At 42.8% G+C, this 57,671-nt stretch carries 53 protein-coding genes, 2 pseudogenes and 1 riboswitch (1 of these 56 running past the window's edge); of the genes and pseudogenes, 16 read left to right on the top strand and 39 right to left on the bottom strand.

Annotated features, from left to right (window positions below):
* The 3 genes in view from NSA57_RS09185 to NSA57_RS09175 are tightly spaced (at most 33 nt apart) and all read right to left on the bottom strand, a layout consistent with a single transcriptional unit that may run on beyond the window.
* Positions 1-1,436, bottom strand: partial view of a sodium:solute symporter family protein gene (locus NSA57_RS09185; protein WP_257464658.1) — the 5' portion only. 76 nt of this gene lie to the left of the window's left edge; only the first 1,436 of its 1,512 coding nucleotides appear in the window; its start codon is at positions 1,434-1,436; its stop codon lies off the left edge, out of view.
* Positions 1,437-1,461: 25 nt separating this feature from the next.
* The gene (locus NSA57_RS09180) at positions 1,462-2,391 is read right to left on the bottom strand and encodes a dihydrodipicolinate synthase family protein (protein ID WP_257464657.1); all 930 of its coding nucleotides are present in this window, start codon (positions 2,389-2,391) and stop codon (positions 1,462-1,464) included.
* Between the two features lie 33 nt (positions 2,392-2,424).
* A complete protein-coding gene (locus NSA57_RS09175; RefSeq protein WP_257464656.1) occupies positions 2,425-3,123 on the bottom strand; it encodes an N-acetylmannosamine-6-phosphate 2-epimerase in 699 nt (232 codons plus the stop codon).
* A gap of 267 nt (positions 3,124-3,390) precedes the next feature.
* Between NSA57_RS09175 and nagA the strand changes: the two genes are divergently transcribed.
* Positions 3,391-4,494 (top strand): N-acetylglucosamine-6-phosphate deacetylase, encoded by a 1,104-nt coding sequence (nagA, locus tag NSA57_RS09170; protein WP_257464654.1) that lies wholly within the window; start codon positions 3,391-3,393, stop codon positions 4,492-4,494.
* 101 nt (positions 4,495-4,595) lie between these two features.
* Here the strand turns inward: nagA and NSA57_RS09165 are convergent, their stop codons facing one another.
* On the bottom strand, positions 4,596-7,304 hold the full coding sequence (locus NSA57_RS09165) for a sensor histidine kinase (RefSeq protein WP_257464653.1): 2,709 nt from the start codon (positions 7,302-7,304) through the stop codon (positions 4,596-4,598).
* Between the two features lie 62 nt (positions 7,305-7,366).
* Positions 7,367-8,059 (bottom strand): response regulator transcription factor, encoded by a 693-nt coding sequence (locus NSA57_RS09160; RefSeq protein ID WP_022068072.1) that lies wholly within the window; start codon positions 8,057-8,059, stop codon positions 7,367-7,369.
* Between the two features lie 245 nt (positions 8,060-8,304).
* Positions 8,305-8,496, top strand: a riboswitch (cobalamin riboswitch).
* Between the two features lie 155 nt (positions 8,497-8,651).
* Between NSA57_RS09160 and NSA57_RS09155 the strand changes: the two genes are divergently transcribed.
* From NSA57_RS09155 to rbr, 10 genes and pseudogenes are all read left to right on the top strand, one after another.
* Positions 8,652-9,398: an energy-coupling factor ABC transporter permease gene (locus NSA57_RS09155; RefSeq protein WP_022068071.1), complete on the top strand. Its 747-nt coding sequence runs from the start codon at positions 8,652-8,654 to the stop codon at positions 9,396-9,398.
* A gap of 1 nt (position 9,399) precedes the next feature.
* Complete coding sequence (locus tag NSA57_RS09150; RefSeq protein WP_178709609.1) at positions 9,400-9,699, top strand: energy-coupling factor ABC transporter substrate-binding protein; 300 nt, start codon at positions 9,400-9,402, stop codon at positions 9,697-9,699.
* A gap of 36 nt (positions 9,700-9,735) precedes the next feature.
* Positions 9,736-10,512, top strand: a complete 777-nt coding sequence (gene cbiQ, locus NSA57_RS09145; protein WP_257464652.1) for a cobalt ECF transporter T component CbiQ — start codon at positions 9,736-9,738, stop codon at positions 10,510-10,512.
* Positions 10,509-11,111 (top strand): annotated as a pseudogene (locus NSA57_RS19785) (energy-coupling factor ABC transporter ATP-binding protein); the annotation flags it as partial. The gene cbiQ and the pseudogene NSA57_RS19785, both read left to right, overlap by 4 nt.
* Positions 11,112-11,381: 270 nt before the next feature.
* On the top strand, positions 11,382-12,173 hold the full coding sequence (locus NSA57_RS19780; RefSeq protein ID WP_257464689.1) for a sirohydrochlorin cobaltochelatase: 792 nt from the start codon (positions 11,382-11,384) through the stop codon (positions 12,171-12,173).
* Between the two features lie 220 nt (positions 12,174-12,393).
* Positions 12,394-12,684 (top strand): hypothetical protein, encoded by a 291-nt coding sequence (locus tag NSA57_RS19505; RefSeq protein WP_306814072.1) that lies wholly within the window; start codon positions 12,394-12,396, stop codon positions 12,682-12,684.
* A gap of 184 nt (positions 12,685-12,868) precedes the next feature.
* A complete protein-coding gene (locus NSA57_RS09125; protein WP_257464651.1) occupies positions 12,869-14,323 on the top strand; it encodes a glycosyltransferase-like membrane protein in 1,455 nt (484 codons plus the stop codon).
* 311 nt (positions 14,324-14,634) lie between these two features.
* Positions 14,635-15,030, top strand: coding sequence for a Fur family transcriptional regulator (locus NSA57_RS09120; RefSeq protein WP_022068067.1), 396 nt, complete (start codon positions 14,635-14,637; stop codon positions 15,028-15,030).
* Positions 15,031-15,137: 107 nt separating this feature from the next.
* Positions 15,138-15,680 carry an NADH peroxidase gene (locus NSA57_RS09115; protein WP_022068066.1) on the top strand — a complete coding sequence of 181 codons (543 nt, stop codon included), beginning with the start codon at positions 15,138-15,140 and terminating at the stop codon, positions 15,678-15,680.
* Between the two features lie 167 nt (positions 15,681-15,847).
* On the top strand, positions 15,848-16,384 hold the full coding sequence (gene rbr, locus NSA57_RS09110; RefSeq protein WP_257464650.1) for a rubrerythrin: 537 nt from the start codon (positions 15,848-15,850) through the stop codon (positions 16,382-16,384).
* A 126-nt stretch (positions 16,385-16,510) separates the two neighbouring features.
* Here the strand turns inward: rbr and NSA57_RS09105 are convergent, their stop codons facing one another.
* The 10 genes from NSA57_RS09105 to rpmG form a co-directional block, all read right to left on the bottom strand.
* Entirely contained in the window at positions 16,511-17,938 is a 1,428-nt protein-coding gene (locus NSA57_RS09105; RefSeq protein ID WP_022068064.1) for a glycoside hydrolase family 1 protein, read from the bottom strand.
* Between the two features lie 66 nt (positions 17,939-18,004).
* Positions 18,005-19,891: a beta-glucoside-specific PTS transporter subunit IIABC gene (locus tag NSA57_RS09100; RefSeq protein ID WP_022068063.1), complete on the bottom strand. Its 1,887-nt coding sequence runs from the start codon at positions 19,889-19,891 to the stop codon at positions 18,005-18,007.
* Between the two features lie 131 nt (positions 19,892-20,022).
* Positions 20,023-20,874: a PRD domain-containing protein gene (locus NSA57_RS09095; RefSeq protein ID WP_022068062.1), complete on the bottom strand. Its 852-nt coding sequence runs from the start codon at positions 20,872-20,874 to the stop codon at positions 20,023-20,025.
* 339 nt (positions 20,875-21,213) lie between these two features.
* On the bottom strand, positions 21,214-22,173 hold the full coding sequence (locus tag NSA57_RS09090; protein WP_022068061.1) for a D-alanyl-D-alanine carboxypeptidase family protein: 960 nt from the start codon (positions 22,171-22,173) through the stop codon (positions 21,214-21,216).
* A 69-nt stretch (positions 22,174-22,242) separates the two neighbouring features.
* Complete coding sequence (locus tag NSA57_RS09085) at positions 22,243-23,046, bottom strand: EcsC family protein (RefSeq protein WP_257464649.1); 804 nt, start codon at positions 23,044-23,046, stop codon at positions 22,243-22,245.
* Between the two features lie 59 nt (positions 23,047-23,105).
* Positions 23,106-23,798, bottom strand: coding sequence for a 50S ribosomal protein L1 (rplA, locus tag NSA57_RS09080; RefSeq protein WP_022068059.1), 693 nt, complete (start codon positions 23,796-23,798; stop codon positions 23,106-23,108).
* An 83-nt stretch (positions 23,799-23,881) separates the two neighbouring features.
* Entirely contained in the window at positions 23,882-24,307 is a 426-nt protein-coding gene (gene rplK / locus NSA57_RS09075) for a 50S ribosomal protein L11 (RefSeq protein WP_022068058.1), read from the bottom strand.
* A 56-nt stretch (positions 24,308-24,363) separates the two neighbouring features.
* Entirely contained in the window at positions 24,364-24,879 is a 516-nt protein-coding gene (nusG, locus tag NSA57_RS09070) for a transcription termination/antitermination protein NusG (RefSeq protein ID WP_022068057.1), read from the bottom strand.
* Positions 24,880-24,895: 16 nt separating this feature from the next.
* Positions 24,896-25,114 (bottom strand): preprotein translocase subunit SecE, encoded by a 219-nt coding sequence (gene secE, locus NSA57_RS09065; protein ID WP_138270458.1) that lies wholly within the window; start codon positions 25,112-25,114, stop codon positions 24,896-24,898.
* A gap of 25 nt (positions 25,115-25,139) precedes the next feature.
* Entirely contained in the window at positions 25,140-25,289 is a 150-nt protein-coding gene (gene rpmG / locus NSA57_RS09060; protein ID WP_138270457.1) for a 50S ribosomal protein L33, read from the bottom strand.
* Positions 25,290-25,650: 361 nt separating this feature from the next.
* Here rpmG and NSA57_RS09055 point away from each other — a divergent pair, with 361 nt between their 5' ends.
* Both NSA57_RS09055 and NSA57_RS09050 read left to right on the top strand, forming a co-directional pair.
* Positions 25,651-26,436 carry an ABC transporter permease gene (locus NSA57_RS09055; RefSeq protein ID WP_147599461.1) on the top strand — a complete coding sequence of 262 codons (786 nt, stop codon included), beginning with the start codon at positions 25,651-25,653 and terminating at the stop codon, positions 26,434-26,436.
* Between the two features lies 1 nt (position 26,437).
* Positions 26,438-27,175 (top strand): ABC transporter ATP-binding protein, encoded by a 738-nt coding sequence (locus NSA57_RS09050; protein ID WP_257464648.1) that lies wholly within the window; start codon positions 26,438-26,440, stop codon positions 27,173-27,175.
* A 45-nt stretch (positions 27,176-27,220) separates the two neighbouring features.
* Here NSA57_RS09050 and NSA57_RS09045 read toward each other — a convergent pair whose 3' ends face one another.
* The 3 genes from NSA57_RS09045 to NSA57_RS09035 are packed head-to-tail and all read right to left on the bottom strand — an operon-like array spanning position 27,221 to position 30,521.
* The gene (locus NSA57_RS09045; protein ID WP_022068052.1) at positions 27,221-28,390 is read right to left on the bottom strand and encodes a CDP-glycerol glycerophosphotransferase family protein; all 1,170 of its coding nucleotides are present in this window, start codon (positions 28,388-28,390) and stop codon (positions 27,221-27,223) included.
* A 15-nt stretch (positions 28,391-28,405) separates the two neighbouring features.
* Positions 28,406-29,149, bottom strand: a complete 744-nt coding sequence (locus NSA57_RS09040) for a glycosyltransferase family 2 protein (RefSeq protein WP_257464646.1) — start codon at positions 29,147-29,149, stop codon at positions 28,406-28,408.
* A gap of 10 nt (positions 29,150-29,159) precedes the next feature.
* Complete coding sequence (locus tag NSA57_RS09035) at positions 29,160-30,521, bottom strand: exopolysaccharide biosynthesis polyprenyl glycosylphosphotransferase (protein WP_257464645.1); 1,362 nt, start codon at positions 30,519-30,521, stop codon at positions 29,160-29,162.
* Positions 30,522-30,888: 367 nt separating this feature from the next.
* Between NSA57_RS09035 and NSA57_RS09030 the strand changes: the two genes are divergently transcribed.
* Positions 30,889-32,028 (top strand): glucose-1-phosphate adenylyltransferase, encoded by a 1,140-nt coding sequence (locus NSA57_RS09030; protein ID WP_257464644.1) that lies wholly within the window; start codon positions 30,889-30,891, stop codon positions 32,026-32,028.
* Position 32,029: 1 nt separating this feature from the next.
* Positions 32,030-33,145 (top strand): glucose-1-phosphate adenylyltransferase subunit GlgD, encoded by a 1,116-nt coding sequence (gene glgD, locus NSA57_RS09025; RefSeq protein ID WP_257464643.1) that lies wholly within the window; start codon positions 32,030-32,032, stop codon positions 33,143-33,145.
* Between the two features lie 68 nt (positions 33,146-33,213).
* On the opposite strand, the gene NSA57_RS09020 is transcribed toward glgD, so the two are convergent.
* The 18 genes and pseudogenes from NSA57_RS09020 to feoB form a co-directional block, all read right to left on the bottom strand.
* Positions 33,214-34,494, bottom strand: a complete 1,281-nt coding sequence (locus NSA57_RS09020; protein ID WP_257464642.1) for a sensor histidine kinase — start codon at positions 34,492-34,494, stop codon at positions 33,214-33,216.
* A complete protein-coding gene (locus NSA57_RS09015) occupies positions 34,491-35,165 on the bottom strand; it encodes a response regulator transcription factor (protein ID WP_257464641.1) in 675 nt (224 codons plus the stop codon). Before NSA57_RS09015 ends, NSA57_RS09020 begins: the two co-directional genes overlap by 4 nt.
* Positions 35,166-35,234: 69 nt before the next feature.
* The gene (locus NSA57_RS09010) at positions 35,235-36,626 is read right to left on the bottom strand and encodes an ICP22 family protein (protein ID WP_257464640.1); all 1,392 of its coding nucleotides are present in this window, start codon (positions 36,624-36,626) and stop codon (positions 35,235-35,237) included.
* A gap of 110 nt (positions 36,627-36,736) precedes the next feature.
* The gene (locus tag NSA57_RS09005) at positions 36,737-38,077 is read right to left on the bottom strand and encodes a sensor histidine kinase (protein WP_257464639.1); all 1,341 of its coding nucleotides are present in this window, start codon (positions 38,075-38,077) and stop codon (positions 36,737-36,739) included.
* Positions 38,070-38,767 (bottom strand): annotated as a pseudogene (locus NSA57_RS09000) (response regulator transcription factor). The gene NSA57_RS09005 and the pseudogene NSA57_RS09000 overlap by 8 nt, the downstream one beginning before the upstream one ends.
* Before the next feature lie 21 nt (positions 38,768-38,788).
* A complete protein-coding gene (locus NSA57_RS08995) occupies positions 38,789-39,592 on the bottom strand; it encodes a C39 family peptidase (protein WP_257464638.1) in 804 nt (267 codons plus the stop codon).
* A complete protein-coding gene (locus NSA57_RS08990; protein WP_257464637.1) occupies positions 39,555-40,406 on the bottom strand; it encodes a CPBP family intramembrane glutamic endopeptidase in 852 nt (283 codons plus the stop codon). Before NSA57_RS08990 ends, NSA57_RS08995 begins: the two co-directional genes overlap by 38 nt.
* 308 nt (positions 40,407-40,714) lie before the next feature.
* Positions 40,715-42,538 carry an acetyl-CoA carboxylase carboxyltransferase subunit alpha gene (locus NSA57_RS08985; RefSeq protein ID WP_257464636.1) on the bottom strand — a complete coding sequence of 608 codons (1,824 nt, stop codon included), beginning with the start codon at positions 42,536-42,538 and terminating at the stop codon, positions 40,715-40,717.
* Positions 42,535-43,890: an acetyl-CoA carboxylase biotin carboxylase subunit gene (locus NSA57_RS08980; RefSeq protein ID WP_257464634.1), complete on the bottom strand. Its 1,356-nt coding sequence runs from the start codon at positions 43,888-43,890 to the stop codon at positions 42,535-42,537. Before NSA57_RS08980 ends, NSA57_RS08985 begins: the two co-directional genes overlap by 4 nt.
* A gap of 9 nt (positions 43,891-43,899) precedes the next feature.
* Positions 43,900-44,328: a 3-hydroxyacyl-ACP dehydratase FabZ gene (gene fabZ / locus NSA57_RS08975; RefSeq protein ID WP_257464633.1), complete on the bottom strand. Its 429-nt coding sequence runs from the start codon at positions 44,326-44,328 to the stop codon at positions 43,900-43,902.
* Positions 44,329-44,341: 13 nt separating this feature from the next.
* Positions 44,342-44,824, bottom strand: coding sequence for an acetyl-CoA carboxylase biotin carboxyl carrier protein (gene accB, locus NSA57_RS08970; protein ID WP_147599533.1), 483 nt, complete (start codon positions 44,822-44,824; stop codon positions 44,342-44,344).
* 119 nt (positions 44,825-44,943) lie between these two features.
* A complete protein-coding gene (gene fabF / locus NSA57_RS08965) occupies positions 44,944-46,182 on the bottom strand; it encodes a beta-ketoacyl-ACP synthase II (protein WP_147599438.1) in 1,239 nt (412 codons plus the stop codon).
* Complete coding sequence (gene fabG / locus NSA57_RS08960) at positions 46,179-46,928, bottom strand: 3-oxoacyl-[acyl-carrier-protein] reductase (RefSeq protein ID WP_173752791.1); 750 nt, start codon at positions 46,926-46,928, stop codon at positions 46,179-46,181. Before fabG ends, fabF begins: the two co-directional genes overlap by 4 nt.
* 316 nt (positions 46,929-47,244) lie before the next feature.
* Positions 47,245-48,171 (bottom strand): ACP S-malonyltransferase, encoded by a 927-nt coding sequence (fabD, locus tag NSA57_RS08955; RefSeq protein WP_257464632.1) that lies wholly within the window; start codon positions 48,169-48,171, stop codon positions 47,245-47,247.
* Positions 48,172-48,296: 125 nt separating this feature from the next.
* Positions 48,297-49,235: an enoyl-[acyl-carrier-protein] reductase FabK gene (gene fabK, locus NSA57_RS08950; RefSeq protein WP_257464631.1), complete on the bottom strand. Its 939-nt coding sequence runs from the start codon at positions 49,233-49,235 to the stop codon at positions 48,297-48,299.
* Positions 49,236-49,346: 111 nt separating this feature from the next.
* Complete coding sequence (acpP, locus tag NSA57_RS08945) at positions 49,347-49,571, bottom strand: acyl carrier protein (RefSeq protein ID WP_138270439.1); 225 nt, start codon at positions 49,569-49,571, stop codon at positions 49,347-49,349.
* Positions 49,572-49,615: 44 nt separating this feature from the next.
* Positions 49,616-50,608 carry a beta-ketoacyl-ACP synthase III gene (locus tag NSA57_RS08940; RefSeq protein WP_257464630.1) on the bottom strand — a complete coding sequence of 331 codons (993 nt, stop codon included), beginning with the start codon at positions 50,606-50,608 and terminating at the stop codon, positions 49,616-49,618.
* 218 nt (positions 50,609-50,826) lie between these two features.
* Entirely contained in the window at positions 50,827-53,178 is a 2,352-nt protein-coding gene (gene feoB, locus NSA57_RS08935) for a ferrous iron transport protein B (protein WP_178709265.1), read from the bottom strand.
* A gap of 420 nt (positions 53,179-53,598) precedes the next feature.
* On the opposite strand from feoB, the gene NSA57_RS08930 reads away from it, so the two are divergent.
* Entirely contained in the window at positions 53,599-55,266 is a 1,668-nt protein-coding gene (locus tag NSA57_RS08930) for an alpha-glucosidase (RefSeq protein WP_257464629.1), read from the top strand.
* A gap of 87 nt (positions 55,267-55,353) precedes the next feature.
* On the opposite strand, the gene NSA57_RS08925 is transcribed toward NSA57_RS08930, so the two are convergent.
* The 3 genes from NSA57_RS08925 to NSA57_RS08915 all read right to left on the bottom strand — a co-directional run bounded on the left by NSA57_RS08925 (position 55,354) and on the right by NSA57_RS08915 (position 57,467).
* Positions 55,354-55,479, bottom strand: coding sequence for a hypothetical protein (locus NSA57_RS08925; RefSeq protein WP_257464628.1), 126 nt, complete (start codon positions 55,477-55,479; stop codon positions 55,354-55,356).
* Between the two features lie 21 nt (positions 55,480-55,500).
* Positions 55,501-56,445, bottom strand: coding sequence for a tRNA dihydrouridine synthase (locus NSA57_RS08920; protein WP_257464627.1), 945 nt, complete (start codon positions 56,443-56,445; stop codon positions 55,501-55,503).
* A gap of 635 nt (positions 56,446-57,080) precedes the next feature.
* Entirely contained in the window at positions 57,081-57,467 is a 387-nt protein-coding gene (locus NSA57_RS08915) for a DUF6483 family protein (RefSeq protein ID WP_257464626.1), read from the bottom strand.
* Positions 57,468-57,671 lie beyond the last annotated feature (204 nt).

The following is a 57,671-nucleotide window of genomic DNA, read 5'->3' as shown; positions in this document are numbered from 1 at the left end:
GGAATACCTACCACCAGAGATACTGCAATAGAAATAATTGAGTAGGACCAGATAGATACTCTGTCTGCAGGAATAAAATATTTAATGTAGATCATAACTGCAGAAGCCGCAATAAACGCTACAGTTGCGCCAAAAGTATTTGCTACCTTTGTAAATGCGCCAAGAATAAAGGTTCCGATCAGAATTCCGAGAACCAGTCCCATAAATCCGTTAAACCACTCGTAAGCAGATTTTACTCCGCCGTTTGCCAGTACCATGGCAACAATAATGGAGAAAATACCTACAACAAGAGATACATACTGACCGATCTTTGTCTGTGTCTCAAAGCTGAGCTTCTTCTTGGAAAGTCTCTCCTGGATATCCAGTGTCCAGCTGGATGCCACAGAGTTCAGACCTGTGGACAGAGTAGACTGTGCCGCTGCATAGATTGCTGCAAGAAGAAGACCCGTAATACCTACCGGAAGCTCAAACGCGATCCAGGATGCAAAGATCTGATCCTGCTGCGCTGCCGGAGGAAGCTGATTTCCCTGTACATTGTAGAACACATATAAGCCTGTTCCGATAAGATAGAATACTGTTGCAATAAAAATGGAAAGCGCTCCGTTTGCAAGCATCATCTTGTTCAGTTTTTTTCTGTCTGTTGTAGTTGTAAAACGCTGTACAATATCCTGGCTGGATACATAAGAACCCATTGTATTGAATCCGGCGCCTATGATAAGAAGAAATACACTGTCTTTCAGAATATTTGCATCAAATATAGGCTGATCTGCTGCCAGGAATTTGTGGCCTGCAGTAAACTCATGGAAAATCGCTCCGAGTCCGCCGTCAATATGAAACAGCAGGAAAAACAGGCCAAAGGTAACGCCGATCAGAAGTACGGATCCCTGGATAAAATCTGTCCAGAGTACGGATTTCAGTCCGCCTGTATAGGAATAGATAATCGCGATCACACCCATGATAATGATCAGGATATTTACATTGATTCCCATAAGATTTGACAGCACCATACACGGCAGATACATAATAATGGACATACGTCCGATCTGATATACAATAAACATTACTGCGCCCAGAACACGGAGTCCTTTGCTTTTAAAACGCAGTTCCAGATAATGATAGGCAGTATCAATATCCAGCTTGCTGTAAATTGGCAGGAAGAAACGGATGGTTACCGGAATTGCCAGAAGCATGCCAAGCTGTGCAAACCACATGATCCATGTTCCCGCATACGAGTTTCCTGCCAGAGACAGGAAAGAGATCGGGCTTAAAAGTGTTGCAAAAATGGAAACAGAAGTTACCCACCACGGCACTGTTCCGTCACCCTTAAAGTATTCTTTTCCCTTCATTTCTTTTTTTGCAAAATGAAGGCCTGCAAACAAAACCGCAGCCAGATATACGATCAGAATAACAAGATCAATCACTGTAAATCCCTGCATAAATTACCTCCCTCTCATCTGGCATTTAAGCCAGATATTTATCCTTTGCTGCTTTTATCATTGCTGCTGCCTCTGCTGCAACCGCCTTATCGGCTTCCTGAAGATTTTCAAGAGGCTTACGCACACCGCCCAGGTCTACATTTTCATTTATGCGGAGAATCTCTTTTGCCACTGCATACATGTTTGCATGGCTGGAGCACATTTTGTAAATAATCTCATTAATGTCATACTGAAGAGCTGCTGCAGTATCTCTTTCGCCGGCTACGATCAGTTCATTTAATTTCAGGAACAGTTCCGGCATCACTCCATAGGTTCCGCCGATTCCTCCGTCAGCGCCAATTGCACGTCCTGCCACAAACTGCTCATCCGGGCCGTTAAATACTACAAACTCGCCCTTTGCAGCCTTCCCTGCTGATTTAAACATCTGGATATCCTGTGTAGGCATGGAAGAATTTTTTACGCCCACTACTCTTGGATTTTTCATCATTTCTGCAAACAGGCTCATTGTAAGCGCTGTTCCTGCAAGCTGAGGAATGTTATAAATAATAAAGTCTGTGTTCGGCGCTGCCTCGCTGATCTCATTCCAGTACGCTGCAATAGAGTACTCCGGAAGTCTGAAATAAATAGGCGGAATGGACGCAATCGCATCAACTCCTACGCTTTCAGAATGCTTTGCAAGCTCCACACTGTCCTTCGTATTGTTGCAGGCAACATGGTTGATCACGGTTAATTTTCCTTTTGCCACAGCCATTACGTTTTCGATGATAAGCTTACGTTCTTCTACACTCTGATAAATACATTCGCCTGAAGAACCATTTACATAAACGCCCTTTACTCCCTTGTCAATATAATAACGGGTGAGAGCGCGAACACCTTCCGGACTTACATTGCCTTCTGCGTCATAGCATGCATAAAAAGCCGGAATAATTCCTTTATACTTATCCAATTTACTCATAATAACATTCCTCCTGGGGTATTCCCTTATGATTTATTTCTCTGCTTTTTTCATTTCTTCTGTAAAAGATTTTGTAATCAGCTGAGGTCTTGTGATAATAGAACCTACAACCACACTGTAACAGCCCAGTTCCACCACTCTTCTGGCTTTTTCCGGTGTGTTGATATTTCCTTCTGCGATCACATGATGTTTTACCTTACTTAAAATTGTACGGATGATCTCAAAGTCATTAGCCTCGATCCTGTCTCCCTTACTCTGCTCTGTATAGCCAACCATAGTCGTTCCAATAAAATCAAATCCAAGCTCGTCTGCATGAAGCGCCTCTTCTACTGTAGAACAGTCTGCCATAAGCATCTGCTCCGGATATTTTTCACGGATCTGATGGTAAAATTCATCCAGAGTCACATTTCCCGGTCTTAAAGAAATGGTAGCGTCAACAGCTATAATTTCCGGCTTTACTTCCATAAGCTCATCAATTTCCTTCATGGTAGGAGTAATATACACCTTGCTGTCCGGATAATCTCTTTTTACAATTCCAATAACAGGAAGATCTACGTTCTTTTTGATTTCCTCAATATCCTCCCTGGTATTGGCCCGGATTCCCATTGCTCCTCCTTCCGCTGCCGCTCTTGCCATTCTGCCCATAATAAAGGAAGAATGAAGAGGCTCATGAGGAAGCGCCTGACAGGATACTATCAGATGTCCCTTGATCTGCTCTAATTTTTTTTCCATCGTGCTCTCCTTTCCGCTTTCGCAATTTCTGCACATAGTATAACGCTTTCGAAAGTTTTTTCAATAGATTTTTATTTTAAGAAAGTTCTTTCATCCTATTCAGCATCTCGCACAATTTTACTATCTATTTTTTGTATAATTTTTTCAAATATGTATGCACTTTGAAAGTTCTTTCTCTTTATAATCTTCAGATTGAATTAATTTTGTCAAAGACTTATAATAGAATCATCAGCATAACTGCATCTTAAAAATCAAGGAGATAATATTATGATTATTAAAAACGGACTTGTATTTCAGGAAGACGGAAGCTTTGTAAAAAAAGATCTGTACATTGAAAATGGCAGACTGGCTGCTTCCGAGACAGAAGTATCTGACAAAACCGAATACGACGCTGAAGGGTTAACGGTTCTTCCCGGACTGGTGGACGTTCACAGCCACGGCGCTTTCGGACATGATTTCTGCGATGCCGACCCGGAAGGCCTGAAAGTAATTCTGAAATATGAAAAAGAACACGGAATCACCTCCTACTGTCCTACTTCCATGACACTTGCAAAGGACAGACTTATGGACATCTTTGCCACCGCAACAAAGGTGGAACCGGACGATAAGCTTGCCCGCATTATTGGCGTTAATATGGAAGGCCCGCTGATCGACATTGCCAAAAAAGGCGCTCAGGCCGCTGAGTATATCAGTGTTCCTGACGTATCCTTTTTCCGTCAGTGCAACGAGGCTTCCGGAAACCAGATCAGACTGGTAACACTTGCTCCTAATGTAGACCGCGCCTTTGAATTTATTCAGGCTGCAAAGGACGAAGTAGTAATTTCCATCGGACATACTACAGCAGATTACGACTGTGCCAGAAAAGCCATGGAGCTTGGTGTAAATCACGTAACACATCTCTATAACGCAATGCCTCCTTTTGCTCACAGAGATCCTGGCGTGATCGGAGCCGCATGTGACAGTGAGGACTGCATGGTAGAGCTGATCTGTGACGGTTTCCACATTCATCCATGTGTTGTGCGCACTACCTTTAAAATGTTTGGTGACGAGCGTGTTGTTCTGGTCAGCGACTCTATGATGGCAACCGGAATGGAAAATGGCACCTATGAACTGGGCGGCCAGGAAGTTACCATGAAAGACCGTCTGGCAACTCTGTCCAACGGTACCATTGCCGGATCTGCAACAAATCTTTTTGACTGCATGAAAAAAGCCATGGAATTCGGTATCCCTGAATCCACAGCTATTTTTGCAGCTACCAGAAATCCTGCCAAAAGTATTCATGTCTATGACAAAGTAGGTTCCCTTACTCCGGGCAAATATGCAGATGTTCTGCTTGTAGACGATTCCTATAATCTCATAAAAGTATTCTGATACCATAAAGCGCCCCCGGCATCACAGCGATACCGGGGGCTTATTTTATCTCTTATTTTTCAGAGGGTTCTTTCCACTGTCTCAGACAGTATCGAAAATTATCATTTTTCTTTTACCTTAAACGTAATTGTCACTTTAAAGAGATCTCCGTCCAGATAAAGCTTAAACTCCCCGCCCTGAAGCTCAGTCAGGCTTTTTGCAATGGAAAGTCCCAGTCCGCTGCCTTCTGTATTTCTGGACACATCTCCTCTGATAAATCTCTCTGTCAGCTCGTCTGCAGAAATATTCAGAGGCTGAGAAGAAATATTTTTCAGGAAAAATGTAACATTTGGCTTATTTACTCTGATTTCTGCATAAACCCTTGTGTTGTCCATAGCGTACTTTGCAACATTTCCAAAAACATTTTCCAGAACACGCCACATTCTTCTTCCGTCTGCGCAGATGATCGCTTCATCCTGATCAAAATGTACCATCATGGAAAGATTTTTTTCCTGGAACCGTTCCTCAAATTCTCCGATCACCTGATGAACAAGCTCTACAAAATTAAGATCTGCCATTTCCAGTGAAATATTTCCTGTGCTTGCCTTGGATGCCTCCACAACATCTTCAGTAAGGGTTTTCAGTCTCAGTGACTTTTCCTCCAGGATCTCCAGATATCCCTGGATCTTCGGATCCTGAGGATTTTCCCGTTTCAAAAGATCTACATAATTGATAATGGAAGTAAGAGGCGTCTTGATATCATGGGATACGTTTGTGATCAGTTCTGTCTTCATCCTTTCATTTTTCAGGCTTTCCTCCACTGCCGCGTCAAGTCCCTCTCCGATCCGGTTAATATATTCAGCGATCTGTCTCTGCTCTCCGGTAAGCTTATCAAGAGGAATCTTATACTGAAGCTCACCGTCTGTAATACGTTTCAGCCCATCCAGGATCAGCTCCCGTCCTCTGGCTTTTCTGAGAAAATAGATCAGTCCCAGAATATCCACTGCCACAACAACCGGAAGAAGAATCACTCCGCCGCAAAGTATCACTGTCCATATTATAAACTGGAAGAAACAGAATCCTCCGAACAGCAGAGCCATTTTAATCCTGCTGGCTGTGTTTTCCGCGAAAAAATCAACAAACCTTCTGCAGCCTTTCACAATCTTAAGGCAAAACTTCTTGAGCAGACTTAAAAGCTTTCTCAGCAAGCCAAAAACTTTTCTCAGAACACTGTTTTTCCAGAAAGTTTTTGCTTTTATACGACGTACCAGACTCATCCAGCCGCCCAAAAACATCACTGCGGTCCAGGCTCCCAGACCAGCCACTGCTGCCACAATATATTTCAGTTTATCCACATAGTCTACATTGATCCCAAGCCCCAGAAACAGAAATACAGGAACTGCCCACACAGCACATACAGCTGCTGCGCCGATCTCTGTATACCAGCGGTCAAAGAAATTCAGCTGTACCTCTTCTTTTTCATTGTTTCTTCCTGCGCCGGCAGTAAGAATAATAAGGCAGATCAGAAAGATCAGGCTCCCTGCGCCGCATACCGCCATGGAAGGCGTAAGATAAGCTGCATATTTTTCAAAATTCTCTGCGTCCTCTGCCAGCAGATCGTCCGCCGCAAAATCCTTATCGACCCAGGCGGCAAATACATAGTCGATATCCCGGTCATCCGCAGCTGCATTGTCCACTGTATGCTGCCACAGATTAAAGTAATGGTCTTTCTTCAGAATATCGATGTTTGTATCATGCTCTTCCGGAGAAGAAGTGACTACAACATACGGATCCTGACCGGATTTTAATTTCTGGATTCTTTTTTCATAATCTCCTGCATCTGTGTTGGACTGTATCTTTTCTTCCCGGCTTCCCGGATTCAGGGCCAGAATATAGCTTAAATTGGTTTTTCCCTCACCGTAATGCTCTTTCAGCATAGCTTCTGCCGACTTCTCCATCTGTACCTGAGCAAGAGCATGGTTCAGGGCATAAAAGGCATCCTCAAATCTTCCCTTCCATCCGGGCTCTTCGTTCAGGATATCCAGGATGCTGTCTGCACCCACCGGCGGGAAAGCCTCTGCAATCTGATAATCGGAATATTCATTGATCACGTTTGTATAAATGATCTTGCCGTCCTCATCAGCAATTCCGGTAACGCCGGAATTCAGGACTCCGATATTTTCAGCATAATAATCATTAATATCTCCATAATATCCGTAGCTGGAATAATCATGGTTTTTCAGACATGCCAGAATCCCCTGTGCTGAAAGCGCATCCACAAACTTGCTGCCGCTTTCTTCCGGCTGAGTATAGCCTTCTGCATATTCCCCATCATCATATTCTCCATAGGTATCTGCCACCAGAAATCCCAGTTCTCCGTCTCTGATCTTTTTTTCAAAATCTTCATAATACATATATTCCAGATTTCCATCCGGCTTCACACACACCAGAACATCCTCTGTATGAGCATCCCAGTTCTCGGTCTCCACCCATTTCTCAAGGTCGCCGAGCCTGTAAACAAGACCTGAGGAGCCTTCTGTATCCGTTTCCTCATCTGCAAGGATCTCCCACAGATCCACCTCTTCGTTTTCCTGTTTTGATTCCATGTAGCTTTTTTCTGATTCTGCGATCAGCACATCAAAGCTGGCATGACGCATACTCTGCTCAAAGCTTCTGGATTCCAGATATTCCTTTTTGTCAAAAGGCAGAACGCCTTCACTCATAATTCCTGCAGATGCCGCTCCGCCTGCTGCCGCAGCAGTCAGAGAAGCAACGCCCACTACCAGAGCGGCGGCTTTCACCGCGCTGCTTCTATACCATTTTTTCTTCATAATAATGCCCCTTTCCATCTTCCTGATATATGGATTTCTCTTCTTAATAACCTGCCGGGCGTTTAAAGCTTTTCTACTTTATAGCCCAGTCCCCAGACCACCTTCAGGTATCTGGGTTCCTTTGGATTGATCTCAATCTTTTCACGGATATGCCGGATGTGGACTGCCACAGTATTGTCTGCCGCTATTGCCTCTTCGTTCCAGATATTTTCATAAATCTGATTGGTAGAAAATACTCTTCCCTGATTTTTTACCAGAAGAAGAAGGATTCTGTACTCAATGGGAGTCAGCTTTACCGGTTCTCCGTCCACACAGACCTCTTTGCGGTCATCATCCACAGTCAGTCCGCCTGTTACGTAAACATTTTCCTTTTTCTGAGATACAGCGCCAAGCTGAGTATATCTGCGAAGCTGGGATCTGACTCTGGCCACCAGCTCCAATGGGTTAAAGGGCTTTGTCACATAGTCATCCGCCCCTACGTTCAGGCCCAGGATTTTATCTGCGTCCTCTGACTTTGCGGATAAAATAATAATGGGAAGCGGGTTTTCCTCTCTGATCTTAAGAGTCGCCCGGATTCCGTCCAGCTTTGGCATCATAACGTCAATGATCAGCAGATCTACCGGATTTTCCCGCAGTGTCCGAAGAGCCTCCTCTCCGTCATAAGCTTTAAGAATATGATGACCTTCCTGTGAAAGATAGATCTCTATTGCCTCCACGATCGCCTTGTCATCATCACAAACCAGTATTTCTGCCACGTCTCTGTACCTCCTGAAACAAAATTAAATTCACACCGGATCACAGTCTCTTTTCTGTGATTCGTTATACTAAGAATATCAAATGGTGTTTAAGATAAAAGGGGTAAATTATTAAGAATTTCTTATGTTTTTTTCATTCCTGAACCAGTATATCACAGTGTCATCCAGAAAAAAAGACCGCTGCGGTTTCCTGCATCCCTGCTGCGTTTTTCCTTGACAACACTGGGGTTTATGCTACAATAAATTCAGAATTGAATGTAAAACGGTGTCTGCTTATGCAGGAGAATAGGAAAGTTGAGTGAAAGTCTCACACGGTCACGCCGCTGTAACGGAAGAGCCGCATTTCATTATGTCACTGAATATCTGAAGATACCCGGGAAGACGAAATGCAGTGATGATGCCCAAGTCAGAAGGCCTGCCTTTTACATGAAATTTACACAGGTTACGAACGATGGCCTTGTGTAAGAACAGGTTGGCTCATAGCAGATCAATTCTATTTTCCTGCTATTACCTCTTGTTCTTCTGATGGCCTGTCGGTATAACCGCACAGGTTTTTTTATTTTAGTTCTGTTTGATCAGAAGGGAGAAGAAAATGAGTAAAAAACAAAAGAAAATTCTTGTACTTGCCGGAGCCTTTGCTCTTGCTTTCGGCATTGTTCCAAACGTCAGTGCCATGCATATCATGGAGGGTTATCTTCCGGGAAGCTTTTGCATCGCATGGGGTGTTTTATGCGTACCCTTTCTTATTGCAGGATTTATGTCCATAAAAAAGACTCTGAATGAACACAGAAACCTGATCACCATGCTGGCCATGTCCGGCGCCTTTATCTTTGTGATTTCTTCACTGAAGATACCGTCCGTCACAGGAAGCTGCTCACATATGACCGGAACCGGTCTCGGAGCCATTCTCTTCGGTCCGGCCGCTGTTTCCATTCTGGGACTGATCGTTCTTCTGTTCCAGGCGATTCTTCTGGCACACGGAGGACTTACCACACTTGGAGCAAACACCTTTTCCATGGCTATTGCCGGTCCGTTTGTTTCTTATGGAATCTATGTTCTGTGCAAAAAAATGAATGTAAATAAACGGGTTGCTGTTTTCCTTGCGGCTGCTTTGGGCGATCTGTTTACCTACTGCGTCACAGCCGGCCAGCTTGCCCTTGCTCATAACGCAGACACTACCTTCGGAGCTGCCCTGGGCAAATTCATGGCTATTTTCGCACCAACACAGGTACCTCTTGCCATTATCGAAGGTATCATCACTGTAGTAATTTTCATGGGTCTTGAAACCTATGCAAAACCGGAGCTTCGCGCAATGGGAATTCTGAAGGAGGCAAAATAATATGAAAAAGACTGTAATCGCTGCAATCGTTGTCATTTTTCTGATTGCTTTTGTCCCGCTGTTTGTACTGAAGGATGCCGAGTTCGGCGGTTCTGACGATGCCGGAAGTGTTGTTGTGGAAGAAGTCGATTCCTCTTATGAGCCATGGGCTACGCCTGTTTTTGAACAGCTTCTTGGCGGAGAGCTTCCGGGCGAGGTGGAAAGTCTCCTTTTCTGTATCCAGACAGGTATCGGAGTCGGAATTATCGCCTTTATAATGGGACGTTTTGTAGAACGCAAAAAATGGATGAAGGATCAATGATCAAAATCCGGCCTTCTCTGATGAAAGGAGATTTTTATGATTGTCATTGACAAGCTTTGTTATCAGTCAAAGCTTAGATATGAAAATGCCGGTGAAAAATTTGCCTTTGCTGTGATTACGCTGTGTATCTGCGTAATGAGTCGTTCCGCGGCAGTGGCAGGGATTGTTTTAGCAGCAACAGGGATTCTTACCGTTTTTTATGGTGGGGTCCCTGTTTTTCGCTATCTGAAGTTCCTTACTGCCCCACTGGCCTTTTTACTTTTAAGCACTGTGGCTATTATACTGAATATCCGGAAAACTCCTCTGGATCTGTTCGCCATTTCTGTGGGAACATGGTATCTTACCTCCAGTCTGGATTCCTGCCTGTATGCCCTGCAGCTGATCCTTACTGCACTTGCAGCGGTTTCCTGCCTGTACTTTCTTTCCTTTACCACTCCGGTACCGGATATCCTGGATGTGTTAAAGAAACTGCACTGTCCCAAAATACTGATCGAGCTTATGCTTCTGATCTATCGTTTTATTTTTGTTCTGCTGGAAACTGCCAGCGCGATTTCCATGTCTCAGGACTGCAGGCTTGGAAATAAAAACTACCGGACAGCTCTGAAGTCCTTCGGTATGATGGGGTCTGTTCTGATGATACGCGCCATCAGCCGCTCCAACCGCCTTTATGACGCAATGGAAGCCCGGTGTTATGACGGAACTATCCATGTTCTGTCAGAATCCCGCCCGCCTAAAAAAAAGGTGATTCTGGCTATTATCCTGTTTGACGGCGCATTATTTTTATTTGCTCTGTGGAGGAGATTTTATTTATGAATCCAGATATTATTTTAAAAGCCGATGAGCTTTACTTTTCCTATGATGACAACAACTCCCACTCCCTTAACGGACTTTCCCTGGAAATCAGACGGGGACAGAAAGTAGCCTTTATGGGGGCAAACGGCAGTGGAAAATCTACTTTTTTTCTTTGCTGTACCGGAATCCTGAAGCCTCAGTCAGGAAAGCTGTACTTTAACGGAGAGGAAGTGGGTTATAAAAAGAAAGATCTTCTGAAGCTCCGCAGCAAGGTAGGGATTGTATTCCAGGATCCTGACAATCAGCTCTTTTCTGCCAGCGTTTTTCAGGAAATCTCTTTTGGGATTCTTAATCTTGGGGTTCCGGAAGAACAGGCAAAAAAAGAGGTGGAGGATGTGATCGAATATCTGGAGATCACTCCTTTCCGCCATAAGCCCACCCACGCCTTAAGCGGAGGTCAGAAAAAACAGGTTTCCATTGCAGATATTCTGGTCATGCATCCGGATATTATCATTCTGGACGAGCCTGCCGCTGCTCTGGATCCCCGCCATACCACAATGGTAAATCATATCGTAGAGCAGCTGACAGAACAGGGCATCACTGTGCTGATGGCAACTCATGACGTCAACTATGCCTACGAATGGGCGGACGAGGTTATGCTTTTTCATGAAGGAAAGGTACTGATGCAGGGAACTCCCGCTCAGGTTTTTGGAAACCGGGGCGCTCTGAAAAAAACAAACCTGGAAACGCCTGCTGTTCTGGAGCTTTTTGAAAGTCTTTGTAAAAAAGGGATTTTAAAGGCTTCCCTGCCTCTTCCCCGCAATTTAAAAACGCTTGAAACCTACATTTCTGATATTAATTTAAACCCACATTACGGAGGAAACAACATCGTGACTGAAAACAGAAAAAAAGCAATTCTGGCTGTAAGCTTCGGAACCAGCCACCATGATACCTGCAAGGTAACCATTGACGCTATTGAAAAAGAAATGCAGGCAGCCTTTCCGGATTATCCCCTTTACCGGGCATGGACCAGCAAAATGATCATTCGAAAGCTGAAGGACAGGGATCAGATCCATGTAAATACGGTAAAAGAGGCCATGGAGCAAATGCGCAGAGATGGAATCACTGATGTTCTTATTCAGCCAACTCATGTGATCAATGGTATTGAAAACGATCTTATGAAAGAGGACGCCCTTTCCTACAGGGAGGATTTTCACTCCATTTCCTTTGGCGATCCTTTGCTTACCAGCGAACAGGACAGCCTGGATGTGATCCAGGCCATTGCAGACGAATTTTCCAGCCTGAAAAAAGACCAGGTTCTTGTTTTGATGGGACATGGCACTACGCATTTTTCCAATTCCATTTACGCTGCTTTGGACTATACATTTAAAGACAAAGGATATTCGAATATCTTCCTTGGAACGGTTGAAGCCTACCCTTCCATGGAAACTCTGCTGAAAATGATCCGTTCCTACCAGCCTTCCAAAGTGATTCTGGCTCCTTTTATGATCGTAGCCGGAGACCATGCAAAAAATGATATGGCCGGGGATGATCCGGAATCCTGGTACAGCCAGTTTAAATCAGCCGGCTATGAGGTAGAACCTGTTTTAAAAGGACTGGGAGAATATTCCGGTATACGAAAAATCCTGGTAGAACATCTGTCACGTCTGGACGTCCAGTAAGATTAATACAGCCAAATTTCCATTGAAGAACAAATTTTAAACATTTATAATAATAAATACAAAAAGGAAATACAATGGGTAAAAAAGTGGAACCTAAATTTAGTAATCGTTGTTTCAAGTTACAACGAAGAACAGATATTGCCAATTACATCCAAAATGTTTCTGGGCACAAATATAAGATTTGATCCATAAGAAAAAAATCCATAGGGACAGTCGTATTTTGTTTGTAAATGATGGAAGCAGTAATACTATCTGGAAAATCATAAAAGAGCTGGTAAAATTCAAAAAGGTATGTCTGTTCCTGGGAGAAATGATACAATTGGTCGGATTCAAAAGCACCTGTACTTATTATACCAGAAACAGTCGGATGGCCGGCAAAGGCCATTATCTTCTAAACAAAATGCTGACACTTGCCTTTAAGGGAAGCACCAGTTTAAGTGTCAAGCCATTAACTATTATTACAAGTTTTGGTATATTTATTTCTAGCGTCAGCTTTATTGGCGCAATATAGGCAGTGTATCAACAGCTCATGGGAAAGACAGTAGTCGGCTGAGCAAGCATGACCTGTATTATATGTCTGCTTGGTGGAATACAGTTGATCTGCCTTGGAGTTATAGGAACCTATATGGGAAAAATATATCTGGAAGCCAAGCCAAAACCTAGATATATAATTAGCGAAAGAACAAAAGAGGAAAATGAAAAAGAATAATTTTATCGAAAAAACAGCAGTATTTTTTCTGTTATTGTTTTCTGTATTTGTAATAATGTCCAGTTTTATGGATGCGATTGTAAGACCGGATCATGTTACAATGACAGCGTATTTTTGTGGCATTCTGGTTGTTGGTGGATTCTTCACAATTATCTGGGTATTATGCATCCGTTTACCAGAAGCTTTTTTAAATAAAATATTCAGGGTACTGGCTGTTTTTATTTTTGTCTTGTATATTATAGAAATATTCTCCTTACAATTACAGCCAAATGTAGATTTATCTCATATTATTGAACAGTCTCTGGACATGTTAGAAAAAGGAACTCATGAATTTACCAATGAAGACTACTTTTCCTTTTATACCAATAATATCCCTATTGCAATCATCATATATTGGGTATTTTATATTGGTAAAATAATTATGGGAGAAGCCTTTCAATACAGCATTGTCGGCGGATTATTTAATGTTATTATGATTTGGATTGGTTTTTTGTGCTTTTTCCGTCTAGCGGACAAGCTTACCCATAACTATAAAACCGCCTTTTTCTATAAAATTATTATGCTCTGTAACCCGCTGTTTTTTGTATATGCTTCTTACTATTACACTGATACTGTTTCAATTCCATTAAGCATTGCAGCTGTATTATGCCTAGTAACGGCTTATCAGTCAGAAAAAGCAAAAAAATATCTGCTGTTATTCCTTGCAGGAATATTATTTGCCATTGCAGGCAAAGTTCGCGTTGTTGCGCTGATTATCCTGATAGCCATTGCTGTGGCGTTGATTTACAAAAGGCTCTGGAAACAGATTTTCCGGCTGGCGGTTCTGTTTAGTACTGCTTTTTTGGTTGTAGAGCTTATGTATGGAGCAGCCTATAATTATCATGTTAAATTTGACACATCCGAACGGGCCGTCCCTGTAACACACTTTTTGATGATGGGAAGCCATGACAGCGGAACATATGACGGGAACGATGTAAAGTATACAAAATCCTTTCAAAATTATAAAGAAAGACAGCAGAAAACTTGGGAAGCCTACTGTAAAAATCTGAAAGAAAACGGTCTGTCCGGCAATATTCTCCTGCTTTTAAAAAAAGAAGCCATATGGGGTATTGGAACAAGAGGATATTACCAGTATGTAAAAAATGTAAAAGAGGACACTTTTTTATATCAGGTTATTGCAGGTCCATATATGAGTGTAACCAAGGGCATTCTGCAGGCATATAATTTGACGATTATTGTATTAATATTTCTGGGGCTTCTTTACAGCAGACAAAAGATGACACTTATGCAGTTGATTCTGGTTATATACTGGGGCGGAACAATTTTATTCACCGCACTTTGGGAAGCCCATCCAAGACATATCATGACATATATTCCCTTTTTAACTTTACTTGGGCTACCTTTTACAGAATCTCTTTTCCATAAAAACCCAGATAGTTAATCATATAATTCAACTTTAATCAGGCTTTTGGGAAGTTTCCCAAAGGCCTGTTATACTTTAACAAAAATCCGCTCAGAAAGTTTTCTTATCCCAGAGATTCTAAATCAGTTATTTTATCTTTTCGACATATCTGAATCATAAAACATCTGGCCTTTGATATTGGATAAGAAAATTTCCTGTTTAACACATTTTTAAGGAACCAAACAAAAGACTTATTAAAGATAATCCGATAATTTTCTTGACAAATACAGTACTGTTTTATTATAATATCAATAACCATTATTGTTATTACAGGAGAAAGGAGTGTGCCTATGGCTGCATTAAAATACAGCAGACAGCGCGAATCCATCAAGGAATTTCTGATGACACGCACAGACCACCCCACAGCTGATACGGTATATGAAAACATGAAATCTATCTATCCAAATATCAGCCTTGGAACTGTGTACAGAAATCTTTCTCTGCTTTCTGATCTTGGTGAGATCAAAAAACTTGCCAGCTTTGGCGGCGCAGATCGTTTTGACGGCCGGGTAGAGCCCCACTGTCACTTTATGTGTACAGAATGCGGCTGTGTCATTGATCTGGAAACAGAAGACATGCAGGATATTATGAAAAGGGCCGGAGAGCATTTTAACGGCATAATTACTGACTGCAGCGCCAGATTCTTCGGAATGTGTGAAGATTGCATGAAGAAAGAAAAAAATTAAGAATTTCCCTTGACATTCAGCAAACAGTATGGTAGATTATAGACATAGCAAAACAGTAACAATTACTATTATTAAAAATAATTATTTAAGAAAAGGAGATTATCATTATGGCTAAATGGGTATGCAATGTATGTGGTTATGTTTACGAAGGCGAGAACGCACCGGAGGTATGTCCGATCTGTAAAGCATCTGCTGACAAATTTACAAAACAGGCAGAAGGCATGAGCTGGGCAGCTGAGCATGTTGTAGGTGTAGCTAAGGGCGTTAGCGAAGACATCCTTGCTGACCTTCGTGCAAACTTTGAGGGTGAGTGCTCTGAAGTTGGTATGTACCTTGCAATGGCAAGAGTAGCACACAGAGAGGGTTATCCGGAAATCGGTCTTTACTGGGAAAAAGCTGCTTATGAAGAAGCAGAGCATGCTGCAAAATTCGCTGAGCTTCTTGGTGAAGTTGTAACAGACAGCACAAAGAAAAACCTTGAGATGCGCGTTGCTGCAGAGAACGGCGCTACAGCAGGTAAATTTGACCTTGCTAAACGTGCAAAAGCTGCTAACCTTGACGCAATCCATGATACAGTTCATGAGATGGCTCGTGACGAGGCTAGACACGGAAAAGCATTCCAGGGTCTTCTTGAAAGATACTTCGGCTAAGAATAAGCCTCTGAAGCGGAGAGCAGAACATGCTCTCCACTTTCTTTTATGTAAAAAACAGCCTAAATCAAACATATGTTGACACACTTATGTTTTGAATGATATGGTATAAGAAGCTATACAGCAATTTTAAACAATCAATTATCAGTGATAAAGGAGGAAACCACATGTCAAAGTATGCAGGAACCAAAACAGAAAAAAATCTTATGGAAGCCTTTGCAGGAGAATCACAGGCAAGAAATAAATACACCTTCTTTGCTTCCGCTGCAAAAAAAGCAGGATATGAGCAGCTTGCAGCTCTTTATCTGGAAACTGCGGATCAGGAAAAAGAACACGCTAAAATGTGGTTTAAGGAGTTTCATGGAATTCATGATATTGAAACCAATCTTGAAGATGCCGCTCAGGGTGAAAACTTTGAATGGACAGATATGTATGCAAGAATGGCACGGGAAGCCAGAGAAGAAGGTTTTGAAGAGCTGGCTGAAAAATTTGAAGGTGTTGCCAGAGTAGAGGCTGCTCACGAAGCCCGATACAAAAAACTTCTGGAATCCTACAAAGCTGATAAAACATTTAAAGGAGATGCGCCTCTTGGCTGGAAATGCCGCAACTGCGGATATATTCATATGGCTGACGAAGCTCCTGAAGTATGTCCGGTATGTGCCCATCCAAGAGCTTATTTTGAGCGCAAAGTCGAGAATTATTGATCTTCTTTCGTCTGAAATCATGTGTGAAAATAATGTTATTTAACTCTACCATCACAGAATAGTAATATCCTGGCAGGTACAGAGCTTTTAGGCTCCGTAACCTGGCCAGGATATTTTATTGTTCTTTTATAGTTTTTCACCACAGGAGTCTATTACTCTTTTGTACCAGTAAAAAGAGTCTTTACGAATTCTGGCAAAGTTTCCTGTTCCGTCATCATTTTTATCAACGTAAATCAGACCATATCTTTTTTTCAATTCTCCGGTTGAAGCACTAACAAGATCGGTACATCCCCAGCATGTATAGCCAACCAGTTCTACACCATCATGGATAGCTTCCTTCATCTGTTCTATATGCTTACGCATATATTCAATGCGGTATTCATCATGGATTTTTCCATCTTCTGTCAGCTCATCCACGGCTCCCAGACCATTTTCTACAATCATGATCGGAATCTGATAGCGGTCATAAATCTGATTCAAAACATATCTGAGTCCCACTGCATCAATTTGCCATCCCCATGCAGAAGTTTCAAGATATGGATTCTTAATATTTTCCCCTCCATTGGCAGCGGTTAGCTCACCTTCTTTCACAACGCTGACACAATTACTGGAATAATAACTGATAGAAACAAAGTCTACCGTACCATTCTTCAATATACCCGCATCTTCCGGCTCAATCTCCAGCTCTATTTCATTTTCTTCAAAAAATCTTGCAGCAAATCCAGGATAATATCCTCTCACATGAACATCCCCGGCAATTGAATTATGAATCTGCCCAAATCTTTGGGCATAAAAAACATCTTCTGGATGGCAGGTATAAGCATAACCATTATGATATGCCAGCATACACCCCAGCTTATTTTCATTGTCAATCTTATGCGCCATAGATACTGCCAAAGCACTTGCAACCAACTGGTGATGCATTGCCTGATACCGACTCTGCAGGCATACATCTTCCGAATCCAGCATCCCTGCACAGAAAACTGCGCCAAACGGCTGTGTCAGCATATTAATCTCATTAAATGTAAGCCAGTACTTTACTTTTCCTTTATATCTTTCAAATAATACTCTGGCAAATCTAAGGTAAAAATCAATCAGTTTACGATTTTTCCAACCACCGTACTCTAGCGAAAGATGAAGTGGATTTTCATAATGAGAAATGGTTACCAGTGGTTCAATTCCATATTTTCTTAATTCGTCTATAACATCATCATAAAACTTAAGCCCCTCTTCATTCGGAGTTTCTTCGTCTCCTTTTGGAAAGATCCGTGACCACGAAATTGAAAAACGATATATTTTAAATCCCATCTCAGCAAACAGAGCAATATCTTCTTTCCAGCAATGATAAAAATCAGTTGCTTCATGATTTGGATAAAATTCTTCGGGTAACGGCTCCGGAGGTGTCAGACGGCGTTCCTTATTGACGCTTCCTCCCGTAAGAATGTCTGCAATAGACAACCCTTTTCCGCCCTCATTCCATCCTCCTTCATACTGATTAGCAGCTGTTGCTCCGCCCCATAAAAAATTTTCGGGCATACGATTATAATTTTTCATATCTGCTTTCTCCTGTCTTTAAAACGGCAGACAGATATCTCCTGTCTGCCTGATCTGTACTTATGTTTATACGACTGTCAGAAACTTCTCTCCTGCACTGATCTCACTACCCTCTTTTTCCATACATACGGCCTTGATATAATCGGAAATATTAGTAACAACAACTGATGTAGTCAAATCATATCCTTCTTTTTTGATTGCTTCAAGGTCAAACTCAACAAGAAGTGCTCCCTTCTTTACTCTTTCACCGTCTGTTACATAAGATTTAAAGTATTTGCCTTTAAGATTGACAGTATCCAGTCCAATATGGATCAAAATCTCTGCTCCACTGTCTGCTACGAACATAATTCCATGTTTTGTATCCATGATATTTACAACGGTTCCGTCAGCCGGAGCATAAACTCTTCCTTCTGATGGAAAGATTGCCGCTCCATCTCCAAGTACTTTATCTGCAAAAGTTTTGTCCGCAACATTGGCAAGTGTTTTTACAGTTCCTGTTACAGGTGCATAAAGTTCAACTTTTTCTACTAAAGGATTTCTCTGCTGTGTTTCTGTTGTTCCCTGTGCCTCTGAGCTTTCCTTTATCTCATTATCTGATTTTACATCTTCAAATCCCAAAATAAAGGTAAGAATAAAGGAAGCAACAAACGATACAATAATCATAATGATTCCATACAGAAGGTTACTCATCCCTTTATCCCCGATAAATGCCGGAATTGCCATAATACAATTCTGAGCAATATACAGGGATACCTGAAAAAGTCCACCTACAATACCGCCAATTCCAGCTGCAACAGATGCAGCAACAACAGGACGTTTCAATTTCAGTGTGACACCATAAAGTGCCGGTTCCGTAATCCCCATTAATGCAGATACTGCCGCTGCACTTGCAAGCTGTTTCATATTACTGTCTTTTGATTTTACTGCTACCGCAAAAGAAGAACCTGACTGTGCAAGATTAGAGCAAACCTGAGATACAAAAATCAGGGTATCTGAGCCTCCTGTCGCAATTGCATTCAGTCCGATTGGTGTAAGCGCATGATGCATACCCGTCATAACAATGAACGGGAAAAGAGCTGCAAGAATACCAACGATCACAAAACCAAGTTTTGCAGATAAAAAGTTGATTGCTACTGCAAGTCCATTACCAATGATTGTTCCGATAGGACCAACTACAATCAGGGCGATCGGCGCACTAATCAGAATAACCAGTGTTGGATTGAGAATTAATTTTACCATCTTCGGTGTAATACGATCTACAAAAAGTTCAATGTAGTGTGTGATCCATACCATCAGAATAACCGGAATTACAGAATAAGAATAGGTTACCTTTGTAACCGGCAGCCCAAACAAAGTAATTGCCGCATCTCCAGCTGCCATACTGACAAATACAGGACTCAGATAAACACCCGCTATAAACAATGCCAGCGACTGATTTACTCTGAAAATTTTTGCAGCATTTGCCGCAATCAGAAATGGCATAAAGTAAAAGGTTACATCACCTATAAAACTGATAACCTGATAAGTGCTGCTGGTATCAGATACCAAATGGAAAGTTGTTAAAAGTGTAAGTACAACCTTAATCATTCCTGCCGCTGTCAGAGCCGGAATCATAGGTGTCATACAACCGGTAATGGCATCAACAATCCTGGAAACAACCCCTTTTGGGTTTACAGGATCAGTTTCCCGTGTATCGTCCGTCGGAATGCCTTTGTTCTCCAGCGCTTTATAGACAGCATTTACTTCATTTCCTGCAATAACCTGAAACTGTTCCTCGTGCCAGTTTACACCTGAAACTTCGGAGAGCTTTAAAATCTCCTTTTCATTGACTTTCGTTTTGTCTTTTACATAAAAACGAAGTCTTGTCATGCAATGAAATAAACGGATGATGTTGTCCTTTCCTCCCATTGCTGCAATTAGCGTGTCTGCAGTTTCTAAATAGTCCTTTTTCATTTTAGAACCTCCTTTAATAATAAATATTAAAATTTATGATTAAAGGTCTTGCCTGAAAAGATACGTTTTTATCGAACGCATTCCAGTAACAATCCATTAACACCTTATCTGATGTCTGTAAAAATCTTACACTAAATCGACTGTAGCCGTTTATGATCCTCTGTAATCTTCTGAATATGAATTGTCAGATACAGCATTTCATCTTCCGTCATATCGTATTCATATTCTTCTTTCATCATCAGGTAAATCATTTTTACACACCCATAGGCTTCTTTATACTGCTCTCTGATAATCTGAAACAGTTCACCATTTTCTTCATAGTGAAGTTCCTTATGAAAAAATCTCTGGGCAAAATATTTTAAATGTGTCAGAAATCTCTGATAATACAGATTTTCTTCCTGAAATTTTATGTTTTCATAATATTTTTCTACTACATCCAAAATCTGGTGTACGATTATGGAAATCTGGTAACTGTCTGTTTTTCCACTGTCCTGTGAATTCACAAAATGCAATGCAAAAAATCCAGCTTCATCAATTGCCAGATCTGTTTCAAATGTTTCATTTACTTTCTGCAGCAAATCCAAACCAATTTCATACTCTTTATGATAAAGAAGTTTGATGTCCAGAAGAAGCATATTCTGAATACGGATTCCCTGTTTTAACCTAGAAATCGCTCCCATAATGTGATCACTTAATGAAAAATAAATACTGTCATTCAGATTCATTCCATTTTTTTCTTTTACCTCATTTACATACTCCTCCACAAAGTCAAGATATATTTCTGGAATAGAGGTGAGATATCCCTGAATTTCTTTACTGATCTGCGCTGTCTCTGCGACAAAAACCTTTTCAATCCGTTTTTCATCTATCTGCTGCCCCTTTTTCTTCTGAAAAGCAATTCCACATCCTTTTATGATGACTTCATGCCCCTGATTATCTTTTGATAAAATCAGATTATTATTTAAAATCTTATAAATTACCATGTTCCCTTTCGCTCCCTACTACTGCAAATAAATAAAAAAAGACCATTACAGTATATAAAACTTATTTCATATACTATAAGGTCTTGCCTGACGATAATAAATTATTTCAGTAACAATCCTTGGACTAATCCGTCTTTATTTAACTTCTGTATACAAGGATAGCAGAAAAAATTATGTCTGTCTATCTGGAATATCCTACAAAAAATGTTATAAATTTTTGTCTATTTTCCCCAATATAATTCTCTTACTTTACAGATAAAGTACTGCTATCCTGCAGAATCATCTTGATTTCCTTAAGGCAAAAATAATTTCCTGATAATATTTCCCCTTAGATATCAACTATTTCAGGGCTTGGGCCGCCTCTCCCAGGCGATTGTAAACAGTCACTGCATCTGTAATATTCGGCGTTCCCCCATCCATTGCTCCTGCTGTCACAAGGATATATTCCACGCCTTCGATTTCTGCAAAGCTTGCCAGACAGCTTCCTGCCGCATTGGTAAAACCGGTTTTTCCGCCCAGAATCTTTCCTCCTGTTACAGAGGTCTCTGAAAGGTTCTTAAACATGGTACTGTAATAGGTAATCCCGTCCGGATGGAGATTCGTACCGGGCGTAGAATGCCAGGGACTCTCTGCAATCTCCCGGAACGTATCATTTTTCAGCGCATACTGTAAAAGAACTGCCATATCTTTTGCCGTACTGTAATGATCCGGATTATGAAGTCCTGTGCTGTCACAGAAATGAGTTCCGTCCATTCCAAGCTTTTCTGCTTTTTTATTCATCAGATCCACAAATCCCTGTTCAGAACCGGCAATCGCATAAGAAAGAGCGATACAGCACTCTGCGCCTGAGGGAAGCATAACGCCGTACAGAAGATCTATAGCCCGGACTGTTTCTCCAGGCTGAAATCCTGCCTGCGTGGCATCCTGTTCATATAATCCGGCAAACATTTCCTGAGTCAGCGTGATTTCCTGGTCCAGATCTTTCAGTTCCTCAATGGCAACAATCGCAGTCATCATTTTTGTCAGAGAGGCCGGATACATCTGCTCTTCCCCGTTAAGATCGCCTACTGTCTTTCCGCTTCCGGCCTGAATCAGAATCGCATAGGGGCTACTGATTCCGCTCAGGTCCAGCTGACGGACAACGGGTTTCTGAAACTCCTGCATCCATGCGCCAACTCCTGATCGCCAGCCTACGATCAGTTCCAGACCAAAGAATACAAATACAATGACCAGAACCATTAACAGCTTTTTTAAATTCTGTTTTCTCCTGTTCTTTTTTCTGTATCTTCTTTTTTCCACGCTGATTCCTCTCTTTCCATCCCTGTTCTATCATAAAAAATAATTCTGGAATTTTTCTCTAAACTACCATTATTTCTTTTCTATCATATCATATTCCGACAGATTCCTGTAATATCGTTTCCTGTATTTTATTTCCGCATAGGTTGTAATCTCTTTCATATACTTGAAGTCAAAGGCTCCCCCGACCACTCCCACAATGGGAATACCCTGAAGAAATTTCATATAAAGCAGCTCTCCGGAAAGAATCCTGGCTGTTTCCTGAATTATTTCATCCAGCGGAATGGAATTATCAACGAGTTCATTTTGGATGTAGCACTCAACCGCTTTATCCGCTGCCTTTTGTTTTTCCCCATAAGATGCCGCTCCCTGTATCAGAAGAAGTATCCACTTTTTTTCTTTTTCCTCTTCATAAGAAAATCCATACTTTAAAGCGATCTGATAAATGCTTCTCAGTAAAAAGCCTGTGAATACAGGTATATCCGGGATTCCAACACCGATAAGACCCATTCCCAGTCCTGCTGTCCCGGATGCCAGTGTATTAAATCTTCCTGTGCTTCCGGCATTTTTCCTTATTGATTTCAGTGATTTCCGGTCATTTTTTATCTGATTGGCATAATCCTGTACCTTAAAATCCTTTTCCAGTTCTTCCTTCTTGTATGTCTTTTCAATAACAGAAATCCCTTTTAAAAAAATAAGCCTGAAAGCACTGCAAAAAGCCTTTTCCAGTGTCTCCTGCAGTTTATCCGGAACTTTGTCCTCCAGAAACTTATTCAGTTTTGAATCATTCTGTTTCTGTCTCTGTTCCAGATATCTTTTTTCCTGTTTTTCAAGCAATCTGAGTTCCTTCTCAAGAGGTGTTTTTCTTTTTATCACTATAATACCCCCAAAAACAAAAGAGCATCCCCCGAAAGGAATGCCCCTGTTTTCATATATTAAACTAATTTCGCCGGGTTGATCTTCACACCAGGTCCCATTGTAGGAGCGATTGTTACGCTTCTCAGGTACTGACCTTTCAGAGTGTTCGGACGAGCCTTAACGATAGCTTCAATAAGCGTCTGGAAGTTGTCGCTTAACTGTTCCTCAGTAAAGGATGCTTTACCTACCGGAACATGGATGATATTGGTTTTGTCAAGACGATACTCAATCTTACCTGCTTTGATATCATGAACCGCTTTTGTAACGTCCATAGTTACAGTTCCGGCTTTCGGGTTTGGCATAAGACCTTTTGGTCCAAGTACACGACCAAGACGTCCTACAACGCCCATCATGTCCGGTGTAGCAACAACGACGTCGAAATCAAGCCATCCTTCGTTCTGGATCTTCGGAATAAGGTCCTCAGCTCCTACGAATTCTGCGCCTGCCGCTTTTGCTTCCTCAGCTTTTGCATCTCTTGCAAATACAAGAACACGAACCTTTTTACCGGTTCCGTGCGGCAGAACAACAGCTCCACGAATCTGCTGATCTGCATGACGTCCATCGCAGCCTGTACGGATGTGAGCTTCGATAGTCTCGTCAAATTTAGCAACTGCTGCTTTTTTTACAAGGCTGATAGCCTCTGCGGTATCATATAATGTTGCGCGGTCTACTGCTTTCGCAGCTTCCACGTATTTCTTTCCTCGTTTCATTTCTATAACCTCCTGTGGTAATTGCGGGGATTTCCCTCCCACTTCATATAGTAGTTTCTCTATTTCGCAGTTCTGACGGAAAATCAGTCTACAACTTCGATTCCCATACTTCTTGCAGTACCTGCAATCATGCTCATAGCTGCTTCAAGAGTTGCTGCATTTAAGTCTTTCATCTTCATCTCAGCGATTTCCTGAACCTGTGCCTTAGTAACTTTTGCTACTTTTGTTTTGTTCGGCACACCGGAACCGGATTTGATGTTAGCTGCCTTCTTCAGAAGAACGGCTGCCGGCGGAGTTTTGGTTATGAAGCTGAAACTTCTGTCTGCATAAACAGTAATAACAACCGGGATGATCAGATCGCCCTGATCTGCTGTTCTTGCATTGAACTCTTTTGTAAACTGTACAATGTTTACACCGTGCTGTCCAAGAGCCGGACCAACCGGCGGTGCTGGGGTTGCCTTGCCTGCCGGAATCTGTAATTTAATATAACCTGTTACTTTTTTTGCCATTTTTCGGCACCTCCTATGTGGTATTGGCGGGGGTTTTTCCCTCCCACTTGAATGTGTTACGCTCTTTTAATTTCTGCGAAACTTATTTCTACCGGCGTTTCGCGACCGAACAATTCAACATTGATGGTTACTGTCTGCTTCTGAGTATTAATTGCAGTAACAACTCCGGCAGTATCTTTCCAGGCTCCGCCTGTAACTACTACCATATCGCCTTCTGCAAAGTCCACCCGGATGTTTTCTTCCTTAATTCCCAGCGGGCGCATTTCTTCCTCAGTCAGCGGCACAGGCTTGGAACCCGGACCTACAAAACCGGTTACGCCTCTGGTATTGCGGACAACATACCAGGTATCATCATTCATGACCATGTTAAGAAGCACATATCCCGGGAACATCTTTTTCTGGACCTGCTTCGCAGCACCATTACGCATTTCCACTACTTCTTCCAGCGGAACACGCACTTCCAGGATCTGATCCTCCAGGTGTCTGTTTTCAATTGTTTTTTCAATGTTGGCCTTTACTTTGTTCTCATACCCGGAATAGGTATGAACAACATACCATTTCGCTTCTGACATACAATCACCGTTACCCTTATCTGATTATAAGATTAATACCTTCCAGAATAGCTGAATCCATAATGCTGATCATCACAGCCAGAATAATCGTGACTACTGAGACAACTACTGTCTGCTTTGCGAGAGTAGCTTTGTCCGTCCAAACGATTTTGTTGAATTCGGACTTAAGTCCCTGAAACCATGATTTTTTCTGAGTTTTCTTAGCTTTGCCAGTAGATTTGTCTTTCTCTTGCATAGTCTAACCTCACAATTCTCTGTGATTACTTCGTTTCCTTGTGCAGAGTATGTCTATGGCAGAACTTACAATATTTCTTAGTCTCAAGACGCTCAGGATGGTTCTTTTTCTCCTTGGTCATATTGTAGTTACGCTGCTTGCACTCCGTACATGCCAATGTAATCTTAACGCGCACAACTTCCACCTCCAGTGTTTTCATTTGCATGGTCTTTCCTGTATCCCGTTCCTCAGAACTACGCTGATTTCGGGCATAAAAAAAAGACCCAACTTCCATGTCGCTTATCAAGTTTAGCACAGATTCCATGTTGAAGTCAAGCCTTTTCCTTGAATTCACGGAGTTTTTCCATATTTACCAAAAAAGCAGTCATAATATTAGGAAGGATTTATTTGTGATTCCCTTTCAAATCTGTATTTCCCCCTTGTCAATCAGCTTCTCCTAGTGTATGATAAGGAAGGTTCAGACCCTTTTTCGACAGTTTTTCTGTTGTAAAAAGGGTCACAGTTATATATTTTAAATAAATACAGGAGCGGATTTTATGTTTAAACGATTCATGGATGACATGAAGAAATATTGGAAATACGCAGTGTATTCTTCCAGAGCCCAGCTAAAGTCCGAAATTGCCAATTCTTATCTGAACTGGCTGTGGTGGATACTGGACCCTCTTTGCTTCATGCTGATTTATGTATTTATGTTCGGCTATGTGTTTAAATCTGACGAACAGTATTTTGCAATTTTTGTCTTTATCGGTATCACCATGTGGGACTTCTTTAACAGATGTCTGTTACAGAGTGTAAGGGTAATTAAAAGTAATAAACCTATCGTTTCCAAAGTATATATACCGAAATTTATACTTGTCATAATCAGAATGTGCATTAATGGATTCAAAATGTTTATTTCCTTTCTGATTGTTGCAGTCATGCTGATCGTATGGAGAGTTCCAATCACCTGGAACATACTGTACTGTATTCCAATCCTTTTGACCCTGTTTATGCTGGTATTCGGCTTCGGTTGCTTTCTTCTGCATTACGGAGTATTCGTGGAAGACCTTGGAAATGTACTGAATATTGCTCTGAGACTTATTTTTTACCTTACCGGTGTATTCTGGAACATTATGGATCGTCTTCCGGCTCCATATAATGCCTATATTGGAAAAGGTAACCCCATTGCCTTTCTCCTGACATCCATGCGAGAATGTCTGATCTATGGTCAGACTCCGCACCGCAAACTTCTTCTGGCATGGTTTCTAATCGGACTTGTGATCAGTATTATCGGTATCCGAAAAATCTACAAAAACGAAAACAGTTATGTAAAGGTGATATAATATGGAAGAACAGCACGCCATTGAAGTAACTGACCTTGTGATCAGTTATCAGAATCTGAAAAAAACATCTATCAAAAAAAGTCTGCTTCATTTTAAACGCCGTACCATAGATCGTTTTGTTGCAGTAAAAGGAATTTCCTTTTATGTCCGTCAGGGCGAGATTCTGGGAATTATCGGCAAAAACGGAAGCGGCAAGTCCACTACTCTGAACGCTCTGGCAGGCATTTTCTCCCCTGACAGTGGTACCATTGACCTGAAAGGCCACAGTATTTCTCTTCTTTCTATCGGAGTTGGTTTTCAGGGCGAAATGACAGGCCGGGAAAACATTATTCTTTCCGGTATGCTTCTGGGATTTTCAGAAGAACAGGTTCATGCCAAAGAGCAGGATATTATAGACTTTGCAGAGCTTGGAGATTTTATTGACAAACCCGTAAGAACCTACTCCAGCGGTATGTATTCCAAACTGGCCTTTTCCATTACAGCTATTCTGGAAACAGATATCATGCTTATTGACGAGGTTCTCAGTGTAGGCGATCAGAAGTTTAAAAAGAAAAGCTACAATAAAATGAAAAGCCTGATCTCCAACAAAGACAGAACTGTTGTGATCGTTTCTCATAGTATTGATACTTTAAAGCAGCTTTGTGACACAGTGATGTGGATGCATGAAGGACAGATTAAAAAAATCGGTGAACCAGGGCCTGTACTTGACGAATACGTTAAATTTATGGAAAAAAGCTGAAAAGCCAAAAATCCGGAGCCTGCTTTGCAGCCTCCGGATTTTCTTTTACTCTGTTCTTTTCTTGATTTCCAAAAGTACCTGTTTGCAAATATCTGCAGAACAGGGTCTCCTTATCTCATTAAATTTCTTACTGACCTGCTCACGTTTCTGTTTCCAGGAATCCTCTCCATGGCAAAATGCCCTGAGCTCTTCTGTGAATTCTTTCATGGTTTTCGGCTTCGGTCCCGGAGTTACCTCCTCATAATCAAAGTTCATTCCCCTTCCGTCCAGATAACGTTCTTTATCATAAGGAAGGAATATCATAGGCTTATCCGTCAGAAGATAATCAATATAAATACTGGAATAGTCTGTGATCAAAAGGTCAAACATCCCAAGCATTCCAGTCACATCCCCAACCTCCTTGCTGCCAAAGCACCGGATGCGGGAATTCACAAAATCTTCTGCCGCCGTAGCCTCCTTAATGTGAAGCCGAAGAAGGAGAAGAATCTGCTCCTTCTCCAAAAAATCCTGAAACGCTTTTTTGTCAAAATCTTCAAAGGGAAAAAGTCTGGTATTTCCATAATCACGAAAGGTAGGTGCATAAAGAATCACCTTCTGATAGTTGGGTAACGCTGGATAAATTTCCCCGAGAATTTTTTTTCTGTCCGGAGGAAAAAAAATAAGATCATTACGAGGCTGCCCCCATACACGGATTTGTTCCTCACAAACCTGAAAACTTTTTGCCATAACAGGGATAAGCTCCCTGGCAGTTGTCAGTATCCAGGTATAATTCTCAGAAAAGATTTTTTTAAAATAGATGCGGGACATTTTTTTGAGATTAGGATCCATAAGTGCAATCTTTTTCAGCGGAACTCCATGCCACAGATTTATAATCAGACGATTCCTTCCAAGCCTCGGTCCATATACCGGGAGTCCTGCTGAGGTAAACCATACACCGGCCTCCAGTACTCGTCGAATTCCCTCTTTTGATTCCGTTTCAATAAAATACTGTTCACCGTACTTCTTCGATAATTCCCGGCGCAATCCTTCCTCATTAATCACAAAAATAGGAGTAATCTGCGGAAGATGCTCTTTTACATACTCAAACAAATACCTGGAATTATAATTATAATAACAGTTGTCCACAGAAGAAAATATCCAGGTATACATATCAGGCTCTTTTATTTTTTTCATTCTGACAAGCTGTGTCATACACAAATTTCTAATCTTACCCATAACTACTCCTGTCCATCAGCGATATTTCCACAAGCCATGAATCGCATAGGAAATAAAAAGTACTGTACTTTTCAGTATGTTAAATCCCATATAACGGTAAACCCGGTATGTCATAATAGCAGATTTCCATTTGTTTCTGGATTTTCCGCCTTCACTGAGCCGATACTTTAAAAGTGGCTCGTTAATTCCGACCGCACACTGGTATTCTCTGAGTATCTTCAGCCAGGTAATATAATCTTCATGGCTGTCGTCATGCTCCATAGGAAAACGACTGATCACGTCTCGCCGTACCAGCACGGAAGAACAATTAATACTATTATGCTTTAACAATTCCCGGTAAGTAATCCTTTGCTTTACGGGAATATATTTTCCTGCTGATGTTCCATCTGGATGCATCAGCTCTCTTCCTGTGGAACAGATTACGGATCCTGTTTTTTCAAGAAGAATAAGTTGTTTTTTTAGCTTGTACTTTTCCCACCAGTCATCTGCGTCCAAAAAAGCCACATAGATCCCCTTGGCTTCCCGGACTCCCCTGTTTCTTGAACCGGAAACTCCAATATTCGTTTTATTTCTGAAATAGCGTACTTCCCCACGGCTTTTGTATTCAGCCATAACCTTTTCCGTACCATCCACAGAACAGTCATCAATCACAATCAACTCCAGAGATACCTTTTGTTCAAAAACAGAATCTACAGCTCTCTGAATATATTTCTCTCCGTTATATACAGGCATCACCACGGATACCAGCGGCTTTTCCATAAACCTTCTCCTACTTCTGATTTTTCAAAGCATTTTTCTGATTTTCATCAACACCTTCAGAAACCTCTTTCTGACAGAAAATCTTCACTGTCATAAGAAGAAGCTTCAGATCAAGCAGAAACGAATAATTTTCAATATAAAAAAGGTCAAGTTTCAGCTTGTCATAAGGGGTAGTGTTATATTTCCCGTAAACCTGCGCATATCCGGTAAGCCCGGCTTTTACTTTCAGGCGGTAATAAAATTCCGGCAGTTCTTTCTGGTAGTCATGCATAATGCTTTTTCGTTCCGGGCGTGGACCTACCAGAGACATATCTCCCATAAATACATTAAAAAGCTGCGGCAGCTCATCCAGATGAAGATTTCTCAGAACACGGCCTACCGGGGTAATACGGCTGTCGTTTTTTGATGCAAGGCGGGCGCCGTTTTTCTCAGAATCCACACACATACTGCGAAATTTACAGATACGGAATTCCTTTCCTCCCAGAGTCAGACGATCCTGACGGTAAAGCACAGGGCCGCCGTCATACAGCTTTACAAAAAGCGCAATGATCAGCATGATCGGAGAGGAAACTACAATACCGATTCCCGATACCACAATATCAAGAACCCGTTTCATTGCTCTCTGCTCTATGGAAAGTCCCATATTCTTCGATACAAGCAGCGGCGTGTCAAACAGATGGATCCGCTCGCTTCCCATAAGAATCACATCAGAAATCTTCGGACTCATATAACAGCGAATAGAATGGGCAAAACAGTACTTCAAATAACGGTTTCGGATATTTGACGGAAGATCCCAGATGATTACTCCCTCATAGTCTCTCATCATCTGATGAATAGCCTTTTCCCCCTTATCTACATGAACTTTTCCGCTGACATTATACTTGTCACTGCGTGAATTCATTTTCTGGATCAAATCTCCCGGATCTCTGTCCCCATAGATCACAAGAAGCTTACGGGCGCCATAAAGTCTGGAATAAATAAACCGGGATCCCCATACCCAGACGATGATGATAACAATCTGAACAAGAGTCATTTCCACCATAGGCCATGGATCCAGAAACCATCTATTGATCAGAGTGATCTGAAGGTAGGTTATGATATTTGTACAGATCGTAGCAAGAGTCATAGAGTAAAATACATCTATCTTTTTCAGGTATCCTACTCTCAGTCCCCCGTAGAACTTGGAGAACATAAAGCTGATCAGTCCATAAATAGCGATCAGAACCCAGTTTCCCTTTCTCCAGAAGGGTTCAAAAATCAGCCCTCTGTAAAAATCATACCAGATATAGGCAAATACTGCTGTCTGAGCGATTACGACAATACTTGCCAGGCAATACACAATAAATCTCTTAAAATCATCTCTTTTTTTCACAAAAGATCCCTCTTATCTCTGTTGATTCAGGAATATATCATATCCCTGCTTCTGTCTTTATTGTTTCCTTTTAACCCTGTTATTATAACGTAAATCTCCGGTCCCGTCCAGTAATTCACAGATTCTCCGATCCCCTGTATTTTCAATACGCTTTATTCATATGTACTTTTACTGCACCTTTTTGTCGAACCATGTTTTTTCTTGTCATATATCACATATTTATTTTTATTTGTTTCATTCTTTAATACAGTTTTAACAAATTTTGAGCATTTTTCTTGCATTTTTTAACATAAACCAGTAGAATTTTTCAGCTAAAAAATGTATAATAAAAAAGTACAAGCATATAAAAGGAAAGTGAGGGTTCACTATGAAACAAAACAACATGTTAGCGATGATTTTAGCTGGCGGACGTGGCAGCAGACTCCATGAGCTTACAAACAAAGTAGCCAAACCCGCAGTTTCATACGGCGGAAAATACCGCATTGTTGATTTCCCTTTAAGTAACTGCGCAAACAGTGGAATTGATATTGTAGGCGTTCTTACTCAGTATGAATCTGTTCTGCTTAACAGCTATGTCGCTGCTGGTGGACGCTGGGGACTCGATGCAAGAGAAAGCGGCGTATTTGTACTTCCTCCCCGCGAGAAGGCTGACGCGGATCTGGATGTATACCGTGGAACTGCAGATGCGATTTCACAGAATATTGATTTTATTGATAACTATGCTCCGGAGTATGTTCTGATCCTTTCCGGAGACCATATTTACAAAATGAACTATGCAAAAATGTTGGCTTACCACAAAGAAATGAATGCAGATGCTACCATCGCCGTTATCGAGGTTCCCATGAAAGAAGCAAGCCGCTTCGGTATCATGAACACTGACGGTGAAGGACATATTGTTGAATTTGAAGAAAAACCGGAGCATCCAAAGAGCAACCTTGCTTCCATGGGTATTTATATTTTTAACTGGAAGCTTCTGCGCAAAATGCTCCTTACAGATATGAAAAATGCTGATTCTCACCATGATTTCGGCAAGGATATCATTCCTCAGCTTCTTGCTGACAACAGAACTCTGGCAGCTTATAAATACCAGGGTTACTGGAAAGACGTTGGAACCATTGACTCCCTCTGGGAAGCAAATATGGATCTTCTGGACAGCAACAACGAACTGGACCTGAACGACCCTACCTGGAAAATATATACCGAAGATATCCCCGCTCTGCCTCAGTACATAGGTCCGGATGCCAAAATCAACCGTGCATTTATTACACAGGGCTGTATTGTAGAAGGTGAAGTAAAAAATTCCGTTCTTTTTACCGGCGCAAAAGTAGGCAAGGGCGCAAAGATCATTGACAGTGTTCTCATGCCCGGTGTAGAGGTTGAAGAAAATGCTGTTGTTCAGAGAGCTCTTGTGGCTGAAGACATCCACATTGGCAGCGGCGCCTGTGTGGGAAGCGCAGACAGCGAGCATATCGAGCTTATTTTCAAACGTGTAAAGGGGGTAGAATAAAATGGCTAACGCTTTTGGAATTATTGCATCATCAGGAACTCATATTAAGGTGGAAGGTCTTTTAGATTACCGTCCTATCGCAGCATTTTCTTTCCTTGGACGTTACCGCGTCATTGACTTTCCGATCTCCAATATGAGCAACAGCGATATTGATCATATTCAGGTATATATAAGACGTAAACCCCGTTCTCTGGTAGAACATCTGGGAACCGGCCGTCATTATAACATCAACTCCAAAAAAGGCAGACTGCAGATTCTTTTTGCACAGAACAGCTCTGAAAATGATGTTTATAACACAGATATCGCAGGCTATCTGGAAAACATCGAAATGATCGAACGTGTGCATCAGCCATATGTGATCATTGCTCCAAGCTACATGGTTTATGCAGCAAATTACGATACTCTTCTCCAGACTCATATTGATTCCGGAGCAGATATCACTCTTTTATATCACTCTGTTGATAATGCCAAGGAAGCTTTTCTCAACTGTGATATTCTGAACCTGAACAAGCAGAAAGGTGTGGAATCTATTGAAAAGAACCGCGGCAGCGCCAAAAACCGCAATATCTTTATGGATACCTATATTATGAAAAAAGATCTTTTTGTAGAACTGATTCATAAGGCTAAAAAAATGTCCTCCATGATCACTCTTCCGCAGATCGTAAACGCATCCTGCAGTGAGCTTGATATCCGCGGAGTGGCGCACAGAGGCTACTTTGCAAGTATCACAGATTTCAAGAGCTATTTTGATGCCAATATGTCCCTGATCGATCTGAAAAATTCACTGAATCTTTTCAATCCGGAATGGCCGATCTACACCAGGACAAACGATTCCTGCCCCACACAGTATTTTGACAATGCTGACGTGAAAAATTCCGTTGTATCCAATGGCTGTCTGATTGAGGGAACTGTAGAAAATTCCGTTATCGGCCGTGGATGTCAGATCAAAAAGGGCGCAGTTGTCAAAAACTGTGTGATCCTGGCAAACAGTATTATCGATGAAGATGTCCATGTGGAAAATCAGGTAATTGACAAATGGGCTCAGATTACCCGTGAAAGAGAAATCGTGGCAGAAGCCGGGCATCCGGGATATATCCGAAGAGACGATATCCTGTAAAATAAGGTATTCTCTGAATTAAGCAGGCGGCGCAAACTGTTCATCAGTCTGCGCCGCCTGCTTTATCTTTATATGATCACTGTGATCTTCATGATTTTTCCATCCGGACTTTCTGCGGTAATTTTTCCTTTATGAGCCCGAACAATCGCTTTTGCTACAGAAAGCCCGATTCCTGAACCTCCTGTAGAGGAATTTCTGGAACTGTCCAGTCTGTAAAACCTCTCAAACAGAACATCCAGTTTTCCCACGGGAAGTTCCTCTGCATCATTAAAAATTTCCAGCTGGCATTTCTTTCCTTTTTTCTTCAAAGCAATTCTTATTTTTCCACCTTCAGGCGTATATTTTACAGCGTTATCCACAAGAATCCCCACAAGCTGGCGAAAATCCCTCTCATTTCCTGTAAAAAGAATTCCCTCATCTACCAACTGTTCCATTTCTTTTCCTCCCGTCCGGACAGGAGCCTCATAAGGCTGCACCGTTTCCAATACCGCATCAGAAGCAGAAAATTCTGTTTTTTCACCTATATCCCTGTTTTCATCCAAACGGCTGAGAGCAACCAGCTGCTGTACCATACCGGAAAGCCGCTGGATCTGTTTTCTGGTACTTTTTGTCCACTGGTTTTCCCCGGTTTCCATTTCAATCACCTCTGTATTGGCATCAATAATCGTCAAAGGCGTTTTCAGCTCATGGCTGGCATCCGTAATAAACTGTTTCTGCTTACGGATGCTTTCCTCCACCGGAAGGAATACAATCTGAGAAAAAAATATAACCAGTACCAAAACCGCAGCCAGACCGAGAAAAGACATAACAATACTGCTTACTGCAGTAACACGAAATCCTGAAATCTCCCTTGCACAGTCCAGAAAAATACACTTTGTCTGTCCATCATCCTTTATAACTCTGTAACGGTAAATTCCACAGAAACCAGTCTCACTTTTCTTTCCGCTGACTGTTTTTCCATACTCCAGAGCCATGTCTTCGTCCACCGCTGCTATGTGATTCAGATCACAGGAGCTGATCTCGCCCCCATCATCCAAGATCACTGTAAAATATCTGGTTTCATAAGGTGCCTCCGGAGAAAAATTTCTTGAGGCTTCTGTTTCAAATATATCTTCCCTTTTTCCCACTGCAACATCAGGAGGATTCTCATTGCCTGCAACTTCCATTTCTTCTTTTCCGTTTCCCGGAAATTTCCCATCATTTATGCCCAGAACAGAAGTCATATCATCTGCTCTGGCTGCCATTTTCAAATAACCGGAAATGTTCACTGTTCCCATAATCGCTGACAGAACAATAAAGGTAGACAGCATGGCGATCAGAATAAATTTTTTACGGAGCTCCCTGATCATATTTCTTCCTCCAGATAATAGCCCTGCCCTCTGGCAGCCTTAATTTTAACGTTTGTATTCAGAGAGATGAGCCGCTTTCTGAGATACGAAATATATACCCATACAACTCCGATCTCCGCCTCGCTGTCATAACCCCATATTTTTTCCATAAAACGTTCCGTGGAAATAATCTGCCGGGGATTTGTAATCAAAAGCTCCATCATCTGAAACTCCTTATTTGGCAGACGGCAGGAACCGGAAGGACCGGAAAGCAGAGCGCTTGTACCGTCCAGGGAAAGATTGCCCAAACTCAGAACCGAACTGACTGCCTCTGTATTTCTCCTTGTGACAGAGCGTATGCGCGCCAGAAGCTCTTTTGCCGAAAAAGGCTTGCCGAGATAATCATCTGCACCACTGTCCAGGCCCAGCACCCGGTCATCCACATCCGATTTTGCTGTGAGAATCAAAACAGGAACCTTATTTCCCTCAGCACGTATCTTTTTCAGCACTGTGATTCCGTCCATCTTAGGCATCATGATATCCAGAACCGCACCATCATAATTATCTGCCTGCAGATAGGCAAGAGCATCCTCTCCATTATAGACTGCATCCACGGAATAGTTGTTGTGTTTCAGGATCGCCACCAGAGCATCTGACAGCTCCCGTTCATCCTCGGCAAGTAAAATCCTCATATTTTCCTCTTTTCCTTCCTGTTATATTCTCTGCAATTTTCTGGTGTAAAGTATTTTTAATTACAGAATTCAGGCAAGCGCTTCCGGTTTTTCCACCTGATAATCAGACCACTGTGTCACCTCCGATGAACCGGAAAGATCTGCACTGTCCGAGTAAGACTCTACAGTTACAGTATAACTTCCTGTACCCTCCACGTAAACCGTTCCGTCGCTGCCTTTTACAGTAACTGTATTTCCATCTTCATCCACAATAGTTCCGCTGTTGGAAAGACCGGTAAGGACGCTGTCTCCTGTGACAGTCCAGGTACAGTCCTCTCCTACGTACACATTACAGTAACCTTCTCCGCCATCACCGGCATTTGTTTCATCATCTGTCACTGCTCCTGTCAGTGTACTTCCATCTGTTATATAGAAATCAAGCTGACTGATAGAATCCCAGACCACATCTCCTTCCATTTCCTGCTGAACAGCTGTGAAGAGGCAATCTGCACCGTTATCCCCCGCTGTACCCCATCCTCTCTCATTGGCGTTTCCTGTACATTTCAGGAAAAATTCGCTGTCCTCTGCATTTGTTATATCTACATCAGAAAGAGTAATGGTGGACTCTGTATTTGTGGTATAAAACATACCGCCGTTTTTTGCAGTAAGGCTTCCGCCGTCCACTACCATCTTTCCGCCTCCTCTGTCGCTTCGGATAGCTGCCGCGGATTCTCCGTTTGTCTCCACATTCATATCCCAGGCATAAAGTGTTCCGCCTCCTGCCGCATGGATACCTCCTGCCGTATCTTTCTGAGTGGTAATATCTGTGTCTGCTGTATACACAGTTCCATCACCATAGGCGAAGATTCCTGCTGCGCCTGCGGCGTCCGTAGTAATGGAGCTTTGTCCTACATAAGCAGTTCCCTCTGTTGCCAGAATTGCCGCGCCTACTCCATAAAAGCTGGATGTATCGCCTCCCTTACTGTCCTCAGATTCACGATTTACCGTAAGGCCTTTGAGTATGGCGCTGGCTCCCTCAGATACATGAATGGCATTTTCATCTGTTCCTGTGGAAGAAACGGTTTCATTTTCCACGGTAACATCCTCTGTATAATCATTTACCGCCTCATAGCTTTCCACACCATTGCTCTGCTCTCCCGGAGCTCCCTGTCCGCCATTCGGCTCCTGCCCTTCCGGCTTTTCAGGCGGTTCACCATCCGGTTTCTCTCCGTCAGGGGCTTCTCCCTCCGGCTTTTCTCCGTCAGAGGCTTCTCCTTCTGATTGTTTTTCATTTCCATCTTCCTGATTATCAGAATCGGATTTATTCTCTTTTTCTGACTGGCTGCTGTCTGAATCCTCTGATTTTGTTTGTTTCTCTTCCGCGGTACTGGCAGTGGCAGCCATAATGTTTACTGCGCTGATGTTTGCTGTGGTTAAAGTCATGGTAAGACCAAGTACGATTGCTGCATATTTTCTCTTCATATAAAAAATCCTTTCTGTTTTTGAATGTTGTTTTTGTTTCGATGGGGACAGTTTATAAGAAGAAGTTTAAATAAGCCTTAGAAAAAATAAATTTGTCAAATGAGCATTTATCATTCAGTCAGTCCTTTGTCGTTTCCATGCTTCTGTATAACAGAATACGGAAAATGCAAAATCATGCAATATTTCCTGTCCTTCTGTAAGACTTCCAAATATCCCTGCATATGTTCCATCATAACAGATATATTCTGTAACCCGATACCCGTTTTATGGGCTGTCTGCTCTGTCTGAGCAACTGTATTTCTGATCAAAATACCAGTGTAATTTTCTTCATAAAGAATCTGTACCTGGATGGGATTATTTCTGCTGGCATACTTTTCAATATTGGAAATAATATTATTCATGATTCTTCCAAATAAATCTGTATTTATTCGCACAGCAGCAGGATTCCATTCAAGCATTTCCGTATCTACTGTAAATCCTTCATCTTCCAGCAAAACACATAATTCAGAAAGATAATCTCCAAATGCACTGAATATGTCTTCAGGTTCTTCCAATTCAACCTTATGCTGTGAATTAACAAAAAAATATTCAAACATCTGGTCTGACAAATTCCTTATCTGAATCACCTTATCCAGAGACTTTTGAATATATTCATCTGTAACAATTCTGTTTTTCTGCTGTTTTTTAAGAATTTCCAGATAGGTCATCAGTCCTGTTAAAGGTGTACGAAGGTCATGAGACATTCCCAGAACAAGTTTTTCCTGTGCCGCCCGCAGTTCCTGTTCTGACTGCTCTTTTTGTATCAGAGTCTGCCTCATTCTTTCCAGTCCCCCTGCCAGCTGAGCCAGCTCATCATTGCCTGTTACTGTAACATGTTCCTGCAGATTTCCCTTACTGATAACATCTACTTCTTCTTTCAGACACTGAATGTATTTTAAATCCTCCTGCATTTCATATGAAAATATACCTGTACACACAACAAAACCCACAATTACAGAAATTCCTGCCAGAATATCATAATATTTATCTGCAAATCCCTCATAAAGATAAACATCTGCATTCCCATCCGCGAATTTTATTTTGTGAAATATTTTCCAGGAAAAATCAGTGATTTCTCTGCTTCCCGGAGTGAGAATACCATCATATGAAACATCAAACAACAGCCACTTATCTCTGGAAACTGTAAATTCACGAATATTTCTCTGAACCGCCCATTGTTTCAACTGTTTATAATCTGTAGCTTTTAAACACTTTTTATCCACATAATTCTGAAGTTCCTCTGCTCTCTGGCTCTCCCTTTTATAAATATAGCCTGTATTAAAAAAGAACTGCTGCAGGCAGCCCTTTCCTCCAAAATACAAAAGTCCCATAACGAACAGACCTGCCAGCAGTCCTCTGACTAAACGCCGGACCATTTTTCCAGTCAGACTGTCTTTATAGATTCTACCCAAAACGATACCCCTTTCCCCACACAGTCTGTATCATTTCAGGCTTCTGAGGATCTTCTTCTATTTTGGTCCTCAATCTCCTGATATGAACCATAACCGTATTCCCGGAAGAATACAGAAAAGGCTCCTCCCATAAACTCTCATACAGATTTTTTACAGAAAAATCTTCTGTGGATTTTCCATCATCAGCAAAAGCAGTCTGTATTCCATTTCTCTGAGATGAATTTCCTCTCCCTCACGGTAAACCTCATTATACTGTGTATTTACCTTAAGCTTGCCATATTCCAGCCACTGTTCTGTTTTTTTCTCTGTCTTCAGCGGCTGACTGTAAACACAATATCTGCGAAGAAGAGCTTTCACTCTTGCCAGAAGCTCCGCGTAAGAAAACGGTTTTACCAGATAGTCGTCCCCTCCGGCCATCAAACCGATCAGTTTGTCTGATTCCTGCCCTTTAGCAGTCAGAAACAATACCGGAACATGAGAAGTTTTTCGAATTTCTTCACATGTCTTTATACCGGAGATTCCAGGCATCATAATATCCAGTATAATCAGATCTGTTTCTGCTGAAAGCTTTTTCAGACACTGGAATCCATCCTCTGCCTCCTGCACTGTATAACCTTCTCCCTCCAACAGAATTCTTACGCCCTCCCGGATCGCTTCATCATCTTCCACAATTAAAATATGATTTTTCATTGTATCCTCTTATCCTGCGTTTTACGCTGCATACACCCATATTTGCTGCCATTGAGAAGAAAGTGTTGCATAATCCCATTTTTTTGAACTGTTCGTATAACTGAAAGGGTCATTTACACAAAATCCATCCGATGTATAATCATAGATTACAATAAAATGTCCCTGTGCAGAAAAATCCCCAGGTCCCATAGCACAGATAATCATATTTCCATCCTCAAGCCGTTCTTTCAGTTCCCACTGTTCCAGAGAAGCAAACTGAGAAGCAATTACCCCATACGCAGACGCACACTCATTCATAAAAGACCAGGCTGTTCCAGTTCCCATTATGTAATATCCGCCTGTCATTGCCTCTTGTGCCAGAATATCCGGCAATGCATCAGAATTTCGCGTCAAACTGTATATGACCATTGCCATGCAAGTAGGACCGCATCCGGATATCCCAATGTTGCTCTGTCCATATGACCGATATCCCCATCTTTCGTCCCATTGAATAAACAACGGGTATTTCTTCAGTTTTTCTCTGAATGTAAGCCCTGCTTCCTGTGCAGTCTGTTCCCCCGGATATTTTTTCACAAAATCCAACATTTCCGGATTTCGTTTCAGATCTTCCAGAAGAACAGAGAGATAAACATCTGAATGTTCAAATATTTCTTTCCACTCATTACTGTTTATTATCTGGTTCCTTTTTGTTTCTGTCAATACCAGGCTGTCATCTCTTTCTGAAATTATAAATATTCCTGTCAAAATAACAATCAGAAAAACAGAATACCAGATGATCTCTTTCCTTTTATTCTTTTTCTGCTGCTTTCTTTTCCTTTTTCTCATAATATTTTACCATTATTATAATCACGATAAAGCCAACTACTGCAGGAAGCGCCGCGGTAAAGCCAACCGCTCCGTTAATTCCGGTCAGTAATGGGTTTTTCGTACTTACTGTATAGGTCCACATAGCTGAAAAATTCTGTTCCATATCAATATGCAGGATCTGGCTCTCTCCTGACAGGACATTATACATTCCATGTATAACAACTGCAGACCATATGGAACCGGACTGAAGTGTAACAAGCGAAAGAGCATATCCAATAATTCCAACAGACACGATCAGCAAAACAACCTTTTTCCAATCTGAACTGTCAATATACTCCAAATGATACAAAGCAAATAAAATACTTGAAATAAACACTGCTGCTTTCTTTCCAAAAGCACTTTGCAAGGTACTCAAGATCATTCCCCTGAAAACCATTTCCTCTGTAACTGCAGGCAAAATTCCAAGAGATAAAACAGAAAGGGTCAGAACATTTATCAAATCTTTCAGTTTAAGATTTTGTGAAGCAAAAGTTCCTTTTACAAAAAGAAGATAAAAGCAGCATATTGCCAACGGCATAATAACTGCTGTAATACACCATTTTCTTTCCGGGAAAGGTTTCCCCAATCGAAGATCCTGCATTTTTATCTTCATAATATATCTGGTATATAAATAAAAAGCAGCCAACAGACTGGAAATATTCAATGCCACATACAAAATACGTGCCCAGGGATTTGTATCACATATGTCGTAAGCTACTGTAAGGCTGAATTCCGATGTCAGAACCAGCATGATCCATGCAGCCACAACATGGACGATTGATTTTATTCTCATAAAGTACCCCTTTAACTTATAAGATGGTTATAAGATAACATATATTTCTTACAGTATGTCTTAACAGGTTCTTAACTTTTCTTAACTATTTCACATGGATCCGGTCACAACCTGGCAGACCAATTTTATTTCCCGGAAAGATTGTTACAAAATACCCTGCTTTAACAGCAAATAAAAAGCAGCTTTATAGCAGACCTCTGTATCATCTGTTATAAAACCGCTTTTCGTTTCGGCTTATCCTGTGTATTTCTATAGCATCCGGCTTTTCATATCGCCGGAGCTTCCCCGGTTCTCCCCCGGCAGAGATCTCAGAACTTCCTGAATCTCTCATATCGCTTTTCCAGAAGTACTTCTTCAGAATAATTTCTGTATTCTTCCAGAAAATCTGTTATTTCCTTGTCCAGAATATCTGTCACCTGATAAAGTGTCTGTTCACTGTATCCCTCTGGTTCACAGATCATTTTCTCAATAATTCCCTGAGAATAAAGATCAGCCGCAGTGAGCTTCATTACCTCTGCCGCCTCTTTTGCCTTTGTGCTGTCCTTCCATAAAATACTGGAAAATCCTTCCGGTGAAAGAATGGAATAGACTGCATTCTCAAGCATCCATACCTGATCTCCTGCTGCCAGAGCAAGCGCCCCTCCGCTTCCTCCCTCACCTGTAATTATGGTAAGTACCGGAACCGTCAGGCCGGCCAGTTCCATGAGGCTGTCTGCAATGGCTGCTCCCTGTCCTCTCTCTTCTGCCTCAATACCACAGAAAGCTCCCGGAGTGTCTACAAAGCAGATCACCGGTCGGCGAAATTTTTCCGCCTGCTTCATCAGCCGCAGCGCCTTCCGATACCCCTCCGGCATAGGCATACCGAAGTTTCTGTGTATGTTTTCCTTTGTATCGCAGCCCTTTTCCTGAACGATCACTGTTACCGGCATCCCGTGAAAAGCAGCAATCCCGCCGATCACTGCAGGATCGTCTCCGTATTTCCGATCTCCGTGCAGCTCCATGAAATCCGTGAACAATGACTTAATGTAGCTGCTGCCCGAAGGTCTCTCCAGTTTCCTGGAAATCTGAACACGCTCCCATGCCGTATGTTCCGTCCTGCTGTTCTGGCAAAACTCTTTTTCACAAAATGAGTCTGATGTCTCCTGTGAAAAAATATGCTTCTCTCTGTCGGCTGTACCTACGTTATCAGACAGCTTCACTTCTGCCGCTGATCTGTTATTGATCTCCTGTACTTTATCTGAGCCCGGCAGATCAGTTCCCTCTGTCTTTCTTTTTCTACCATGAAGCTTCAAAAGCTTTGTCAGGGTTCTTTTCAGATTTTCCCGTTCCACGATTTCGTCCAAAAATCCATGCTCCAGGAGAAATTCTGCTCTCTGGAAGCCTTTGGGAAGCTTCTGGCGAATTGTCTGCTCGATCACTCTGGGACCTGCAAATCCGATCAGGGCTCCCGTCTCCGCCAGTATCACATCTCCCAGCATGGCAAAGCTGGCTGTGACGCCTCCCGTAGTAGGCTCGGTCAGAACAGAAATATAAAGAAGTCCCGCGTCACTGTGCTTTTTCAGCGCTGCCGAAGTTTTTGACATCTGCATAAGAGAAGTAATTCCCTCCTGCATTCTGGCGCCACCGGAACAGGCAAAAAGAATCACCGGAAGCTGTTCCCGGGTGGCACGCTCCACGGCTCTTGTAATTTTTTCGCCTACAGCCCAGCCCATACTTGCCATAAAAAAACGGCCGTCGCACACACCGATCACTGCTTCCCGACCGTTGATACGTCCCTTTCCTGTAACAACAGCTTCCTGAAGCCCTGTTTTCTCCCTTACAGAATTAAGCTTTTCTTCATAGCCCCGGTATTCCATTGGATTTCCGCCAACAAGATCTTTGTCCCATTCCTCGAAGCTTCCCTCGTCTGTAATCATACGGATTCTTGTATATGCATGGATCCTGAAATATCCGCCGCATTTCGGACAGATATAGTTTCCGTTTTTTACATCCTCGGTGACGATTGCCGCTCCGCACTTATTGCATTTGCGCAGAAGTCCCTGAGGAACCTCAGGCTTCAAAGTACCGGTGTGCTTTACGCTCTGTTCCCTGTACAGACTTTTTGTTTTTTTGAACATATTTTCCAGCTTCATGCTCCATTACCTCTGCCTTCCATTCGTTCAATAAATTCCACATCTGTATTTCCGGTAAGAAAATCCGGATGATTCAGAATTTCATACTGATAATCTACATTTGTGTCGATTCCTTCTATGATAATCTCCCCAAGAGCGCTCTGCATTTTACGAATCGCCTCATCCCTGTTTTTTGCCCACACGATCAGCTTTGCGATCATAGAGTCATAATAGGGCTGGACTGTATAACCGCTGTACACTGCAGAGTCGATCCGGATTCCCTTGCCTCCGGGAAAGTACATATCTGTAATGGTTCCGGGAGAAGGACGGAAGCCTTTTTCCGGATTTTCCGCATTGATCCTGCATTCAATGGCATGACCTGTAATATGGATATCCTTTTGTCTGTAGGAAAGGGGCTGTCCGGATGCAATACGGATTTGTTCTTTTACAAGATCCACCCCTGTGACCCACTCTGTAACAGGATGTTCTACCTGGATCCGGGTATTCATTTCCATAAAATAAAAGCTTCCGTCCCTGTCCAGAAGGAATTCAATGGTTCCGGCATTCACATAGCCGCAGGCCTTTGCAGCCTTTACTGCAGCCTCTCCCATTTTTTTGCGCAGCTTATCTGAAATAATCTCACAGGGAGACTCCTCGATCATTTTCTGATGATTTCTCTGAACAGAACAGTCCCTCTCTCCCAGATGTATCACATTTCCCTTCTGATCTGCAAGAATCTGAAACTCAATATGTCTGGGCTTCCTGACAAAATGCTCCACATACATGGTATTGTCGCCAAACGCCATCTGAGCTTCCTTCTGAGCCGTATGGAAGCTTTCTGCAAAATCATCCGGAGAATCTGCAGTTCTCATTCCTTTTCCGCCGCCTCCAAGAGCAGCCTTGATAATCACAGGATAGCCGATTTTTTCTGCTTCTTCAAATCCTGCCTCTGCTGTATAAATTGCTTTCTCGCTTCCCGGGATCACCGGAACACCGGCTGCAGCCATGGTATTTTTGGCAGCCTGTTTATTGCCAAGACTTGCGATCACATGAGAGGGAGGCCCGATAAAAGTAATGTGACACTGCTCGCACAGCTCTGCAAATCTGCTGTTTTCTGACAGAAATCCAAATCCCGGATGAACGGCATCCGCACCTGATACAATGGTCGCACTTATGATATTTTCCATACTGAGGTAGCTCTGAGAAGAAGGCGCCGGGCCAATACAGATAGCTTCATCTGCAAGCTGTGTGTGCAGAGCTTCCCTGTCAGCTTCTGAATAAACTGCCACTGTCTCAATTCCCATTTCCCTGCATGCACGGATGATCCGCACTGCAATCTCTCCTCTGTTTGCTATCAGCACTTTTTTTATCATATTTACCACCTACCCGATCATAAAGGTCAGTTCCGCATCTGCAACAACTTTTCCGTCCACGCTGGCAACTGCATGTCCGACCCCTACAGGCCCCTTGCACTTAATGATCTTCGTTTCAAGCTTCAGCTTATCTCCCGGAACAACCTTTCCCCGGAAGCGGCAGCTTTTTATTCCGCCGAAATATGCAGTTTTTCCCCTGTTTTCCTCTTTGCTTAAAATAGCCACCGCGCCGGTCTGGGCAAGAGCCTCCACGATCAGAACACCCGGCATCACCGGTTCCTGAGGAAAATGACCTCTGAAAAAATCCTCATGAAAGGTCACACATTTATATCCTGCCGCAAACTCTCCCGGCTCATAGTCCTCTATGTAATCTATAAGAAGAAACGGATGTCTGTGAGGAAGAATCTCTTCAATTTCTTTAATTCCCAAATGCTTCATGCTGCACCTCTTTTTATTTTATTCTGAAAAGGGGCTGTCCGTACTCTACCATCTGGCCGTTTTCCACCAGAATTTCCGTCACGGTTCCCTCATATTCACTTTCAATTTCATTCATCAGCTTCATGGCTTCCACAATTCCCAGAGTTTTTCCTTTTTTCACTCCGTCTCCCACTGCCACAAAGGGCTCTGCGTCTTCTGAAGGAGCCGCATAAAAAGTTCCCACAAGGGGAGATTTTATCAGTTTTCCTTCCCGGGCTTCCCCATTTCCGTCCATTACTGCTTCCGGCGCCTGCCGGGTTTCTGTGTTTTGTGTTAAAACAGACGGTACGCTTTGTACATTCTGATTCTGCGGGGTTCCCTCCATTGGAAGGACAAGCTCTGTTTTTGGCGTTTCCCTGACAAAACGAAGGGTGGTACCGTTTTCTTCATACTGAAATTCTGTCAGTTCAGAGTCCGACACAGCCTTTATCAACGTAAGAAGATTATCAAATTCCATACTTACCTCTTTCTTGCTCACTGTTTCTGAGCATCCAGGTATCCTTTTATGGATTACCTCTTTTCTGCTCATGGTTTCTGAGCATCCAGGTATCCTCTTGAGGATTACCTCTTTTCTGCTTAATCGAATTTTTTTATTAACAGTGTGGCGTTATGTCCCCCAAATCCCAGGGAATTGCTCATAGCGTAACGGATTTCCTTTTTCACCGGGGCGCCAAGTACATAATTCAGATCGCAGCCTTCTCCCGGTGTTTCGGTTCCAATTGTCTGGTGGATAAAGCCTTCCTGAAGCTCCTTTACACAGGTGACAAGCTCTGCGCCTCCTGCTGCGCCAAGCAGATGTCCGATCATGGATTTTGTGGAGTTTACCAGAACCTTTTCCGCCGCTGCGCCAAAGGCAAGGTGAATGGCTCTTGTTTCAAAAAGATCGTTATGATGAGTGCTTGTTCCATGAGCATTGATATATTCCACTTCCTCCGGACATACGCCTGCTTCTTCCATGGCAAGGCTCATTGCCTTTGCGGCTCCGCTTCCGTCCTCAGCAGGAGAGGTAATGTGATATGCATCCGCTGTAGCCCCGTAACCGACTACCTCTGCATAAATTCCCGCTCCTCTTGCCCTGGCATGCTCCAGCTCCTCCAGTACCACAATGCCTGCGCCTTCGCCAAGAACAAATCCGTCTCTGTCTTTGTCAAATGGAACAGATGCCTTTAAAGGGTTGTCCGTTTCTGTAAGAGCAGTCAGTGCGTCAAATCCTGCAACTCCCGTAGGACAGATACAGCTTTCCGCGCCTCCTGCCACCATAATGTCCGCGTCTCCGTACTGGATCGCCCGAAAAGCATCTCCAATGCTGTGGGTTCCTGACGCACAGGCAGTCACCACGTCTGTACATTTTCCTCTCAGGCCAAGCTCAATGGAAACATTTCCTGCAGCCATATTGGAGATCATCATAGGCACCATCAGAGGAAGCGCACGGCCGGGTCCTTTCTGAGTGATTCTGTCATAGCAAAGCTCCACCTGACGGAGATCTCCAACTCCGGAACCAATGATAACTCCCGCCCGGAAAGCATCTTCTTCCTTCATATCCAGCCCGGAATCCTCAAAAGCTTCTTTGGCTGCCGCAACTGCATACTGAGAAAAAAGAGCCATACGTCTTACCTGTTTGGGTTCCATATACTTTTTAGGTTCAAAGCCTTTTACCTCAGCTGCAAGCTTTACCTTATAGCCCTGGGCGTCAAATCTGGTGATCGATCCGATTCCCACCTTTCCGGCACAGATCCCCTGCCAGAACTCCTGTACATTGTTTCCTGTGGGCGTCACTGCTCCCAGCCCTGTAATTACGACTCTCCGCCTGCTCATATTACCATTCCTCCGTCAACCTGAACGACCTGTCCGGTAATGTAAGAAGCATCTTCTGATACAAGAAATGCCACTGTCTTCGCTACATTCTCCGGCTTTCCAAAATGCCCCAGGGGAATCTGTGCCGCAGAAGCCTCTTTCACAGAATCAGGCAGGATCTGAGTCATTTCTGTTTCTATAAATCCCGGAGCCACTGCGTTTACTGTAATTCCTCTGGATGCCAGTTCTCTTGCCGCTGTCTTTGTAAGTCCGATCACACCTGCTTTGGACGCCGCATAATTTGCCTGTCCTGCATTTCCGGCAATTCCTACCACAGAAGCCATATTTACAATTCGTCCGCTTTTCTGTCTCAGCATCTGTCTGGAAACAAAGCGCAGCATGTTAAAGGTTCCTCCCAGATTCACATCGACTACGCTGTCAAAGTCCTCCCTGGACATCCCCATCAGGAGCCCGTCTTTTGTGATTCCTGCATTATTTACAAGGATATTTATTTTTCCGTATTTTTTTACAATATCTCTGACAGCCTGTTCACAGGCTTTATAATCCGCAACATTCCACTGTAAAGCTTCTGCACAGCCGCCGTTTTCTTCAATTTCTTTTTTTACTTTTTCTGCCCGGTCAGCTGAACCGTTATAATTAATAATCACAAAAATTCCTTTTGCTGCCAGCTCCAGAGCAACTGCTCTTCCAATTCCTCTGGATGCGCCTGTTACTACAGCTACCTGCTTTTCTGTATACTCCGCCATGTTTCCCCTTTCCTGCAATCATCCACTGTCTGTTTTATTATTCTGAATAAATATGTCCTCAAACTCACCTGTTCTGCATGCTTTTTCCTGTATAGCTGTACAAATCGCCCAGCGCTTATACATACCGCATTACTGCTTCCATGCCTTTCGGAAATTACATGTCCCCCTCCACTGGTTCTGTTCCCCTCGGAAATTACATGTCCTTCCCGCTGTTTCTGTTCCCTTCGGATGTTACATGTCCTCTCCTCTGCTTCTGTTCCCTTCGGATGTTACATGTCTCCTCCGCTGGTTCTGTTCCCTTCGGAAATTCTGCCGATCACTGCTTCAGCAGTTCCCCGCATACAGTTTCCGCTTCTTCCCAGGTACTGATCCGGTACATATTTACATTTTTATCTATTTTTTTCATAAAACCGCTGAGGGTTTTCCCCGGGCCAATCTCCACAAAGGTGTCAATTCCCTGCGCGATCATTGCTCTCATGCTCTGCTCCCAGCGAACCGAAGAGCTTACCTGTCTCACCAAAAGTTCTTTTATGGCTTCCCCGCTCTTCACCACTTCCGCTGTCACATTTGTCACATAGGGAATGTCCGGATCCTTAACAGAAACCTTTTTCAGAACCTCTTCCAGCTTTTCTCCTGCCGGTTTCATCATTGGAGAATGAAAAGGACCGCTGACCTTTAAAGGAAGTACCCTTCTGGCCCCGGCTTCTTTAAGAACTGCAGCCGACTGTTCCACTGCTTCCTTTTCCCCTGTGATCACAATCTGTCCGGGACAGTTATAATTTGCAATAAAAACACCTTGAAAATCATGAACAGTTCTTTCCACCGCTTCTCCGTCCATTCCAAGAACAGCGGCCATAGCTCCGGTTCCTTCCGGAGCCGCATGTTCCATAAATATCCCTCTGGCGCGGACAGTGCGGACCGCATCCATATCGCTCATGCTGCCTGCTGCTGCAATCGCACAGTATTCACCAAGGCTTAAACCTGCTGTCATTTCCGGATAAAGTCCTCTTTTTTCCAGTTCACGAGTAATAGCAAGACAGGCTGTAACCATAGCCGCCTGAGTATATTCTGTTTTGTCCAAGAGGTCATTTTTCTGAAAACAGATTTCCCGGACATCAAAATCCAGTATACTGGAGGCTTGATCAAAAACAGCCTTTGCCTCCTCGCTTTTTTCATAAAAATCTCCTGCCATTCCCACTTCCTGGGCTCCCTGTCCGGGATAAAGAAATGCAATCCTGCTCATACTGTTCCGCTCCATTTCCTAAATATCATGTTCCTGTTCCGCCTGCTCTCTGCAAAAAATCCTTTTACTGTTTCCTTTGTTCACAGAATAGTATCATGCGGACAGTTACGAAATCTCTTTAACATTTATTCCTGCCATGGCTTCCTGATCATTAAATCCTCAGCCCTGGAAACCATTCTGCTGATAATCTCCCTGCAGGAAAGACTTTCCTTTACAAGTCCGGCGCTCTGGCCTGCCATCAGACTTCCGTTTCTGGTATCGCCGTCCTGCACTGCTTTTCTTAAGCCTCCAAGTGTAAGTGCTTCAAGAGCCTCAAAATCAGCCCCGCTTTTTTCCATTTCCAGATATTTTCTGGACATGTCATTGCGCAAAACCCGGATAGGATGACCCGTTGTGCGTCCTGTAACACGGGTATCAATATCCTTTGCCCTTAAGATACTGTCTTTATAATTCTGATGGATCACAGACTCACGGGAAGCCGCAAAAGCAGTGCCGACCTGCACGCCTTCCGCTCCCAACATAAACGCTGCTGCCATTCCTCTTCCATCTGCAATGCCTCCGGCAGCGATCACCGGAATCTCCACTGCATCCGCCACCTGCGGTACCAGTGTCATTGTAGTAATCTCTCCGATATGTCCTCCGGCCTCTGTTCCCTCTGCCACAACTGCATCTGCGCCGCAGCGCTCCATACGTCTGGCCAGAGCAGTGGAGGCGACTACCGGAATCACCTTCACCCCTGCCGCTTTCCAGTCTGCCATATATTTTTCCGGGCTTCCGGCTCCTGTTGTAACAATGGGAACCTTTTCTTCCACAATGACTTTTGCCACCTGACCTGCTTCCGGGCTCATGAGCATAATGTTGACTCCAAAAGGTCTGTCAGTCATTTCTCTCACCTTTTTGATCTGCTCTCTTACCCACTCTGCAGGGGCTGCGGCAGCCGCGATCAGTCCAAGACCTCCTGCGTCTGACACTGCAGCCGCCAGACTGGCCTCAGCCACCCATGCCATACCGCCCTGGATCACAGGATATTCAATTCCCAATAATTCTGTAATTTTTGTTTTCATAATAAATCCTCATCTGAATCATCACCGGTTTTGAAAGCTGCGGCTTACAGCCTTCAAGCATTTTTGTATACTCTTATGATTTCTTTGTTTTGCAAAATATCAGCCCGAAGGTTACTTATTCTCTTCCAGGTATGCTGCCGCAGCGCCTACGGTTGTTATTTTTTCCAGATCTTCGCTTGGAATCTCTACTCCAAATTCCTCTTCCAGGGCCATTGCCAGCTCAAAAAGATCAAGGGAATCTGCATGAAGATCCTCTGTAAAAGAAGTGTTCTCTGTAATGCTTTCTGCTTCTGCTCCAAGTGTTTCTGCTGTGATCTCAATAATTTTCTGTAACATAATAATCTCCTTTTCTGCTATATCGCTGATTTTTGAATTTATTTTTAAATACCCCATTCCAGTACAGATGCCCCCCAGGAAAGCCCTGCCCCAAAGCCTGCCAGAACAAGCTTCTGGCCTTTTTTCAGCTTTCCGTTCCGGTTCATTTCATGGAGAAGTATGGGGATACTTGCCGAGGAAGTATTGCCATATTCCTGAAGATTCATGGGAAACCTTTCAATTCCCATTCCCAGTCTCCTGGCTGCTGCTTCTACGATCCTGCGGTTTGCCTGGTGAAGAATAAACCAGTCAATTTCTTCTGTTTTTAAATTGTTTTTTCCCAGTACCCGGCGGATCGCTTCCGGAACACTTCTGACAGCAAACTGAAATACTTCCCTTCCGTCCATAAACAGATACTTCTCTGATTTCAGGGCTGCGCTCCCGGCTGTTTCCGTCTGCGGCTCCCTATTCAGACTGCTTTTCACTGCCGGACAGGTCAGAGCCTCTCCGCCCCGTCCGTCTGACCGGGCAAAGGAAGCATAATTCCTGCCTTCCCGGGCGCACAGCATCACAGCCCCCGCCCCGTCTCCGAAAAGAATACAGGTTCCCCGGTCTTTCCAGTCAACGATCCGAGAAAGTCTTTCGCTTCCCACAACAAGAATGTTTTTATAGATTCCTGACGATATGTAGGCCTGCGCAGTCTGATATGCAAACAGAAATCCACTGCATGCCGCATTCAGATCAAAGCCTGCCGCCTGATAAAGTTCCAGTTCCTTCTGTATCCCGCACGCAGTGCATGGAAAAATCTGATCCGGTGTGGAAGTCGCTGCTATGATCAGATCTACTTCATCGGAACTGATGCCTGATTCCTCTATTGCCTGCCGGGCTGCTTCCGCCCCCATAGACACGGTGGTTTCTTTTTCCGCAATGTGTCTTCTGAGTACCCCGGTACGTTCCCGTATCCACTGATCACTGGTGTCCACAAATTCTGCGATTTTATGATTATCCAGAACTCTTTCCGGCACACAGGCGCCAGTTCCGCAAATCACACCTTTCATGATCTGCCCTCCTTTTTTCGGAACCTGATCACGATTCCGTTTGGGTTGTTATTTGTTTTGAATATTTAATATTTTGATTATCAAAGTATAATCCTGTAAATAAAGAATGTCAAGAAAAAAATAAAAAGACACTGCAGAATATTTATATCTTATCCGCAGTGTCTTGCATTTCGATTATTCAGTTTTTCTTTCAGGAAATCACAAATCCTTTATTTTTATCAGATAAAAATTCCTGCGATCATGTAGACCACAAAAGCTGCGATCCATGCGATCACGCACTGTCCGATCACAACACCTGCCGCCCATTTTCCGCCCAGCTCACGCTTGATAGCGGCAACTGCTGCCACACATGGGGTATAAAGCAGGCAAAATACCAAAAGGCTTGCTGCTGCCAGAGGTGTGATGGCTGCAAGCAGGGCTTCCGTACTTCCAAAAAGAACTGAAAGTGTGGAAACAACGCTTTCTTTTGCCATAAATCCGGTAATCAAAGCAGTAGATATCCGCCAGTCTCCAAATCCCATAGGTCGGAAAATCGGAGCAACAACACTTGCTGCCATGGCAAGAATACTGTCTTTTGAATCTGTTACAACATTCAGATGGATATCAAAGGTCTGTAAAAACCAGATTACAAGAGTAGCGATAAAAATAACGGTAAACGCTCTCTGCAAAAAGTCTTTCGCCTTATCCCACAGCAAATGTCCTACGTTTTTTGCTCCCGGCATACGGTAGTTCGGAAGCTCCATAACAAAGGGAACCGCCTCTCCGCTGAACATGGTACGGCGCAGCAGAAGCGCCATCAGGATCCCCATAACAATGCCGCCAAAATACAGAAGAATCATAACCAGCGCGCTGTTTTCCGGGAAAAAGGCTGCTGCAAAAAATGCATAAATGGGAAGCTTTGCAGAGCAGCTCATAAAAGGTGTAAGAAGAATTGTCATTCTTCTGTCCCGCTCTGAGGGAAGAGTTCTGCTGGCCATAACTCCGGGTACAGTGCAGCCGAATCCGATCAGCATAGGCACAATGCTCCGTCCGGAAAGCCCGATCTTTCTCAGCAGCTTATCCATTACAAAGGCAACCCTTGCCATATATCCACTGTCCTCCAGAAGAGACAGGAAAAAGAACAGGGTCACAATAACAGGGAGAAAACTCAGCACACTTCCCACACCATTAAAAATGCCGTCCATCACAAGAGAATGAAGCACACTGTTTACATGAGCCGCTGCCATAAGCTGATCAATAGCTCCGCCAAGAGCCTCAATTCCCATATCAAGAATACCGGAAAGGAACGCTCCGATCACTCCGAAGGTCAGGTAAAACACAAGGGCCATAATTCCCACAAAACAGGGGATCGCCGTATATTTTCCAGTAAGTATCCGGTCTATCTTTGTACTTCTGATATGCTCCTTGCTCTCTTTGGGCTTAATGACTGTCTCATCGCAGATTTTTTCAATAAAATCAAATCGCATGTGCGCAATGGCAGCCGCACGGTCCAGTCCCCGCTCACTTTCCATCTGCTTTACAATATGCTCCAGCATCTCTTTTTCATTCTGGTCAAGCTTCAGTTTTTCAAGGATCAGCTGATCCCCCTCTGCAAGCTTGGCTGCTGCAAAGCGTACCGGAATCCCGGCTTCCTGTGCATGGTCTTCGATCAGATGCATAATGGCGTGAAGGCATCTGTGAACAGCTCCTCCGTCATCATCCGCATCACAAAAGTCTATTTTTTCCGGCTTTTCCTGATATTTTGCCACATGAAGAGCATGGGCTACCAGCTCGTCAATTCCCTCATTTTTTGCTGCGGAAATAGGAACTACAGGGATTCCAAGCATTTCCTCCATCCGGTTGATAATGATCGAACCGCCGTTTTCCCTGACCTCATCCATCATATTCAGGGCAAGAACCATGGGAATATCCAGCTCCATCAGCTGCATGGTAAGATAAAGGTTCCGCTCAATATTTGTGGCATCCACAATATTAATAATACCTCTTGGATGCTCATTCAGTACAAAATTCCTTGTTACGATTTCTTCGCTGGAATACGGAGACATGGAATAAATTCCCGGAAGATCTGTTACCAGGGTATTGCTTTTTCCACGGATCGATCCATCCTTTCTGTCCACAGTAACACCTGGGAAATTTCCCACATGCTGGCTGGAGCCGGTAAGCTGATTAAACAAAGTTGTCTTTCCGCAGTTCTGGTTTCCTGCCAGTGCAAAGGTAAGCATTTCACTGTCCGGAAGGGGATTTTCCGTTTCCTTAAAATGAAATTTTCCGCCTTCTCCCAATCCCGGATGAGGGATGGAATGGCTGTTGTTTTTCTTTGATGTCTCTCCCTTTTCTCCTGCGTCCCTTACATTTTCTATTTCAATTTTATCCGCATCAGCAAGACGAAGTGTAAGCTCATAGCTGTGGATACGAAGTTCCATGGGATCTCCCATAGGAGCATACTTCACCATAGTCACATCTCCCTTTGGGATCAGCCCCATATCCAGGAAATGCTGTCTGAGAGCGCCTTCTCCGCCTACAGAACGTATTGTTGCCGTCTTTCCGATCGGCAGATCTTTTAACGTCATCTGACTGTTCCTCTTTTCATTTCATAGTCTTTATTGTTTGTCATAGAAAACTTTATGACAAATATCACTGTTTGTCAATAGAAAACCCTCTGTTTCGACGGATTATTTCAAATTGTCATTACTGTTTACGACCTTCACAGCAACCTGGTCAAAATGCATTCCAAACTACCCTCGATGATAGCTGTATGTCTCGGACTTTTGGCATATATATGCCAAAACACCTCGCAGGATAGTGACGTATGGACAGTAACAGATTGTCTGCAACCGTAAAATTCTGACTTGTATAACACAAAATTTTGACAGAATGACCAGTGCATTTTTCCAACCCATGCCTTATAATAAATCCCATACTAAAATAAGGCCGCCACAAGCCTAATGGCTTTCGGCAATAAGTATTCGCATGAACTGAGGAGGACGATTATGAAACGTAAATGGTGGCACGATAAGGTTGCCTATCAGATTTACCCAAAAAGCTTTTTTGATTCCAATGGCGACGGAATCGGAGATATTCCGGGTATTATATCAAAGCTTGACTATCTGAAAGAACTTGGAGTGGACATTGTATGGATTTCACCCTGCTATCCTTCCCCAATGGCAGATCAGGGTTATGATATTTCAGATTATTACAATATTCATCCCGCTTTCGGTACCCTGGATGACATGGACAGACTTCTTACTGAAGCCCGGAAAAAAGACATGTACATTCTTCTGGATCTTGTTGTCAATCATTGCTCTGACGAGCATGAATGGTTTGAAAAAGCCTGTGCAGATCCCGAGGGAAAATACAGCAATTTCTTCTACATTGAGGACCGAAAAGAAGGACAGCTACCCTGTAACTGGCGCAGTTACTTCGGCGGTTCCGTATGGGAGCCTCTCCCCGGACATCCTGACAAACAGTACCTGCATCTTTTCCATAAAAAACAGCCGGATCTTAACTGGGAAAACCCGGACGTCCGGGAAGAAGTTTACAAAAATATCAACTGGTGGCTGGATCGCGGTCTCAGCGGCTTCCGCATCGATGCCATTATCAATATTAAGAAAAAACTCCCCTATAAAGATTATGCTTCTGACCGGGCAGACGGACTTTGCACGGTTGACAATATGCTTGCAGAGGCCCGGGGTGTAGGAGAATTTCTGGGAGAAATGAGGGACCGTACCTTTGGTCCGCATGAGGCTTTTTCCGTAGGTGAAGTCTTTAATGAAAAGGATGAAGAGCTCCCTGATTTCATTGGAGATAACGGATATTTTTCCAGTATGTTTGACTTTGCTCCTGTTGTTTTCGGCGCAAGCAGCAAGGGCTGGTACGACCGTAAAGCAATCACTCCTGATGATTATAAACGCTGCTGCTTCCACTCTCAGAAGCGTGTGGGAGATATCGGATTCCTCTCAAATATTATTGAAAATCATGATGAACCAAGAGGTGTCAGCCATTATATTCCAGAGGGTGAAGTAAGCATTTACAGCAAAAAAATGCTTGCTGTCATGTATTTTATGCTTAAGGGTCTGCCCTTTATTTATCAGGGACAGGAAATCGGAATGGAAAATATGAAGTTTTCCTCTATTGATCAGATTGATGATATCAGCACCATTGACGAATACCATGTGGCGCTGAATGCAGGCTGTACCAGAGAAGAAGCACTGAAATGCATTTCCATTTACAGCCGGGATAATGCACGTACACCAATGCAGTGGGACTGCACGGAAAATGCCGGTTTTACCTCCGGTACCCCGTGGCTTTCCGTGAACCCGAATTACCGTGAAATCAACGTAAAATCACAGCTGAACGATCCTGATTCTCTGCTGTCTTTTTATAAAAAACTGACTGCTCTTCGCAAAAATCCTGACTATAAAGAAACCATTGTCTACGGCGACCTGATCCCTTATCTGGAAGATCAGCATAACCTGATGGCGTATTTCCGAAAGGGTGAAAAAACACTGCTGATTCTTGGAAACTTCCAGACAGAACCTCAGGATATTCCCCTTCCGGGCCAGTGCAAAAAAGTACTGCTGAACAACTATCCGGAGACAGATATTTCCGAAAACATTCTTCATTTAAAGAATTATCAGGCTGTCATTCTGGAACTGTAAAAAGCTCCAATATTTTATAAAACGCCTCATTTCTATCCCCTGATCAGGAAAGAAATGAGGCACTTTATTTCTCTTTTTATACAATTCTTACTCTGCCATATCCAGTGCAGTTGTTCCATTTTTGCTTATCTGATATCCTCCATGAAGAAGCTTCCGCTCCGAAAATTGTTCCGGTTTTTCTTCATCTTCTACGGTCAGAATATACATCCCCATGATGTTGCCTCTCCGGATAGATCACAAAATTAAATCCTGCTCCCGGAACAGATTTCCGACCCATATCCTGTATTCACTGATATGCTGAGACTTTCGGATTTTTTTCATATAACGCTCCGGATTTGTAAATGAGGTTCCAAGATATGCCCAAAGCTCCTTCATTTTATACAGGGTGTTCCTGTCTCCTGACATATAATCCATATATCCTTTTAAAAGCTCCTCATGAAATCCAAAAAGTTCCTCTTTATACCGGCTGCTGTCTTTTTTGTCTCCATTGCGGATTTCCTCTGCCAGCCACGGTTTTTTCAGAATTCCTCTTCCGATCATAACCTTTTCCGTACCGGGAAACCTCTGTACAACTTTTTCATAATCTTCTTTGCATACAATATCCCCATTATAGCAAAGCGAATGCCTGCTGCTTTCCTCCGCTTTTTTAAAAGCCTCCCAGTGAATCGTATTCTTCTTGTACTGATCTGTTTTCAGCCTGGGATGTATGATAAGCTCCTCCAGAGGATATTTTTCAAAAATTTCCAGAAGCTGAGGCCACTCCTCCTCATCCTCCACTCCAATTCTTGTTTTTATGGAAACAGTCATTGGACAGGACTCAAAAATTTCTTCCAGAAAGCGGTCCAGTTCCTTCGGAAGCGCCAGGAAGCCGGAGCCTCTGTTTCTTGATGTAACTGTGGGAGAAGGACAGCCCAGATTCAGATTCACCTTATCATATCCATACTGTCTGATTTCTTTTGCAATCGCAAGAAAATCCTCTGCCCTGTTTGTAAGGATCTGAGGAATCAGTTCCATTCCTTCATTATTTTCCGGAAGAATATCTCTGATTTCCTTCTGATTCAAACGCCTGCTCATAATAAACGGGGCAAAATAACGATCCATATTCCCAAAACATTTATGATACGCTTTCCGGTAAATATATCCGGTGATCCCCTCCATAGGTGCCATATAAAACTGCATATATCAAATTCCTTATCTGTGATTTATTTTTACAACCTGTATTATATCGTTTTGTACGGTTTGTATTACTGTTCACGCGGCTCTATCCCGCGAGGTGTTATGGCATGTATATGCCAAAATCCCGAGACATACAAGCCAAAGTTTCATTGCCGCAGGCAATCTTAAATGAATTTTGGCTCGTTGCTGTGAAGGTCGCGAACAGTAATCGGTTCGTACCCTTGTTTCCAGGCTTCCAAAAATCATTTGCATTATTCCATTTTCTGCTCTATAATATATTTAAAGGAATAACCGCCCACAAGGGGTTGACCTGTTTAAAAGCGTACACAGAAAATGCCACCCTAAACTCGCCAAAGTTCTGAGGGTGGTCTTTCTATGCTTTAAATCATTATCGACAGAACGTAAAAACGAATGTCAGCAATGCAAGAATGAACATTCCAAAAGCCATAAGGTCTTTAAAATCAAAATGTTTCATCAGCACCACCCCCATTCTATGTAAGAATAGAGGTCAGCCACCCTGTAACACGGTTATTCCGTTTCCATATCATAGCATATTCGCATATTTTATTTCAATGTTTATTCTTCTTTATTCACCGCAAGTTTTTTACATTTTTCGACATTTTATGTGGCTGATATTTTTACAGGATCTCTGTGCGGAAGGCTTCCGCAATCCCGCTTAATCCATATCTGTCTGCCAGATCCTGGATTCCTGTCATGATTTCCTCCCGGCTGAAATTATGCTCCTCCAGAAATTCATCCGTTTTTCCATTCAGACTGTAATAAAACAGCAGCCCTGTTTTCAGCCTGCTTCTGTCTCCGTCACAGGTCATTTCATAAAGCTGATTTTCTGCCTCATCTATCTTCCCTTCCTCTGTTAAAGCTAGCAGCTCTTCAAGTTCAGCCCTTTCGTTCTCATCTTCAATAACCGCAGGTGTCAGCTCCTGTGCATCCACCTGAAACAGCATTTTCATCACTGCACGTACCATTTCCCGTATCTGTCTGAGTATGTAATCATCCTGAAGCATAATGTAAACTCCTTTCAGCGTCTATGATAGTTTTTTCATAGAGTATCATAAATGCTGAATTTATTCTACAGAATTTTTATTTTATCAGAAATACCTATTAGATTTGCAATAACTGAAAATATATTAGCTTGAGTTTCCGCAAAATGTAATTTCAAAATGAATAGAATCTCCTAAAGTGTCAATCTGCCGATTTTTGAAATTTTA

The sequence above is a fragment of the Blautia caecimuris genome, assembly GCF_024622975.1.
Classification (GTDB): Bacteria; Bacillota; Clostridia; order Lachnospirales; family Lachnospiraceae; genus Blautia_A; species Blautia_A caecimuris.
The sequence above is the reverse complement of the archived record's forward strand: the minus strand, read 5'-3'. Positions and strand labels throughout refer to the sequence as shown.

Excerpts from the sequence above, each read along its gene's own strand:
- rplK (WP_022068058.1), bottom strand. The coding sequence starts at position 24,307 with ATGGCAAAAAAAGTAACAGGTTATATTAAATTACAGATTCCGGCAGGC.
- accB (WP_147599533.1), bottom strand. The coding sequence starts at position 44,824 with ATGGAATTTGATAATCTTCTTACGTTGATAAAGGCTGTGTCGGACTCT.
- rbr (WP_257464650.1), top strand. The coding sequence starts at position 15,848 with ATGTCAAAGTATGCAGGAACCAAAACAGAAAAAAATCTTATGGAAGCC.
- feoB (WP_178709265.1), bottom strand. The coding sequence starts at position 53,178 with ATGACGTTAAAAGATCTGCCGATCGGAAAGACGGCAACAATACGTTCT.
- NSA57_RS08940 (WP_257464630.1), bottom strand. The coding sequence starts at position 50,608 with ATGAAAGGTGTGATTTGCGGAACTGGCGCCTGTGTGCCGGAAAGAGTT.
- cbiQ (WP_257464652.1), top strand. The coding sequence starts at position 9,736 with ATGATTGTCATTGACAAGCTTTGTTATCAGTCAAAGCTTAGATATGAA.
- fabZ (WP_257464633.1), bottom strand. The coding sequence starts at position 44,328 with ATGAAGCATTTGGGAATTAAAGAAATTGAAGAGATTCTTCCTCACAGA.
- NSA57_RS09095 (WP_022068062.1), bottom strand. The coding sequence starts at position 20,874 with ATGGTAATTTATAAGATTTTAAATAATAATCTGATTTTATCAAAAGAT.
- NSA57_RS09165 (WP_257464653.1), bottom strand. The coding sequence starts at position 7,304 with ATGAAGAAAAAATGGTATAGAAGCAGCGCGGTGAAAGCCGCCGCTCTG.
- NSA57_RS08985 (WP_257464636.1), bottom strand. The coding sequence starts at position 42,538 with ATGAAGCTGGAAAATATGTTCAAAAAAACAAAAAGTCTGTACAGGGAA.
- NSA57_RS09055 (WP_147599461.1), top strand. The coding sequence starts at position 25,651 with ATGTTTAAACGATTCATGGATGACATGAAGAAATATTGGAAATACGCA.
- NSA57_RS09125 (WP_257464651.1), top strand. The coding sequence starts at position 12,869 with ATGAAAAAGAATAATTTTATCGAAAAAACAGCAGTATTTTTTCTGTTA.
- fabG (WP_173752791.1), bottom strand. The coding sequence starts at position 46,928 with ATGGCGGAGTATACAGAAAAGCAGGTAGCTGTAGTAACAGGCGCATCC.
- NSA57_RS09155 (WP_022068071.1), top strand. The coding sequence starts at position 8,652 with ATGAGTAAAAAACAAAAGAAAATTCTTGTACTTGCCGGAGCCTTTGCT.
- NSA57_RS09040 (WP_257464646.1), bottom strand. The coding sequence starts at position 29,149 with ATGGAAAAGCCGCTGGTATCCGTGGTGATGCCTGTATATAACGGAGAG.
- NSA57_RS08990 (WP_257464637.1), bottom strand. The coding sequence starts at position 40,406 with ATGAGAATAAAATCAATCGTCCATGTTGTGGCTGCATGGATCATGCTG.
- NSA57_RS09180 (WP_257464657.1), bottom strand. The coding sequence starts at position 2,391 with ATGAGTAAATTGGATAAGTATAAAGGAATTATTCCGGCTTTTTATGCA.
- NSA57_RS09050 (WP_257464648.1), top strand. The coding sequence starts at position 26,438 with ATGGAAGAACAGCACGCCATTGAAGTAACTGACCTTGTGATCAGTTAT.
- secE (WP_138270458.1), bottom strand. The coding sequence starts at position 25,114 with ATGCAAGAGAAAGACAAATCTACTGGCAAAGCTAAGAAAACTCAGAAA.
- fabK (WP_257464631.1), bottom strand. The coding sequence starts at position 49,235 with ATGAAAACAAAAATTACAGAATTATTGGGAATTGAATATCCTGTGATC.
- NSA57_RS08925 (WP_257464628.1), bottom strand. The coding sequence starts at position 55,479 with ATGGGGATGTATATTCTGACCGTAGAAGATGAAGAAAAACCGGAACAA.
- nagA (WP_257464654.1), top strand. The coding sequence starts at position 3,391 with ATGATTATTAAAAACGGACTTGTATTTCAGGAAGACGGAAGCTTTGTA.
- NSA57_RS09105 (WP_022068064.1), bottom strand. The coding sequence starts at position 17,938 with ATGAAAAATTATAATCGTATGCCCGAAAATTTTTTATGGGGCGGAGCA.
- glgD (WP_257464643.1), top strand. The coding sequence starts at position 32,030 with ATGGCTAACGCTTTTGGAATTATTGCATCATCAGGAACTCATATTAAG.
- NSA57_RS09175 (WP_257464656.1), bottom strand. The coding sequence starts at position 3,123 with ATGGAAAAAAAATTAGAGCAGATCAAGGGACATCTGATAGTATCCTGT.
- fabD (WP_257464632.1), bottom strand. The coding sequence starts at position 48,171 with ATGAGCAGGATTGCATTTCTTTATCCCGGACAGGGAGCCCAGGAAGTG.
- NSA57_RS09020 (WP_257464642.1), bottom strand. The coding sequence starts at position 34,494 with ATGATCAGGGAGCTCCGTAAAAAATTTATTCTGATCGCCATGCTGTCT.
- NSA57_RS09015 (WP_257464641.1), bottom strand. The coding sequence starts at position 35,165 with ATGAGGATTTTACTTGCCGAGGATGAACGGGAGCTGTCAGATGCTCTG.
- NSA57_RS08995 (WP_257464638.1), bottom strand. The coding sequence starts at position 39,592 with ATGAGAAAAAGGAAAAGAAAGCAGCAGAAAAAGAATAAAAGGAAAGAG.
- NSA57_RS09010 (WP_257464640.1), bottom strand. The coding sequence starts at position 36,626 with ATGAAGAGAAAATATGCAGCAATCGTACTTGGTCTTACCATGACTTTA.
- NSA57_RS08930 (WP_257464629.1), top strand. The coding sequence starts at position 53,599 with ATGAAACGTAAATGGTGGCACGATAAGGTTGCCTATCAGATTTACCCA.
- NSA57_RS09045 (WP_022068052.1), bottom strand. The coding sequence starts at position 28,390 with ATGGGTAAGATTAGAAATTTGTGTATGACACAGCTTGTCAGAATGAAA.
- NSA57_RS09030 (WP_257464644.1), top strand. The coding sequence starts at position 30,889 with ATGAAACAAAACAACATGTTAGCGATGATTTTAGCTGGCGGACGTGGC.
- NSA57_RS08920 (WP_257464627.1), bottom strand. The coding sequence starts at position 56,445 with ATGCAGTTTTATATGGCACCTATGGAGGGGATCACCGGATATATTTAC.
- rplA (WP_022068059.1), bottom strand. The coding sequence starts at position 23,798 with ATGAAACGAGGAAAGAAATACGTGGAAGCTGCGAAAGCAGTAGACCGC.
- nusG (WP_022068057.1), bottom strand. The coding sequence starts at position 24,879 with ATGTCAGAAGCGAAATGGTATGTTGTTCATACCTATTCCGGGTATGAG.
- NSA57_RS09115 (WP_022068066.1), top strand. The coding sequence starts at position 15,138 with ATGGCTAAATGGGTATGCAATGTATGTGGTTATGTTTACGAAGGCGAG.
- NSA57_RS09100 (WP_022068063.1), bottom strand. The coding sequence starts at position 19,891 with ATGAAAAAGGACTATTTAGAAACTGCAGACACGCTAATTGCAGCAATG.
- NSA57_RS08915 (WP_257464626.1), bottom strand. The coding sequence starts at position 57,467 with ATGCTTCAGGATGATTACATACTCAGACAGATACGGGAAATGGTACGT.
- acpP (WP_138270439.1), bottom strand. The coding sequence starts at position 49,571 with ATGTTACAGAAAATTATTGAGATCACAGCAGAAACACTTGGAGCAGAA.
- NSA57_RS09150 (WP_178709609.1), top strand. The coding sequence starts at position 9,400 with ATGAAAAAGACTGTAATCGCTGCAATCGTTGTCATTTTTCTGATTGCT.
- NSA57_RS08980 (WP_257464634.1), bottom strand. The coding sequence starts at position 43,890 with ATGATAAAAAAAGTGCTGATAGCAAACAGAGGAGAGATTGCAGTGCGG.
- NSA57_RS09120 (WP_022068067.1), top strand. The coding sequence starts at position 14,635 with ATGGCTGCATTAAAATACAGCAGACAGCGCGAATCCATCAAGGAATTT.
- fabF (WP_147599438.1), bottom strand. The coding sequence starts at position 46,182 with ATGAGCAGGCGGAGAGTCGTAATTACAGGGCTGGGAGCAGTGACGCCC.